The organism is Neolewinella aurantiaca (assembly GCF_008014675.1).
GTDB classification, from domain to species: Bacteria; Bacteroidota; Bacteroidia; order Chitinophagales; family Saprospiraceae; genus Neolewinella; species Neolewinella aurantiaca.
The window spans coordinates 1-57671 of sequence record NZ_VOXD01000004.1; the positions used below are offsets into that span (position 1 = coordinate 1).

A 57671-nucleotide genomic window follows, 5' to 3' on the forward strand; every position below is an offset into this window, starting at 1 on the left:
CCGTAGTAAGTCTTGCCATTCTTGACTATCTTACCACTTGTGCAGCTGGGGCAGATGAGCATGTTTTGAGAGTTTTGTCACTATCAAGATAGTGATTTTGCTCCACTGCATTTTTTAGGTTTATCCATCCTTACATTTGATACACCGCCCGATTTTGATTGTAGGTCACTGACCAAGCTTGAAGCTTAGCGTTCAATTCCACCGATCATGTCTACCTTACCTTCTCGTCAACCCCGAGCTTAAAGCCTCGTTAACCCACACGGCCCCAATGACCGCAATAATAATAGAAGACATGCCCCCCGCTCTCGCCGCCCTCAAGGCCGAGCTGGCGGATTTTTGCCCCAACGTAGAAGTGATCGGCACCGCCGGCTCCGTCGTGGAAGCAGCAAAGCTGCTCCGCACCACTAAGCCGGATTTGCTCTTCCTGGACATCATGTTGGGCGACGGGACGAGTTTCGATATCCTGGAGATTGTACCGGACATCACCTCGGAGCTGATCTTCACGACGGCATCGGATGAGTTCGCTGTGCGCGCCTTTCGTTTCGCTGCCGTAGACTACCTGCTCAAGCCGGTTGAGGGAGAAATGCTGAAGGCCGCCGTAGACCGGGCCATGCGCCGCATCACCTTCAAGAAAGGTGCACCGGATACCGCCAGCCTTGACTTGCTCAAAGAAACCATCCGGCAGCCGGAAACGCTGCCCGACCGCATCAGCCTCCACACTTCTGAGAACATCGTTGTGGCAAAGATCAAAGACATCATCCGCTGCGAAGCAGACAGTAACAATACACGCTTCGTTTTTGCGGGAGACCAGAAACCGGTCTTCGTTACCAAAACCCTGAAGCACTACGAGCGGATGCTGACCGGCCACGGCTTCGTGCGCGTACACCAGTCTCACCTCGTCAACTTTAACGAGGTGGTGGAATTCAAAAAGATCGACTCGGGGTACCTGCGCTTAAGCAACAACGATGAAGTTCCGGTCGCCAGCCGGAAGCGTGCGGAAGTGGTGGAGATGTTGCGTTGAGGATTGGTGCGTACTGGTAATGGTGCGCTACGATTTTAGGTAACTTTGGCTCCTTGATTACTGCATGCCTGCCGGCAGCTATTCTCCTCTGCGCAACAGTTTCAGCCTTGGTCCGGCCGCCTTCACCTCCGGTGAATAGCGGGGATGAGCGACCTCCGGTCGCGCAATTGGCATGTAGAGGTTCAATCGGAGTAAAACTCCTCCACCGACACTTTCGACTATTTTCATTGCGAAACGACTTCGGCCTTGGCTCCGGCCACTAATTCGGTTGCTGGTGGCCGTTGAAAAGAGCAAGCTGTATGAGCCAAAACGAAGCGGCTGCATTTCCGAAAGGCTATCATAACCCGACGGTTCCAAGACTTCGAAGGGCAAGTTTGATGGTGAGTTTTTGCTTTTTAGGCCAGCAGTGATCGAATTAGTGATCAGTCGGAGACATAGCCCGAGGGGTTTGCTTCTTTGCCCCGTTAAAGAAGGCCGCCGGCAGGCATGTAAGACGAGAAATGACGCTGTTGTCAGCCTGCAAGATTTGCTAATCACGGAAGTAAAGTCATCTCATTGGCTACAAACTTTAGCGGACCATTGTATTGGTACAAGGTGCTGAAACTGGCCGCATAACCTTTCCCCTGCACCTGCGTTCGCGCCTAAAAAATGGTTTTCGATAAAACCATCCCGGAGTTCTAAGCGTAAAGCTAAGTACCTTCGTCTTTCAAGTTTACTGATATGTACCCACTTCTCATCGTTTCCGTTCTTCTCCTCCTGGCCATCATGCTGTTCATGAAGATGTGGTCGGCTAACCGGATGCCCGGTAAAAAGAAGCGGGCGCAGGCCGTAGCCGAACTTAAAGCGGAGATGGATACCTGGAGCGCCGATCTCGTGCCGCTGAATAAGGAAGAACTCGATCTTTTCAGTGTCGCGCAGGACAAGCAGGTGATCAAAGGCGGAGCCGGTGCTACGGCGAAGGGAACCTTCACGACCATCTTTCACGAGCCGGTGGTGAGCTACTCTTACCGTCGTTACCTCGGCAAAAAAGAGAACGAACTGCTCTACGTCCGCACCGCTGAGCACGAATACGTTTACTGGACCGAAGAAGGAAAAACAAACCTGGAAATTGACGGCAACCCCGTTGGCCTGATGGAAGGCGGTGCCCTCTTTGGCAAAAAAACCGGCAAAGAACTGGCCCGCATCGCGGCCACTGCCCGCGAGAATTACCTGCCCGTCAGCGTAGGTAACCGCGAGGTGGGGTCGCTCCAACTCAAGCCCCTCGGCAAAGACGATCCGCTGAATCAGCGCGCCTTCCAGTTCATCCCCGAAGACCTCAACGATAAAGAAGAGCAATTGCTCATGAGCCTGGCCACGCGGGAGCTGGTGAAGCGAAGTATTCCTAAGTGAGTTGGTGAGTTGTAGGGTTGGTGAGTTGCTGCCGCTGTTGCCGTTTGCTCACCTTCGGCGAACGAGCGAAGCGAGAGCGGAGCTTGCGGCAGCAACTCATTGCCCCCCAACTCATTAGTCTAATTGAAAAGGGCCTCCACCAGTTGGTGAAAGCCCTTAAATTAACCGTAAACCAGCTCAGTTTATTCGGTTATTGAGTTGTGTAGTCCGAAGACTCGCTAACTTACTCTTACATGTGCTTGATCAGCTCGTCGCCGAACTCAGAACACTTGAGGAGAGTAGCACCGTCCATGAGGCGCTCGAAATCGTAGGTTACGCGCTTGGAGCCGATGGCACCGTTGAGGCCTTTGATGATGAGGTCGGCAGCTTCGGTCCAGCCCATGTAGCGGAACATCATCTCTCCGGAGAGGATGACGGAAGATGGGTTCACTTTGTCCTGGCCAGCGTACTTCGGAGCGGTACCGTGGGTAGCTTCGAAGATGGATACACCAGTGCTGTAGTTGATGTTGGCACCCGGAGCGATACCGATACCACCTACCTGTGCGGCGAGTGCGTCGGAGATGTAGTCGCCGTTGAGGTTAAGGGTAGCGATTACACCGTACTCTTTCGGGCGGAGGATGATCTGCTGAAGCATTGCGTCGGCGATGACATCCTTCACGATGATCTCGCGGCCTTCGTGCTTGATGACGTGCCACGGGCCGCCGTCGAGTTCTTCGCCACCGAAGTCCTGAGCAGCACATTCGTAACCCCAGTCGCGGAAAGCGCCTTCGGTGAACTTCATGATGTTACCCTTGTGGACGAGGGTCACGCTGTTTTTGTTGTTGTCGATCGCGTACTGGATGGCTGCCTTCACGAGGCGGTTGGTGCCTTCCTGAGAAACGGGCTTGATGCCGATACCTGCGGTGTCGGGGAAACGAACCTTCGCGTAACGCTCGGGGTAAGTTTCTTTAAGCCACTGCAGGAATGCAGCATTGTCTTCGGTGCCTTCAGCGAACTCGATGCCTGCGTAGATGTCTTCCGTGTTTTCGCGGAAGATGATCATGTCTACATCTTCGGGGTGCTTAACCGGGCTGGGAACGCCTTCGAAGTACTGGACCGGACGCACACAAGCGTAGAGGTCGAGTTTTTGGCGAAGCGCAACGTTGAGAGAGCGGATACCGCCACCTACTGGTGTCGTCAGGGGGCCTTTAATAGAAACGAGGTACTCATCGATTGCATCGAGGGTGGCTTGTGGAAGCCACTCACCTGTTTGGTCCATGGCTTTCTGGCCGGCGAGGACTTCTTTCCAGACAATTGATTTTTCGCCGTTGTAGGCTTTGTTTACGGCTGCTTCGAGTACGCGGCTGGCTGCTGCCCAGATGTCGGGGCCGATGCCGTCACCCTCGATAAAAGGGATAATAGGGTCGTTGGGTACGTTCAGTTTACCGTTGGAGAGGGTGATCTTGGTTCCGCTCATAGGAGGATTTCTTGATTTAGTTTAATAAGCCAGGGAGAGAAACCTCTCTCCGGGCGGGCAAAAATAAGAAAATTTAAGCACGCATTAGACTTAACTATCTCGGGAGAGTAGTAGTTTGCCGAGCAAATAGATTAGTATTGAAAAAGTATTGTTTTTTTCTGGCCATATCCTCCCTGTTTATCTTCGCCTGCGGAGGCCCCAAAGTCGTAGTTGCACCTTACGATCCGGGAGATCCAACGATCAGTAAACCAGACTCTGTACCCGCGCTCGCGCCAGAGGACAAACCTGTCTTTGATGAAGAAGATTTACACGGCCCCTTCCTCCCGCCCGAAATTCCTCCTACCGTTTACGAGCCATACGTGCGCCGGGCGGAAACTACCGCACCGCCGCTTCCCCCGGCCTCTAACAGCTGTCACCTGGCCGTAGAGGTCCGGAACTACGACGGCGTTGATGGCTGCGGTATTTTGCTGGAAACCGACGAAGGGAACCTCTTTTTGGTTGGGGTGCCGCCACGGGGAGAACCTCTGGAGACCGGAACCCGCATCAGCATCGGCTTCGAATATATGGAAAACTACGAAGGAGCTGACTGCGGCAACGCCGATGCCGTTATCCGGATCACCTGCAAACGATTATTGCGCGTGAGTTCCGGACTGCCCCGCCCAGTGATGTGCGAAGCCTACGATAAACCCGCCGAGTGGCTGCTGGGGCTGGCCCGCGATTACTCCGCAACCTACATCACCCGTTTCCCATGGAAGGAAGGCAGATACGTGTACCTGATGGAAAGCCCGTTCGGGCAGTACCTTTACGACTGCCGCGGCTACCTGATTTGTAAACCCCGTAAAAACTGTCTCGGATTTGTAGAGGATTTCTCGCAGGGCGTCATCATCTTCGAAGGGTAATACTGCGCACAAGTTTCGGTGAGCGAGTGTTCAGCAAAGCGAAACCTGTCTCCAAAAGGTACAGGGCGCAAACGCAGGTGCAAAGAAAGGATGAGGAACGCAATTCCCGACCTTCCGCAGCAGTTAAATGCGGGCAGGCTATAAACGATCGGCACTGCCTGACTTGTCCACCCTTCTATTTCTACAATGGCCATACAACGCGTAGCCGCCTGGCTCATCACGATTGCCCTGATACTTGTACTGATCGTAGTCGGTAAAGACTATCTGGTGCCTATTTTTATGGCGCTGGTGATTTGGTACCTGGTAAACGCCCTCGACCGGGAGTTCAACAAATTACCATGGATCGGGAAGCATTTGCCGGGAGCCGTTACCCTCGGGATGTCGCTCATCTTCATCGGGCTGACGATTTACATCGTCGGAGATACCATCGTGGAAACCATCCAGGGCTTTGTGGTGGACAGCAATAAGTACATCCCCAAAATCGACGCCCAGATTGCCCGGATGTACGAACAGATGGGAATCGATGATCCTCCCACCGTCGAAGGGCTGGAGCTTTCCACGCAACTATGGGCTTACTCTGCAGAGTTGCTGAATGGCTTTACCAACTTTGCCCGGGCATTGTTACTCGTGTTGCTGTACGTTCTGTTCTTCCTGATCGAACAAGGGGCCTTTGGCCGTAAAATGGCCGCGCTGGGCTTGCCCCTTCAGGAAACCAACCGCCTTTCGGTGGTGCTGAGCAAAGTAAACGACGCGATGCGGACTTACCTTGGCGTTAAAACCTTTACCAGCATGCTCACCGCTTTGTTGAGCTGGATTGTCTTTTACTTTGTTGGGGTTGATTACGCGTTGTTCTGGGCGTTTTTGGTGTTCCTGTTCAACTACGTTCCTACTATCGGATCCATTACGGCGACCTTGCTGCCCGGCTTTTTAGCCCTGGTTCAGTTCGATACCCTGTCGCCTTTTCTCGTTATCATCATTGGGGTGACGGCCATTCAGCTGCTGGTGGGCAACATCCTGGAGCCCCGCCTGATGGGTGATAACCTGAACATCAGTCCGCTGGTGGTTGTACTATCGCTTATCCTGTGGTCAATGCTTTGGGGAGTCATCGGGATGCTGCTCAGCGTTCCGATTACGGTTGCCATCATTATCGTTTGTTCTCAGTTTGAGACGACCCGCACAGTGGCGGTGTTGCTGTCTAAAGACGGGAAGGTGTAGAGTCGGGAGTTAGGAGTCGGGAGTCTGGAGTCGCTGCCGCGAGCACCGTTCGCAGCGCTTCGCTTGCTCACCACCGGCGAACAAGCGAAGCGAGGAGAGTGGCGCCTGCGGCAGCGACTCCCGACTCCTAACTCCCGACTCCCGACTCCGAACTCTTATCCTTCCGGTAACGCCCATCCGTAGCTCAGCCAGTCGGCCAGGTAGTCTACGTCGGAGAGCGGGGCGAGCTGTTTGACCGACTTGCCGGCCGCCGCAGCGCGGGCGAGGGTGGAGGTGAGTACCTCGGGAGTGCTCCAGGCGATGTTCTTAAAGAGCGAAGGTGTCAGGCTTTTCATACCAAGGAGGGTGTAGCCTCCGTCGAGTGCCGGGCCAACCACAACATCGTGGGTGCTGAGGGCCGCGAATGCTTCGTTGAGGTAGGCAGTGTCGATGCCGGGGCAATCGGAACCAATGATGATTACTTTGTCGTACCCTTCTTCAAAAGCGACGCGAAAGCCTTCGAGCATTCGCTCACCGAGATCGCCGGGGTGCTGAAGGCGTTTATGGAAGTCCTGTTCAGACCACGCGTCGCCAATGGTGACTTCGTTGGAGTAGTAGAGATAGCGGTCTGCATCGTCGAGGCCGAGCGCTTGTTCGCGCGTCCAGTCGGTAAGCTGATGGTACATCTTCAGGGCCATCTCGTTGCCCACGTCTCCGGCAAGGCGGGTTTTGGTTTTGCCGGGGATGGGATTCTTGATGAAAAGTAGCAGGGCGGATTTGCTCATGTCGGCTGGATCGTGGATTGGTTCTAAAGCAAGAACAACACGTCGGGAAGGGATTGGCTCACTGGCCGTATAACTTTCTTTGCACCCGCGTTATGCGCCCGGCCATAAATTTATGTTCATACAACTGTTAGGACTCACGCTGCGTTACCACACCGACCAAAGAACACCCCAATGATACAAGCCATCTGGAACGATAAAGTTATTGCCGAAAGCAAGGAAACTGTAATCGTTGAAGGCAACCACTACTTCCCCGCAGCTACCGTGAACAAGGATTATCTGACGCCAAGCGACACTACCAGCTTTTGTGGCTGGAAAGGCGATTGCAGCTATTATAATGTAGTCGTTGAAGGCAAAGAAAACCCGGACGCCGCATGGTATTACGCCGACCCGTACGAGCGCGCCGAAAAAATAAGAGGGCACATCGCCTTCTGGAAAGGGGTTGAGGTAAAAGAAACCAATAGCTGAAAACCAGACCACCTGCTACGATCATGATCTCCCACTTTACCCAAGTCCGTGCCCAATCCCTTGCCCTGTGCGAACCACTCAAGCCGGAAGATTACGTGGTGCAACCACACCCGGATGTGAGCCCGCCCAAGTGGCACCTCGGGCACGTGAGCTGGTTCTTCAAAAACTTCATCCTGGCAGAATACGTGGCGGGGTACGAGGCATTTGACGAACGCCTCAACTGGTTTTTCAACAGCTATTACGAGAGCCAGGGGCCACGCATCACCCGCTCCAGCCGGGGAAATATGACGCGTCCCGAATTGTCGGTGGTGCTGGCTTACCGCAAACACGTCGATACGGCAATCGTAGAATTGTTGGAAAGCAGCCACCCTGACCTGCAGGAGATCGAGCGTCTCGTCGAGCTTGGCTGTCACCACGAGCAACAACACCAGGAACTCCTGCTGACCGATATAAAATACATCCTCGGCACCAACCCTTATTACCCCGCCTACCTCACATCTGCGGGCGCGGACGCAGGTGCAAAGGGCGCTGTTAAGAAAGACGCTACCGGTTCTCTCAACAACAAATTTGAATCCGTAAAGGGCGGTCTTCATACCATCGGCTATCAGGGCAACGGCTTTTGCTGGGATAACGAACTGAGCGTTCACCAGGTATTTCTTGAGGATTTCAGCATCGGGCGTCATCTCGTTACCAACGGTGAGTACCTCGCCTTTATGAACGACGGCGGCTATGACCGCTTCGAGCTGTGGCAAATGGAAGGTATTGAGTGGGCCCGTAATCTGGAAGTCAAGGCACCCCTCTACTGGTTGCAAAACGAAACCGGAGAATGGATGCACTACCAACTCAACGGCGGCTTGCAGCCCGTAGACCCCGAACTGCCGGTGTGTCACGTAAGCTGGTACGAAGCCGATGCCTTCGCCCGCTGGGCGAACGCACGCTTACCAACCGAATTCGAGTGGGAAGTCGCCTGCCGTAAACTAGACCCGGAGGTGACCACGCGCCAAAACTGGTCCGACGCCCAAAAGTTTCAGGGCTACGCCCCCGCAGCCAACGAAACCCAAATGCTGGGCACCGCCTGGGAATGGACCAACTCGGCCTACCTTCCGTACCCCCGCTACCCGCGCCCTGAGGGCGCGCTCGGCGAATACAACGGTAAGTTCATGATCAACCAGATGGTCTTGCGTGGGGGAAGTTGTGCCACGCCACAGAGTCATATCCGACCTACTTACCGCAACTTCTTCCAGACGGACAAGCGCTGGCAGTTTACCGGCATTCGGCTGGCAAAGTAGCCCTGGCCCGATCACAAACAATTATCTCCCAACTCCCGACTATTTTTCTGTTTTTATTTCTCACTCCTGATTCATGCCTTCAAAAATCAATAACGTCTTTGCAGAAGAAGTCAAAGCCGGTCTTTCCGCCAGCCCCCGCCACCTGTCCAGCAAATGGTTCTACGATGCCACCGGAGACGAACTTTTTCAGGCGATCATGGCAATGCCGGAGTATTACCTGACGGACGCAGAACGGGAGGTCTACCAATACTGCGGGCCGGAATTACTGGAAAACATCGGCGACCGGCCTTTCGATCTCATCGAGCTCGGAGCGGGAGATGGTTCCAAGACTCGTTATCTGATCAATGATTTCATCGCGGCAGGAGCAAATTTCACTTACCGGCCTATTGATATCAGTGCCCATGCTGTGGAGGAACTGAGTCGGCGCGTTGCGGCCGAATGGCCGCAGCTCGATTACTCTCCGCTGATCGGCGATTACTTCGCCGCACTGAACAACCTGGGAGAGCCGGATGATGATGCGGTGAGGTTGGTTTTGTTTCCGGGAGCCAATATCGGAAATTTCAATCAGGCTGAAGCTTCGGGCTTCTTGCGGCACCTGCACCAGTTTCTGCGGCCGGGAGACCTGCTGCTCACCGGTTTCGACCTGCGGAAAGATCCGGCGGTTATCCTTGCAGCTTACAACGATCCGGCGGGGCACACCGCAGATTTTAACCTGAACCTGCTGCGACGGATCAACAACGAACTAAAGGCAGATTTCGACCTGCAACAATGGATGCACTGGGAAACATACGATCCGCTTAGCGGAGCAGCCCGGAGTTACCTTGTTGCGCGCGCTGACCAAACTGTCGCCATCGGTACGCTCGGCAAGACCTTCCATTTCGACGCATGGGAAGCAATAAGTGTGGAAGTGAGCCAGAAATACAGCCGCAGGGAAATCGAAGCGCTGGCGGAAAAATCGGGCTACACGCACGTTCAGCATTTTACCGATGATCGTGTTTTGTTTTCCGATAGTTTGTGGAAGGTGTAGCGCACCAGGATGCTCGGGCAGACGGTCAGTAGAGAGTCGCCCCGCAGCACCTTCTCCGGTAGCTGTTCACTCAGTTTTGCCCCACCAACGCAGTTTCAGCAGATCCAGCGCGTATAGGTTTGGCCGTTCCCTGGTAATCAGGTAATCCATCAACGTCCGCTCGGGAGCCATGCGGGCAATTGCCGGCAGGAAAGGGAGTTTGTCCGCAAGATCGATCAGGCGCGTACGCAGGTGCGGAGACTCGTTTTTTAAAAGGCGAAGGTTGAAAATTGCCTGCTCCTGCTTGCGCAGGAAGACATCGTTGGGCTCCAGGCCAAGATGAACAACGGGGTTGTCGTAGTGGCAAATGGTCACGTCTTCCGCTACAAATTGCTGCCCCCAAACGGTGTCTTCGTGTCCGTAGCCTTCAAAATTATCCGGGAAAGGGTGCCGCAGCAGAAGAGCTTTGCTGACCATGAAATTGTTGGACTGAAAACCCAGGGCCCCGTCGGCTTTACGCCGGGCCACGGTTTTGCTTTCCCGTTGGCTCCCGTACCACCAGTGGAGGTGGTAGCGGTGATCGGGGGGTGGGGTAGGGGCGTAGGTTCTCCCGCCCGTCACAATTAACGGCAGCTGCGGCTTGCGTTCAACTTCTTCGAAGTACCGGGAGACGAAATCAGGATTGGGCCAACCGTCCGCGTCCATCATCACAAGGTGGTCGTACTGGGCGTCACGGGCCATTTTATTGCGGATGGCGGCGCGGCCGAGATTGGTCTTCAGCTCAACGTACCGGATACCAGCCAACCGGCGCAGCTCGCTCCGCCCCCAGTCTTCGTCGTTGGGGCTGGCATCGTCGTAAACGAGTATTTCTACCGGGCCTTTTACGGCTGTCGCCTGCCGGAGCAGTTCGGTCGCCAGGGCTCGGACGTCGTAACGATAGGTAGGTATGCAGATGGAGAGCATGAACGTAAAGGTAGGCACGGCTTTAGCCATTGCCCCGTTTTATTGATGAAGTTGTACTTACGACTGGCCCGACCGAACCTCCTCCAGGTATTTGTAGTAATCGGGCAAGATCTCCGCCCCACGACCCTTTACCCACTGAGCTTCCCATCCATTAGCCAGCCGGAAAGCATCTTCGATGATGTCGGCCTGCTGTTCGTAGTTGAAGTCTTCGAGTTTGTCCTTCTTTCGTAGGGGCTCGAGCCCGCCGTAGTTGTATCCCATCTCCGTGGTTTGTGCGTGCAGTGCCCTCGGGATGTAGGCCGCCCCGCGGTGGGTGTACTGCCAAACGTGGACAACCTCGTGCACCAGTGTGGGCGCGCTCATCGGTCCCCAACTATTGATGGTATGGAAACTCACGTAGCAAAACCGGGACCACGACGGGCCAACGTACGCCCGCTCATCTATGCGGATTTGGTCGTAGGGGACCGCTTCGCCGAAAATGGGCCGGAGCATCGTGATCTCGGCAGCAGTAAGCGGGCGAATACCCGGGAAAATGGCGTTGGTGAAAGCTTCGTAAACATCGAAAAGCCCGATTAAGTCCAAAAAGGAGAAGAGGACATCCAGCAAGCCCCGCCCGGAAACAGGTTTGCGCAGCAAACCCAGCAGCCGTTTACGACGAAGCGGAGCATTACGGACCAAAAGGCCGAGGCGTTGGATGAAGTAGTTGGAGCGGGTCACTGATTGGTAGATACAAACAGGAGGCGGTGATGGTTGCTTTACGGTGCGCTCGTGCCGAGAGGGAAACAGCACCGGGACGAAAAATGAACCCGGACGATGACGATGTGTCCGCATCACTAACAAGCTACACTACTACGGCATTACCTTCGCTCTCGTGCCAAAAAAGATACCCAAACTACGAACCTGGTTAAGCCATCTCACCGAACAGGTGCTGGAAACCACTTCTTCAGAACACAACGAGTTCCTGCAGGTCAGCCTCGTGAGTGGCCGGTTGCAGCTTGTGGCCGAAGATGCCATCTATAGCTTTGGGGACTACTACCTCAATTTCCGTAAGCTCTTCGAGCGCTTCGACTTCGAAAAACTGCCGCTGCGGTCCAACGTGTTGATTCTGGGCCTGGGGCTGGGCAGCATCCCGGAATTGCTGGAAGATTACATCGGCGTAGAGTACGAGTACGTAGCCGTCGAGATTGATCCGGTGATTATTGATCTCGCTACCCGTTACAGCTTGCCGAGCCTTAAGTCTCCGTTGGAAGTGGTCCAGGCCGATGCTTACGCCTTTTTGCAGATAGACCGCAGGAAGTATGACTTCATCTGCGTCGATGTGTTTCAGGATGCAACCGTGCCGGAACACCTCAACGGAGATGACTTCCTTGAGTTACTCAAGGAAAGCCTCCTGCCCGGAGGAGCAATTGCTTACAATCGCCTGGCCGATACCACCGCTCACGCGAAAGAATCGTTGGAGTACTACGAAGGGCCTTTCAAAAAAGCATTCCCCAACGGAGAACTGGTGAATACGCGGGGCAACTACATGTTAGTCAACGATGCCCGGTTTTTACTGGACTGACCAAGGAGTGTAACTCTTTGCGAAAGGGGGGCGTTTACCCGGAAACTTTCCCTGCACCTGCGCCCGCGCCCGAATCCTGCGTCGGCAGAAGGTCGAGAACCGTAGGGTCGTAAACAAAGCTATTCTCGGGAACCAGCCCGATTGCACCATCGAAAAAGCGATAGATGTAGTCGAAATCAGCGCGAATATCACCGGTGATCGTATAGGGTTCCGAAAACTCGATGGTACCTTCTCCCCTCATGTCGAACTTGCACAAAACGAGCGGAACGCCGGCCTCTTTAGCGATGAAGTAAAAACCGGTTTTGAAGTGTGTTACTTTGGAGCGGGTGCCCTCAACGGCAATGCAAAGCTTGAAATCTTTCTTCGTCTTGAAAATATTGGCGACGGCCTGCACGAAATTGGTTCGCTTGGTCCGTACCACGGGTACGCCGCCCATCCAACTTAAAATCCAACCGAGCGGGCCTCTGAACAAGGTCGACTTTCCGACAAAATTGATGTACTGGCCAACGGCAGCACGAACATAAATGCCGTACGGGAAATCCCGGTTAGAGGTGTGGGTAACGGTGGGCAATACGTACTGCTCCGGCCATTTACCCTCGTTGGGGTTAACGACCCGAACACCATTGAGGCGAAGCATAAAGCGACCAAGCGCGGCGGGCATCATAACTAGTATTTTAAAAGTTCGATCACAAACGATCAGGCCGGCTCGAAGTATCCGGTGCTCCGGTTCTTCTTTACGCCATCCCAGCTGAAGTAGCGGCCGTTCATCGCAACGTAAACGCCCGGCGGCAAAGATTGGACGAAACCAAGCGCACTGCCCAGGTTAAAAAAACCATCGGAAGATGAACCAAAAGCGTACGGAATCATCGCTCCCGTGAGAACGATCGTTTTGCCTGTAATATCGGCTTTGGCCAGGTATTCGGCGGTTTGCACCATCGTGTCGGTACCGTGGGTAATCAGAATCTGATTGGTGTCGATGCCCCGGCAGTTGTTGACGATGTTTTCACGGTCGAGGTCGGTGATTTCCAGACTGTCTACCATCATGAGGGTACGGACGCTGACGTCAAGAGTGCAGCGCCCGCGCTCCAGCATTTCGGGAAGGTTGGAGTCCTGAAAGAAGAGCTTACCGGTGACGAAGTTGTACTCCTTATCGAAAGTGCCGCCGGTGACGAAGATTTGGATCATATGCAAAAGTAATGACTGAACAGCTGAATTGGTGGGTTCATCGCCGGCTATTCCTGATTCGCTGCGCTGGTCGGGAGCGATACGCGGGCCAGCCGCAGGCTGTTAAGGCGGGAGCGCAGGATGCAATGAACGCTTTCAAAACTGCGTTAGTCACTCGATCACTGTAACTATCCCCTCAAACCAATTCTGCTTTGCGTCAATTTTTGCCCTTAGGCCTGTTATTGTTGTTGTTGTTCATTTCCTGTTTTGGCTGTGAGTCCGACCTTACCACGGGTGAGGTAATATCCGCCGAAGAAAATGCACCAGATACGACTCCTGAAGACGAAGTTTCGGGCGGTATCACTCCCTTTGCCAACGCAGCGCTTACGTTGGTCAACAACGTTCGCAGTACAGGTTGTGACTGTGGTAACCAGCGGATGCCGCCCGTTGGGGCGCTGGCGCTTCATCCTCAGCTCACAGTAGCGGCACAAGCTCACTCCGAAGATCAGGCCCGGATGCAGCAAATGCAACACGCCGGCAGCGATGGCTCGTCGGTAGGGACCCGGGTAACCCGGGCCGGTTTTACCTGGCGTTCCGTTGGGGAGAATGTGGCCTGGAACTATCCTGACGTCGAGGCTGTCGTTGCGGCCTGGCTTTCCAGCCCCGGCCATTGTACCAACATAATGAACGCCAACTACCAGTACATGGGGATGGGCGAAGAAGACCTTTACTGGACACAGGTTTTTGCGCGGTAGCGTCTATCTTCGCGCCACATAAAAGAAAATACCCATGGGATTACTAGACGGAAAAATCGCCCTCATCACCGGAGGCTCACGTGGCATCGGTGCCGCCATTGTACGTAAGTTCGTTGCCGAAGGTGCAACGGTCGCGTTTACCTACGCACGCTCCGTCGGTCCGGCCGAGGCACTCGTTGAGGAACTCGGAGCCGACAAGGCCAAAGCCTACCAAAGCGATGCGGCCAGCTTCGACGCTGCCGCGCAACTGATCAAGGACGTAACGGCCGACTTCGGCAACATCAGCATCCTCGTCAACAATGCCGGAATCACCCGCGATACCCTCCTCATGCGCATGAGCGAAGACCAGTGGGACAGCGTGATGGACAACAACCTCAAGTCGATCTTCAACCTGACGAAGCATGCCCTGCGCCCGCTGATGAAGTCTGGTGCCGGCTCGGTCATCAATATGTCTAGCGTGGTGGGCGTTACCGGTCAGGCCGGTCAGGCAAACTACGCTGCCTCCAAGGCGGGAATCATCGGCTTCAGCAAGTCGCTGGCTAAAGAAATGGGCTCACGCAACCTGCGCTGCAACGTCATCACTCCCGGTTTCATCGAAACGGACATGACGGACGAACTGCCCGAAGCGCTCAAAGAATCTTACCTCGCTAATATTCCGCTGAAGCGCCTCGGTAACCCCGAAGAAATTGCCAAAGCCTGTGTTTTTCTGGGGTCTGACCTCAGCTCCTACGTAAACGGACAGGTCCTTGGCGTTGATGGTGGGTTGACGTAGAGAGTCACGTAAGTTCTTTCAATTTCCGGACGCTCGAAGAGTTGTTTCCACCCCGACTTCGTGAGGGGAGGAAACAACCGCTTCGAGCGTTCGGTTTTTGGTTGATAGATAAGCCGGAGTAAAACTTCTCTACCGTTGCTTTAGAGGGTTAAACCGTCCACTCTGCGCCGTCTTTACCGTCTTTGACGGTGATTCCGGCATCGTTGAGGGCGTCGCGGAGTTTGTCGGACATGGTCCAGTTCTTCTCGGCGCGGGCCTGAGCGCGCAGATCGAGCACGAGGTCCATCACCTTGCTCAGTGTATCTCCGCTGGCACCTGCGGCCTCGCCCTCGTCCATCAGTCCGAAAACGTCGAAAAGGAGGGTGCCGAGGCTGGTTTTGAATTTTTCCAAGGTTTCCTTGCTGACTTCCTTCAGGCTAAGCTGCCCGCCCTTGAGGGCGTTGATGCGGGAGACGAGTTCGAACACCTTGGCGAGCGCCTTTGGGGTGTTGAAGTCGTCGTCCATTTCGGCGTAAGCGGCGGCAAGGCCCGCTTCGAGTTCTTTGCCGACGGTACCATTTTGTGCACCGCCCTGTCCTTCCAGTTTTTGCAGATTCGCCCATGCTTCCATCAGGCGGGTGTAGCCTTTTTTACCTGCCTGCAGTGCCTCATCGGTGAGGTCCATCTGGCTGCGGTAGTGGGTTTGCAGCATGAAGAAGCGGAGGTTCATGGGGCTGAAGCTGTCCGTCACGTGGGGGCTGTCGCCGGTAAAGAGTTGCTGAGGGGTGATGGTGTTTCCGTCGGATTTAGACATCTTTCGGCCGTTCATCAACAGCATATTGGTGTGCATCCAGTAGCGCGCACCGCCGCAGCCGCAGGAGCCTGCGTTCTGAGCGATTTCGTTTTCGTGGTGGGGGAACTTGAGGTCGTTGCCACCGCCGTGGATGTCGAATTCTTCGCCGAGGTACTTCGTGCTCATCGCTGAACACTCGAGGTGCCAGCCGGGGAAGCCTTCGCCCCAGGGGCTGTTCCAGCGGAGGATGTGGTCTTCACCGGCCTTCATCCAGATGGCAAAATCCGAAGGGTTGCGTTTGTCGCTCTGGCTTTTCAGCTCCCGGCTTTCGGCGATCAGTTCGTCGATCTTCCGGCCGGAAAGCTCACCGTAGCGGCCGTCGTTCTTTTCGTTGAATGCCGCAACGTCGAAGTACACCGATCCGTTGGATTCGTAAGCGTAGCCGTTCTTCAGGATGTCCTGTACCATCTCGATCTGCTCGATGATATGGCCACTGGCACGCGGTTCGATGCTGGGGGGCTTATTGTTGAAACGGCGCATCATTTCGTGGAACCCGAAGGTGTACTTCTGAGCTACTTCCATGGGCTCGAGCTTAGCGACGCGGGCGCCTTTGCTCATCTTGTCTTCGCCCTCATCGGTCAGGTGGCCTACGTCGGTGATGTTACGGACGTAGCGGACCTTATAGCCCTTATGCAGCAGGTAACGATAGATGATGTCGAAGCTGGTAAACGTCCGCACGTTGCCCAAATGGACGTCGCTGTACACGGTCGGGCCACACACGTAAAGGCCGATGTGGCCTTCGGTGATGGGTTTGAAAACCTCTTTTTGACGAGAGAGACTGTTGTATAGCGTTAGGTCGTTGGACATTTTTGTCTTTTTAGGAGCGCGAATTTACGGTTTATTCACCCTTCGGGGCGAATCGCTTTGCTGACGGTCCGTTAACGCCTTTTGCGCGGAGCAAGTTGCGTTGGTTTCGCGGTGATTTTGCGGGCGCGGCCGCGGGTGCAAAGAAAGGTTTGAGGGGGCAATGGTAGAAGGCAAGCCCATTAGCTCCTACCATTCTTTGCATCTTGCGTTCGCGCGGCCTATCAAACTTTGGCTTGTTTGTGCCGAACGCGATACAATACCCCAAACTTCATCCTACATTTGTCAGCCCAAAACAACTACAAGTGCAAGGAAATAGCCTGACATCCTTACTAATAAGACATGTCTATATCGCCCTTCAGGAGGACTCCGAACTAAGTGGGAAAGACGTGGTAACTGCTTTTACTGCTTATCGAGACTACCTCAGGGTGAGTATAGCGAATAACGAACCAAGAGGCCAATACTTTAGTGCTCCGGTAGACCGGCTGCTCGATCGGTTGGAGCAAGCCTTCAATGACCGAGCAGAACTTGAGCTAGACGAAATGGTGCTCGGCGCCCAATTCCCCAGCCTCAACCACTTCTATCTTGCTGCCTTTGACGAGCTCTTGCAAGCCGCTGAAAAGTCTCTCGAGACCCCGGAAGACTTTTTTGTTGATCTTTCTGAAGCTATTGGCCCATTCATTGGGAGCTACGACCGCAAGTGGCTGAAGGAGGCCCACGAAATTCGCATTACCCCTAACTTTGTACGTGAAATCCCCCAGAGCTTACTCGAAATTAGAGATAACCCCGACGCAAGTGAAGAAGCCTACTCTCAGGCACTGTCAGATGCCGTAGAGGGCAATCCCGACGACCCCTTCATCGCCGCCCAAATGGTACTGAATGCCGAAGACCACGAAGTACTTATGCGCGCAGCAAAATACTTGCGCCCGATCAAGGGTTTCCCCGCAGGCAAGCTCGGTTTTTACCACGACGAAGAGTTGGTTGATAACTGGATAGCACACTGCCGTGTGCTCCTACACGAAGAAAGGGACACCGAGGCACTTCCTTTCGCCGAAAACCTACTGCGTCTCGGTTACGATGGGCCACAAATGAAAACGGTTTTGATTGCGCTCTCAACAAACCAAAATGGGTTGACTGCTGCGCAGCGTAAGAAATACCCTCTCCTAACGGAACAACTTAAGGAAGCAACCGCTTTCACCCAGTCATCATTGATGGCGACGATGATGGACGCAATTGATCAGGGAATGGGAGAGGAGGAAATGATGAGCATGCTAAGTCAGGCAATCATGGGAGAGGTGGCGGAGAAACCAAGTGCTAAAGTCCGGTCTTTGCCGAGCTCGCGCAAGAGCAATGCCGTGTACCGTATCAAAATTTCCTTGAAAGGCGCTAAACCACCCATCTGGCGGCGGATTGAGCTCAGTATAAATACACCGTTAGAAGAGCTTCACGCCATTATCCAAACCGTTTTTGAGTGGACCGATAGCCACCTGCACGCTTTCCAGAATAGCCGCCGCGACTCCTTCGTTAGCCCCCACGATCCGTACAGTCAGGAATGGTCGGAAAGCTATGAGGGCATGACCATCGAGGATATGTTCGCCGTCAGCGGCAAGAAGTTTACCTATCACTACGACTTTGGCGATAGTTGGTACCATGAAGTGATGCTGGAAAAAGAACTACCCGTAGACAAGAAAGTCAAGTACCCCCGTTGCACCGCTGGGCGGTGCGCCGCACCGCTCGACGACATGGGGGGGCTCTGGGGCTTCTACGACCTTGTTGAAGCCATCGAAGACCCCAAACACGAAATGTACGAAGATGCGGTAGCTTACCTCGGGAAAGGTTTTAACCTGAAGGCTTTTGATCGCGAAGCGATTGATAAGCGGTTGGCCGGGTTTAGGTAGTATATGTAGCTGCTGCTGTCACGTACCCCAAACCTTTACGATTTTGGTTTAGTAGTAGCTCTGCTTGGATTCGTCTAAAGCGTTCTCTTGCTAAGATGCAGGAGCATAATTTCAGTAAAAAAATACTCATGCACCTTTTACTGTTCTTCTCAGCGGTCTTGATGCTTCTAGATTGGGGCTACATGTTGTTGCGCCTTCGAAAGCATCGTCAGCTGCTTCCCGTAAACAAGGTTCTGATCTGGATACCGTTTTGCGCTAACCTATACCTCCGGTTCTACCTGAGTGTTGACCGGCCAACGCCGGGTACTGCCAGCCCCGAAACCAAAGCTATGCTGAAGAAGGACGCTGAATACGGTGGGGTAAGGGTGAATGTAGAAATGGCTTCGCACGTGAATTTCTAGCCTTGGCCGTTCGTAATATTCAATATGGTATCCATAAAGCCCGATGCTGGCCATGGGGTTGTCCAGGCTCAACGGCTGCTGATTGACCTATTGCCGGAGGGGCAAAACTTACAGTCTTTGCTCTTAACGGTCTTTGCATCCTGCGGCCGCGCCTCCCCTCCCCAAAGCATCAAGCCACCAACCGTTTGATGTCTTTGTTTTCCAAGCGTTTCACCTGCGTTGGTTGCTGCGCTACCAAAATCATGGCTTGCCCCAACTGGCTGCTGCTGACGACAGAAGAAAATCCTTTTAGCCAGCCATGCAATGGTTTAGTAATGGTGTAAACTGCATTTACCCACCCGGTGGATGATTTAACCCCTCTTTCTGGTATAACGGCTCCGATGCGGAAAGCATAAGCATCCCCGAAGCCTTTGTTGAGAACGTAGTTTTCGGTAGCGCCCTTTACCCGGGCCCACATGATATTTCCTTTTTCCGTTTCGTCGGTTCCCTCTCCGGAAACATAGGTGAAAACGGTCTGGGGCGCTATGGTGTAAACTACGTCTGCCAAACTCTTGGTTACCTGAAGGGTAAGCCGGGAATATGTTTCTTCGTTCATCCCAACAGAGCTTACACCCATGCAGTGGAAACAGGCCTGGGGAGAGAAGTCCCGAATTTGCTGCTGCAGCGGGGTGAAATCCGTAAAGTCCTGGTGGAGGACTTCGATCAGTTTCGGATGTTCTTTGCCCAGTGGGTTCCGGTTGATGAGCATAACCCGGTTTACAGCAGGGCTGTCCAGACATTCCAGAAGTACAGACTTGCCTACCATTCCCGTACTGCCGGTAAGGATGATGTTCATTTGGAGAGCATTTAGGAAAGACAAGATAGTCTTTTGATGATATTACTGTTTACGTTCCAACGTGATTTCTTCAATAGTTCCGGCCTTCCCGGCGGCACTGATGCCGTGTTTACGCAGGCTCTTAAGCAGCGCTTTAGTGGAGGAAACATCGAGGACGAAATTGTACTCCTTGTGGTGGTTGCCAGTGTAGCTCCAACGATCAGGGGAGTAACTGTTGAGTAGTTTGGCCAGATCGTTAAGGTCATATTTTCGTATTTCGAAGTTATGTAGGTCTCGGTCGCTGTAGTTGCCCAGATCTTTCATCTCCTCAGGAAGTCGGTTACGAAGAGATACTTTTCTAGGGGAGGCTAATTTCTCTCTATCGCTAATGGTAAGCTCGTAATAAGTAGCGGGAAGGGAAGAAACGGAAGCCGATAAACCAATTTCTCCAAGAATGTCAATCGCTAATTGATCCGCCGTTTTTCGATCAACGGATCTGTGAACGAACGCGACCCGGTATTCCTTCTCCATGAGGTCGCCGGGAATAATCAATCGCTTTCGAGGGAATAGATGGTGAAACAGGTCTTCGAGGGGCATTGGGCCAATAGCTCCCATATCGTGGGAGTACACAGAGAAAAACCTAGTATCTAAAAAATCATCCTTATCCCAAACCCGAACAAATGAATCTACGGAGTCTTGGTTGTAGAGCTGGTCAAGGTCTTTGAAGGTCATCGGCTCAAAAAGAAAACTCTCGGGGGCGAGTTGGACGTACTTGTCAGAGATGTCAATAATCGGGTGTTCTTTATTTACAAACCTTTCCAATGCTTCCGCAGTGAGGTCGTCACCGTTACCCTGCCAACGGACAGTGTTCTGATCGTCAATCAGAAGGGTCAGAGGCCAGCTGATTAATCCGGTTTCACCATCACCGTAGTGAATCTGGGTTTTTCCGTAGAGGTCCGTTGCCAGCTGAATACCTAAGTTCTTACCCTTGATGTCAGACAGAGCAAGTTCGGTACTGCCCCGAAATAAAGTAAGGAACTCCACCTTTTCGCTGGGGTAAGCAGCGCGCAGGGAGTCCTGAAAGACTATATCATTGAAGCAGGGCTGGTCCCAGGTTTTACAAAGAGTGAGGACGAGGAACTTGTCTTTGAGGTCGGACTTTTTCAACCTGTTCTCCAGGTATTCGGTTGGGGTGATGGGAGGAGCTTCGTCGCCTGTCATAGTGGTGAGTTGGGCGGAAAGGGGCGAACCAGAAAGCCAAAGGAATAGCAAAGGAATGAAACGATGCATAGGATAAAGAGGGTTGTAGTGGTTTTCGTTATAATGGATTTTGCTTAGGATTGGATTGATTATTGATAATCCTGCAGACTAGGTTGGCTCATATTTATGTTGCCATCCTTATCAGGTTTTTGTTGATTCCAAAAAGTTGTATAACTGTCGATTTGTTCCTGTAGGCGAATATCTTCTCCTTTTAACCTCCGTTGGTAACTGTCGAGAATCACCCCAGACATATCATCAGGATGATGCAAGCCCATTTTTCGGAATGATTGATGGAGCGGAGAACCAAGCCATAATCCCCAGTTATTGCGCAGATGCATACCAAGGCTTAAGTGAACCCTGGCGGAGAATGCCCCATCATCTATACATCTGATCCAGGATTTCAATGGATCGTTAATCATTTTATCGAGTTCTACAAAGCTCTCTTCCAGCGAAGTCGGTATATACCATGATTTGTCAAAATGATCCAGTTTGGATAAATATAAGAGGTGAAACATTTGATCACAGACTGAATCATTAGAGTAAGTCTCAGGCTCTTCAAAATTATCTTCAGGACGTTCATTATTTACACAAGAAAGATGAAGGATCAATAGGGATAGAAATAACTGTTTCATGGATATGAAAACGAAAAAGGTTTAGGTTCCGTATCCTACAGAACCGTATCCTTCAAAGCCCACATAAACCGGCTGGCATAACTCCGGTACGGCCGCCAGGGCTCCGTCACCCGGATGATTTCCGCGTTGAGTTTCTTGCCCTTCAGCTTCGTATCGTCGATGCCGAAGAGGGCGATGATGTTGCGTTTCACCACCAGGTCGTCCAACGGTAGCAGGTCGGGGCGTTTGAGGACGAACATGAGCACCATCTCCACTGTCCACTGGCCTACGCCCTTGATGGTGGTGAGCATATCGATAATCTCTTTATCGGTCCATTGTTCCCAATCGGCGTTGATGAGGCGATTGTCGAGCCAGTATTGGGCGACGTTTTTGATGTAGGCCGTTTTGCCCCGGCTCATTCCTGCGGCGCGGATGGCGTCGTCGTCCATTTCCAGCAATTGCTCCGGGTGAGGGTATTCATCGGGGAACAGCTGGAGGAAGCGGCCGAAGATGGTGCCCGCCGCCTTCCCGCTAAGTTGTTGGTAGGCGATGGAACGGAGCAGGCCGAAGTAGACATCGCCGCCGTGGTCTGGGCGGGGCGGGATGGTGTGCCCGGCTACTATGGGGGCGATGGTGGGTTCCTTACTGAGGTGAGCGCGGATGGCGGGATCGATCATAAACGCAAGTTAGTAATATGTGATTTCTCTCGCGTAAGGCATCAACTGTTTGCCATATTTACAGTGCCTTTTGCAGCTTTGTTTCCCGAAAACTTTCCTTGCCTGCATCACAGGTCCAACACACGAAGGTGGATGGCAAAGCCTCGAAAGGGGTTCCGGCCAGAACACCCTGGCTTTCGTCTCCGAGTTCAGGGTCGTAAACGCTCTGACAATCCGTGCATTGCCAGAAAACGCGCTCTTCTGGCTCGTTTCGTATCTGCGTTTTAGTGGTTATAACTTTGTGCTGTTCCTGATTGAGCTGCTCGAAATAGAGACGGCTCAACTCCATGAGTAGCGTGGTCAGCTCAGTACGGTCTACGTTCCGCGCGTATTCGATGTACTGGCGGTTGTTGGGGTCGAAGTTTCGTGCGTACCTGAGGTTAAAGGATGGCCTGATGGCGAAGCCATCGATCATCTCAGAAGTGCGGAGCCGTTCAATGATTATGCTGCAAAACGGACGTGCGTAGGATGAGCTGATTCCGATGGTGAGCCCGTAGGTAGAAATATCCCGCTGATCGAATTCGCGAACGAGGTAACGTTTCAGGGAAAGCGCATCGTCGTCGCCTACGGGCAGGTGCCAGTTGAGTTCGAGGCTGCTGTGGCGGGCGTTGATACCGAAGCGGCCCATCAGTTTTTCCCAGTCGAGGCGGAGTTGCTCGGGGATTCCGGTGATGATGATGGATTTCCACGGCGTGATGCAAAGCTTACCTATTCTGTGCTCGAGACAAAGTTGGCAGGCCGCTTCCAGGAAGTTCAGGTTGTACCAGTTGTTGCGCCAGTAAAGCCCCAGCCAGTAGTAGCTGTCGTCCAGGCGGTTCATCCCTTCGTAATAAGGGAACGGATAAAAGGGAACCTCGAGGTCTTCACGGGTATTCCGGAGGTCAAGTTGCTGGAGGTTGTTCACCTGCGCAACGACCGCGTTGATATCTTCGAGGCGGTCCGCCAGAGGGTCGATTGCGGTACAAACTTTTGCCAGGTCCCAGGTATGTACGAGCGCCGGGAAAGGAGACATTTCTTCCCAGCCGGGTAACTGGATATAGAGGTGCCAATAGTCTTCCTCCGTCGAAGCAATAAAGTTGAGATGCCCGGTAAACAAAGGAACGAGCCGTTGTTTCGGGTCCGTTATGTTTATTTCCAGCGAGGGGTCAAAGAAAAATTGTTCAAGAACGTAAAGGTAGGTTGCGCTGGTAAGCCAGGCTGTTTTTGGGAATATGTCGGTGGCAACATAACTGCACATTATGTTGGATCGCTTACTTTGCGGGATCTCTTCCATCTCAATGAGTGGATGCCGGGCGAGGATTTCCTGGGGGTCTTTGACGAGGGGGAATATGATGTCTTGTCGTGAGCCAAAGTGCAGCCCGTCGAGCCCAAGGTCACGGGCAAGATCAATGATTCGGAGCATTTCCCCGGGCGAGATGACGCCGCCGGCGGCAAGGATTCTGAATAGTTTCTTGTCAATCATTTCAGGCTTACGCTTTGGTCTTCTAGGATTTGCTGAATTTCAGGCTTGCAGCTGCCACAGCCAAGCCCGCCGCCGGTTGCTTTACACAATGCGGTAAGAGAGGTAGACCCTTCTCCGATGGCGGCCACGATGTTGCCTTCCCCAACGTTGTTGCAGCTGCAGACCAGCCGACCGACCAGCGGTTCTTTGGTACTCGCAGACCGTAGCAATTCCTGCCTTTTTTCTGAGAGTTCAATGCGCTCTTCGATCAATTCCCGGAATTCGGCAAATTCATTTTTATCGCCGAGCAGGATCGCGCCGATCAACCGGTCGTTGCGCACGATGCATTTTTTGTAGTAACCCTGGCTGGTATCCCGGAATACGATTTCTTCGTAGCTGGGGTCGTCCGGAGGGTAGTTGATTTCGCCGATGCTGCAGAGGTCGAAATTGTCAAATTTCAGGATGTTCATCAGGGTAGAGTCCTGATAGAATACACCGGGATCTCCGGCGATGTAGGCAGCCAGTACGTCGGCCTGTTGTTCGGCGGCGGCGGTGATGCCGAAGCGTTTACCCTTCCATTCTGCTACTTCCCCGATTGCATATATGGCGGGATCGCTGGTGCAAAGCCGGTCATTGACGGCAATGCCACGGCCGCAGTTCAGCCCCGCAGAGCGGCCCAGCTCAAGGTTCGGCCGGGTGCCGATTGCATAGACGATAGCGTCGCAGTCTGTTACTTTACCGCTTTTGAAGGTTACTCGCAGGCCTTTGCCGGTAGGACGTTCAAAAACCGTTTCTACTTCGTTCCGGAAGTAAACCTGAATACCCCGGGCGTTAACTTCCTGGGCCAGTAGGTGGCTGGACGTGGCGTCGAGTTGGCGTTCCATCAGACGATTGCTTCGCTGCACTATTGTAATACGGGCCTGAGCCATCTTCAGGGCTGCGGCAAGCTCCAGCCCAAGGAGGCCTCCTCCTACAATCAGTACGTGGGGGCGCCTTGATGCGGCTGGTTGCGATTGGCCAAGCCCAAGGTGAGTCTTAAGGGCATCGGCGTCTTCCCTGCGCCTCATTTTGAAGACCCCCGGGATGTCTTTCGGGACTTCGCGCGGAATGAACGGCCTGCTGCCTGTGGCAATTATCAGGCGGTCGTAAGAGTAAGTCTCTCCGTTAGTACCTACAATGCGTTTTTCCTTGCGATCAATGTGCTCGATCGGGCAATTTGTTTTTAGCTCGATGTTGAGAGATTGCCTTTTGCTGTCCGTCATTTTTTCGAGGTTCCCCCATTCCAGGTGGTCGCTGACGTATTCAGGTAGCAAAACCCGGTTGTAGAATGCGTTTGCCTCTTTGCTGTACACCGTAATATAATCGTATGGGTTGAGCTTGCGGTAGCTCGCAACAAAGCGGTAGGCAGCGGCTCCCGCTCCGATTACCGCAATGCGTTCGCGGGGTTTCCGGTACGGTCTGATGCTGACGTAGGTAAACTTGAAGTTTGGTTGTTTGCTGTACGGATCAATCTTATCGTCGGTAAGATTATTGACTCGGGTAAGCGGCGAATTCAACGTTTTGCCCCAATGCATAGGCAGGAAAACGACGCCTTTCCGGATGGCTTTGCTGTATTTGATACGGGCACGAACGACGCCGTACTCCGACGTTATTTCTGCCAGCTGATCGTCGGCCAACTCAAGCTCGAAGGCATCCACGGGGTGGATTTCGAGAAGGGGGCGGGATTGATGACGCAGAAGTCTGGATACTTTACCCGTTCTGGTCATGGTGTGCCACTGATCACGGAGCCTACCGGTAGTGAGGATGTAAGGTTTTCCTTCGGGGGGCGCGGGCAAGCCCTGCCGCTGAGAACTGGTAGAAAAGAATCTGGCCCTCCGGGTGTTGGTGTAAAACTGATGGTCTCCGAAAAGCCGGGGAGTCCCCGGGTGATCAGGGGTGGGTACCGGCCATTGGAAGCTGCCCTCTTTTTTCAGGCGTTGGTGGCTGAGGCCGGTTACATCGATATTTGTTCCGGCGGTCATGCGGACGTATTCATCGTATACCTCGCTAACGTTTTGGTAACTGAAACCGGTAAAGCCCATGTGGCGCGCGAAATCGCAGAGGATGTCGGCATCCGGCCGGGCTTCGCCCGGCGGGCTCGCCAATGGCTGTAAAAGAGAAACCCTTCGCTCAGCGTTGGTCATGGTTCCTGTTTTTTCGAGCCAGCCGGCGGCTGGCAGCACGAGGTCTGCGTATTCTACGGTCTCCGCCCGTGCGCTGATGTCCTGAACCACAACAAACTTTGCTTTCTTCAGAGCGCGTACCACCTGGTTTACGTTTGGCATACTTACCACGGGGTTGGTACAAATCACCCAGACCGCCTTGAGCTTTCCGGACTCGAGTGCGTCGAACATTTGAGTTGCCGTCAGGCCAGGGTGTTCCGGGAGGCTATCGACTCCCCAGAACCTGGCTATTTCATCCCTGTGGCTGGCGTTGGCCAGTACCCGGTGAGCTGCCAGCAGACTGGCCATACCTCCAACTTCTCTGCCGCCCATTGCATTTGGCTGCCCGGTAAGGCTAAACGGGCCGGCCCCGGGCCGGCCTATTTGCCCGGTAAGCAGGTGGAGGTTGATGAGCGCACCGTTTTTCTCGACGCCGACCTTACTCTGATTCAACCCCATTGCCCACATGGTCATGAAAGCTTTGGCGTTGCCGATATATTCGGCTGCAAGCTTGATGTCGTTTAGCGGAACACCACATTGCTTTGCCGCCTTACGCAGGTTGATGTCCTTAAGTATCCGGAAGTAGTTCTCTTCAGCTTCGGTGTGGTCTCTGATAAAACCTTTATCGATCCGGCCGGTATCGTAGAGCCTGCGCGCAATCGCATTATAAAGGATAACGTCGGTTCCCGGAATAAGCTGGAGGTGCAGATCTGCGATGGCGCAGGTGTCGGTCTTCCGTGGGTCTGCTACGATTATTTTTACCTGGGGGTTGGCTGTCTTGTGCGCCTCTACTCTCCGCCAGATGATGGGGTGGCACCAGGCGGGGTTGGCACCCGCCACGAACAAACAGTCGGTTTGTTCCAGGTCCTCGTAGCTGACGGGCACGGTGTCTTCACCCAGCATTTTGGCGTAAGCGATCACCGCCGAGGACATGCACAAACGCGAGTTGGTGTCGATGTTGTTGGTGCCGATAAAACCCTTTGCCAGCTTATTGACCAGATAATACTCTTCGGTAAGGCATTGGCCGGAGACATAGAACCCTACGCTGTCTGGTCCATGTTTGTCGATGATAGACCGAAACACAGCCGCGGCACGCAGCATCGCTTTTTCCCAGGTAACCCTTTGCAGAGGATGACTCCGGTGCAGGCGCATTTGTGGATAGAGAAGCCGGTCCGTTTGGTCCTGAACTACGTAGTTCAGGTTCCTGCCCTTTGAGCAAAGCATTCCTTTATTGACGGGGTGGTCCGGGTCGCCGGTTACAGAAAGTTGCCCGCGGTCGTTGCTGCTGGCAATTATGCCACAGCCTACACCACAGTAAGAACAGGTTGTTTTGACTTGGGTCGTACGCATTCTTGGATTAGTAATGATGGCAGGGCAAGCACCCCAGGGTGGAAAAGAACCAGAAATACGATACGTATTTATGGCTGATGCAAAGATAGTAAATAAGTATAAAGTGCCTAGTTGAGAATAAAAATACTTAATTTTACGTAGAAAAATACTTAGTTTTGATCTGAGTTACTTACTTTTGTAATGCGAGTTGCTTCTAACGGGGGCTTTGGGCTGATTTTAACCGATTCATTTAACCCAAAACATTCACTCACTTCAAACACGCATCGGTATGAAACGAATTTTTACCACTTATATCTTCACTCTGATAGTTGCCCTGATGGTGCCAGTCGCATTGTCTGCTCAATTCAGGTTGAGCGCAGAGGTCCGTCCGAGGACGGAGTTGCGTAACGGATTCAAAACCCCAACGAGCAGCGGTTTTGACCCAGCCTTTTTTACCGAGCAGCGTAGCCGGCTGAACGTTGACTTCAAAGACGAAAAGTATGCTCTCCGGTTTTCACTGCAGGATGTTCGAATCTGGGGAGAGGTGCCACAGATTTTCAAAGAAGACGCAGGGACTTCTTTCCTCAGCGAAGCATGGGGCCAATACTTTGTCAGTGAAACATTTTCCGTAAAAGCTGGCCGGCAGATCATCTCTTACGACAATCAGCGCTTCCTTGGCGGACTGGAGTGGGCGCAACAGGGGCGGCGGCACGATGCGCTCTTATTTATAAACGAAAACCCTAAGACCCGGACGAAACTCCACATAGGGTTGGCATTCAATGCCGATAAAGACAAACTGGAGCCCGCTTATCTGCAGGCGCCCGGTGCGAGTTTTTATTCCGTAGGCGGCAACTATAAGGCACTGCAGTACGCCTGGTACAATAAAACCTTTGCGGATAAAAAAGGCAGCCTTTCACTGCTGGCACTCAACGCCATGACCCAGAACCCCGACAGTACGGTTTCGAGCAAACAGACATTTGGGATCATTCCGCGGGTAAAGGCAGGAAAGATCATGCTTGCCGCTGATCTCTACTATCAGACAGGTAAGATCGGCGAACAGAATGTGAATGCATTTTTGGCGGGGGCCAATGCCACCTTCCAAACCAAGGCTACTCCCATCACTCTGGGTTTTGAGTACATCTCGGGTAAGGATGACGATGATACGAGTTCAGACATCACCAACTTCAGCCCGGACTACGGTACGAACCACGCCTTTAACGGCCTGATGGACTACTTCTTCGTTGGCCCTGCCAACGGCAACGTCGGTGTGATCGACCTCTACCTGAAGACCAAGTTTAAGGTTGGTAAAGGAGCTCTCCTGCTTCATGGTCATGAGTTCATGACGGGGTCCAAACAGTTGGACGGTGAAGGAAGCGAACTGGGCAAAGGAATGGGCTTCGAGCTCGATGCAGTTTACGTCCGTAAGCTTGCTCCTGCAGTAACGCTGCACGTAGGTGCATCGGCATTACTCGGTACCGAAACACTGACGACGATTCGCCCAGGCAATGAAAAATTCAACCAGTGGGCCTGGACGATGATCACCTTTAAGCCTACACTTTTCGATTCGAAAGAAGAGGAGAAAAAGAAGAAAAAGAAGAAAAAGAAATAGGCACTCCCAAATTGCATACAATACCCCACTGGTGGGGTGAAAAAATAAAAAAATGAGAACTCTTACTAGTCTTTTAATTTTAGCGGTGGTGGCACTATTCACTGCTTGCGGCGGAGATTCCGCTTCCACTGCTTCTTCAACCTCTGCTGCACCTGCGTCCGCGCCAAATGCGGCACTGATCGAGAAACCACAGCTTACTTTCGGCTTCATAAAACTGACGGATATGGCTCCGCTGGCCATCGCCAAGGAGTTGGGGTATTTCGAAGAAGAGGGGTTATACGTAAGCATTGAAGCTCAGTCTAACTGGAAGAATATTCTGGATCGCGTGATCGACGGTCAACTCGACGGAGCGCATATGTTGGCGGGGCAGCCAATTGCTGCCGGTGCTGGTTTTGGGCGTCAGGCTCAATTGATTACACCGTTCAGTATGGACCTGAACGGAAACGGGATTACTGTATCCAATGATGTATGGGACCAGATGAAGCCCAACGTTCCTAAGGGGCCGGACGGGAAACCGGTACACCCCATAAGCGCTGAAGCGCTGAAGCCCGTCATCGAGACGTACGCAGGAGAGGGCAAACCATTTAAAATGGGGATGGTCTTTCCGGTGTCTACCCACAATTACGAGTTGCGCTACTGGCTTGCGGCAGCAGATGTCCACCCGGGAATGTACACCGCTGACAACATTCAGGGGCAGGTAGATGCCGAGGTATTACTCTCGGTAACACCGCCGCCGCAAATGCCGGCCACTCTGGAAGCAGGTACGATCTACGGCTACTGTGTGGGTGAGCCATGGAACCAGCAGGCCGTCTTCAAAGGAATTGGTGTTCCGGTAACGACCAACTCTGATGTATGGAAGAATAACCCCGAGAAGGTTTTTGCGCTGCGCAAAGACTTCGCCGAGAAGTACCCCAATACGACTAAGGCAATCACGAAAGCCCTGATTCGGGCCGGGAAGTGGCTGGATGAGCCCGAAAACCGCCCTACTGCGGTTGGAATTTTGTCACGCTCCGAGTACGTAGGAGCAGACTCGATCGTACTGGCTAACTCAATGACTGGAACTTTTGAATTTGAGAAAGGAGACAAACGGGAGATGCCCGACTTCAATGTTTTCTACCGCTACAACGCTACGTATCCTTTCTACTCAGACGGTGTGTGGTTCCTGACGCAGATGCGCCGCTGGGGTCAGATTTCCGAGCCAAAATCTGCCGAGTGGTACGACACCAAAATCAGGGAGATTTACCGTCCCGATCTTTGGCAGGTTGCTGCAGAGGAACTGGTTGCCGAAGGCAAAATTGCCGCAGGAGACCTACCCGAAACAGACGGCTACAAGCCGGCTACGACTGACTTTATCGACGGAGTTTCCTACGACGGAAAAGATCCGATTGGTTACCTGAGCAGCTTCAAAATCGGCAATAAGGACGCTAAGTAACCTGGAGAAAGGTGTTGCCGGCGCTGCTGAACAAAAAGTGTTTGGGGTGCCGGCAGCATCAATTTCACGGCTTTCCTCCAATCCTCAATATTATCATAAAACAAGACCATGTCACAGACAACTACCATTCCGGCATCGGCTAAAACGGCCAGTATAAAGCGATTTTTGCCCTCTACGACCAACCTTGGAGCGAAGCTGCCAGGTATGGCTCGGTCGGCGGGGATTACCCTTGCATCGATGTTACTATTTCTGCTGATATGGCAACTATCATCGAGCTATCTGTACAGTGTTGAAGCAGAGAGCCGCATCGATCGGGTCCTGGCAGAACAAGGCCCCGAAGAAGCTGAAGCGATGCGGGCGTGTATTGCGTCGGGAGATATCAGCTGTAAGCCCAATACGCTTCCGTCTCCGGCTGAAGTAGTGAAAGCTTCGCAGCTCCTGCTGGCCGATCACCGCACGATCAGCGCCGATAAGGCGGAATTTAAAGCCAAAACGGCGGGGGTCAATGCCCAGCGGAAAGAACAGGGACTGGATCTTATTACTTACACCGGCCGGCCGAGCTTTGTCGATCAGATCTTCACCAGCCTTAAGACCGTTGCTGTCGGTTTCCTGATTGCACTTTTCATTGCCGTTCCGATTGGTGTGATCATCGGCTTGAATGAGAACCTCCGTACCGCCTTCAACTGGTTCATTCAGGTTTTCAAACCTGTGTCTCCGGTAGTATGGTTACTCTTGGTTTTCATGATTGTTAAAACGCTCACGCTGGGCTCTGATTCGGATACGTCCTTTCTTATTTCGGCCGTGAGTGTTGGGTTGTGTTCCATGTGGGCAACGCTCGTAAACACCAGCGTAGGCGTTTCTTCGGTAAATAAAGATTACATCAACGTAGCGAAGGTGCTCAAACTGGGGATCGGGAAAAAGATTTTCAAGGTGATCCTGCCGTCTGCCATCCCGTTGATATTTACGGGACTCCGCATCACAGTTTCTGTAGCCTGGATGGTCTTGATCGCGATCGAACTGCTGGCCCAGAGCCCGGGCCTGGGTTCTTTCGTATGGGAAGAATTCCAGAACGGAGCCAATGATTCCAACGCTAAGATCATCGTAGCGATGTTCGTTATCGGCTTTATCGGCTTTCTGCTGGACCGGGTGATGTACTACATTCAGCAGTCGGTGTCCTTTGAAAAGGCCCTCTCGTAATCCCTTTATCTTTTACTGATTCAATCGCTGCATATGTCTACGCCCATTATTGAATTCCGCAACGTATCGAAATGGTACGGCGAAGGGGAGAACCGCACGGAAGTGCTCTCCAACATCAACCTGAAAATAGAAGAGGGAGAATTTCTGGCCATCGTTGGGTTTACCGGTTCGGGGAAAACGACCTTGGTAAACCTCATGACCGGCTTACTGGAACCTTCCGAAGGGGAAGTTCTGTACCGGGGAGAGCGGATTACCGGCCCCGCGCCTGAGCGCGGGATCATCTTCCAGAATTACAGCCTGCTACCGTGGTTTACCGTTTACCAGAACGTCGCACTGGCGGTGGACCAGGTTTACCCCGATTGGCCGGCTGCCAAAAGGGAGGAGCATATTCGCAGGTTCATCGAGATGGTCAACCTCACTCCGGCAACGGAGAAGCGACCAAAGGAACTTTCAGGTGGAATGAAACAACGGACCAGCATTGCCCGGGTACTGGCTACTGATCCCGATTTGCTTCTGATGGATGAACCACTCGGAGCGCTGGACGCCCTTACCCGGGGTAATCTGCAGGAAGAAATTCTTAAAATCTGGAGCGCTAACCGGCGCACCGCCGTCTTGATCACCAACGATGTCGATGAGGGTATTTTCATGGCTGACCGCATCATTCCTCTGGAACCGGGGGAGCGTTCTGGCCTGGGGCCAGAATACCGGATCAACCTGGAACGCCCCAGAAATAAAAAGGCACTGAATACGGATCCGGACTTCAAGAAAGTACGGACTGAAATCCTGAATTATCTGGTCCAACTTGGCGAAGCAGCGAAGATGGAGCGCGACGAGAGTCTGGCACTGCCTGATCTGCAACCAATTCAGCCTGGTACCAGCAGCTTCGGCTGGCTCCGCAGGGCCTCTTAGTACTGGCCTGATCTGTTGTCTCTTCATCCACTTTATCGCCGCTGAAAACTTTAATCATGTCTAAGAATCCGTCAAAATCCCTCCGCAATGTGTCTCTCGACATGCGGGATCTAACCAAGACTTATCCTACCCCAAAAGGTGATTACGTTGTGTTGGAGAACCTCCAGCTACAAATAATGAAAGAGGAGTTTGTCTCTATCATTGGCCATTCGGGCTGCGGGAAAACAACCTTGCTGACGATGATTGCGGGGCTGAACGATATATCGGGGGGCGAAATATTGCTGAACGAGTTCCCCATCGCCGGGCCCGGCCCGGACCGGGGCGTTATCTTCCAGTCTCCGAGTCTGTTGCCTTGGATGACAGCTCTGGAAAACGTAATGCTCGGCGTTAAGCAGGTATTCCCTCAGGCTTCCAAAAAAGAGCTGAAGGAAATATGCGCTTACTACCTGGACAAAGTAGGTCTGGGCAACGCCATGAATAAGCGGGCGACGGAACTCTCTCAGGGGATGCAACAACGGGTGGGAATTGCGAGAGCCTTTGCCCTGCGGCCTAAAATCCTTCTGCTCGACGAACCCTTCGGTATGCTCGACTCTCTGACGAAAGCAGAGCTGCAGGACGTGTTGCTTGAAATCTGGGACAAGGAAAAAATAACAGCGATTCAGATTACCCACGATGTCGATGAAGCCATTTTTCTGGCTGATCGGGTAATAATGATGACCTCTGGCCCCAGGGCGCAGATCGGGGATATCCTCGAAATCGGGTTTGAGCGGCCACGAACCAGAAAGGAGATTTTAAATCATCCCGACTATTACGGGTACCGGAAACATTTGATTGATTTCCTGGAGCATTAAATACCGCCGGAGTTTTAGAGAAGCTCTAAAGCAACCCTAGTTCTCTTGCCTTACGGATGAGCTCCCCTTTATTGCTGACTCCAAGCGTTTCCATCATTTTATAACGGTGGGTCTCTACCGTCCTTCTGCTGAGGCCGAGTTGATCGGCAATCTCCTGATTAGTGAAACCTGAGGGAATCAGTTTGAGGATCTGTTTTTGCCGACGGGTAACATTGTCGGCTACGGAGAAATCGGTAGAGGGGGTTGGTGCGCTGCCACCAACGATCTGCTTTACCAGAATATGGGACAGGTCTCCACTAAAATAGCGTTCTCCGTTACTGATGTTGTGAATCGCTTTAAGGAATTCATCTCTGCTTGCGTCTTTGAGGAGATATCCATGGGCGCCAGCCTTAATGGATTGCAGAACGTACTCTTCACTATCGTGCATAGACAGCATGAGGCACGGCACCGAATTCCCTTTTTCTTTCAGTGCTTTCACCGTTCCGATCCCGTCGAGGCGGGGCATCCGGATATCGATGATTACCAAATCTGGTTTCAGGGTGTGGATTACTTCCAGGGCCTCAAGGCCATCGTTGGCTTCTCCAACTACGCTTAGGTCTTTTTCGCCCTCCAAAAGACTACGGATACCATCGCGGATAAGGGCGTGATCGTCGACAAGAACTATTTTTACGGGCATGATCGGTACGGGATTAATTCGGTTTAAGGTAAGGGATTGTCAGGATTCGGCTTCGGGATGTTCACCACAAGGCGGGTCCCTTCACCTTCTTCGCTACGCAAGAAGAGTCTTCCGTTGAGGTTGTGCACTCTTTCTTCCATAGAAGAAAGGCCCAGCCCCGACCCATCGGTACTGTGGCGAAGTTCTTCACGCTCGAAACCGACCCCATCGTCATCGATGGTTACACTGATCAGTTCCGGGCCGGAAGATAAGGTGACAAGTATATAGTTTGCGGAAGCGTGCTTGATGGCATTGTTTACCGCTTCCTGTACGATCCGGTAGAGGTTGATCTCCCAGGCAGGAGCCATTCTTTCGATCTCATTTTCTTTGCGGAACACTATTCGTTCACCCGTCAGGCGACTGAGTTCGCGGGCCATTTTTTCAAGGGCCGTAACGAGACCGTAGTCCAGCAATTCCGGAGGGGTGAGGTTGAAGGTTGCGAGGCGGATCCCCAGAATTATTTCCTTGCTGAGAGCCTTCAGTTCGTTAATTTTTTTCTTGGTCTTATCCACCTCCTCCGGCCTGATGCTTTCCAGGCTGAATTTCAGTGCTGTAAGCTTTTGCCCGATACCGTCGTGAAGGTCCCTGGCGACCCTGAGCCTTTCTTTTTCCTGGGCATCAGCAATTTGCCGGGTCCGCAGTTTACCTCTTTCTACTTCTTCGCGGAGGCGCTCCTCGTTGATTTCGTCGAGCGTGGCCAGGGCTTTTTTTCTTTCGCTTACATCGCTGGCCAACAGGAATATTTCCGTTTCGCCGGGTCCGTGATGAGCTGAAACCAAGGCGACCTCCAGCCAGTATTCCTGGCCTTCACGGCTCACGATATGCCACTCTCCGCCCCAGTCACGGGAGCGAATGCCGGTGATGCGTTGGGCAAAAGCGGCGCGTCGTCCTTCGTCGGGGTGCAGCAGGTCGGCGAGCATCAGGAAACCCTCTGGAATTTCTTTTACGCCGAGGAGCGTCGCAAGTTTCCGGCTCAGGCGTAGAATCGTTCCGTCTTCGCGCAGGGTGGCAAAGAGTGCCGTTTGGTCGATAGCTTTGTTGAGGGCGAAGAGCTCCCGGAGGCTGGCTTCTCTTTCCTGAAACGCCACCGTGGCCCGTTTCGTGGCGGCCTGGTGTTTGTCTTTTTCAATGCGGAGGCGTTCGAACTGTTGGCGGACGAAGCGACTGATCGGTTGAAAGATGAAGAAGAGTTCGAGCAGTAAAACACCAATGGTAGCCGCAGCGATCCACCGCTTGGTAAGGCGCAGGCGGTCTACCCGGGCGGTTGCTGCGAAAGCGAGCTGATCGACTACTTCGTCCATCTGGTTCAGGAAAAATTCGGCCTTGCTGTTGAGGGTGGCTGCCGCAGCATTTTGCCGCTCAACCCCTTCTGCACCCTGCGGCCGCGCCGTCTCCAATGCCAGTTTTGTGACCTCCTCTTTCAGTTGTCGTTGCAGGCTGTCTAGCCCCCGCAGGTCTTCGAACACAGGGTCTGTTTGCAGCGATTTCTTGAGCCAGTCGTGCTGATTCGACCATTCCTGCAGGTCTTGCTCCAGGGTATTGCTAAGGGGTAGCGTCGGTGGCAGCAGGCTCAGCTTCACGATGCGCTGGCTCAACATCCGTTGCCGGCCGGCAACGTTGATGATGCGGGCGTCTTTCGCCTGCTCGCCCAGAAAACTTTCCACTACGAAGTATTCGGTCATCACGGCGATGGCGATGACGCTCAGTGCCACGAGGTATGCGCGGCGAAGCCGGAAAAAGAGGCGGGAGTCAGTCGTTTCCTGGCTCGGTTCAGCCATCACTGAGTGCCTTTTGAACCAAAGAAAGTACGCCGGGAGCAAGCGGTAATTTCAACGCGGCCTGCTGACCGTCCGGAGACATTTTTGACCAGGTTTTCTGAAGAATGTCAATAACTTTTTCTTCGGGGTGCTGCGCCGCAAATCCGGCAGCGTAGTGCTCCAGAAAAACGAGACAGATCACATCTTCAAGTTGCTGGGTTTCGGGGTCCTGCTTCAGGCGTTTTTTCTGCAGCAGGAACTGAACCCTGGCAATCGTTTCTTCAGAAAACCCGAGCGGAGTCAGGATTTCGGCGGCGCGGCTGGCGTGACGTTTTTTCTGGTCGTTGCGCCAGGTGAGGTAGCCAATTCGGTCCATCGGGTAGTCTGAACGGGGTATAGCCCATCGCTCGAGGTGCTGGGCTCTGGCGGCCAATTGAAGTTCGGGCGAGGCCGCAGGTGCAAACGAGGTTAAGGTAGCCGACATGCGCTGCCCGTAAACGAGTTCATAGGGCTTCAGCACTCCGTCCACCTCCGTGGTGCGCGGATCGGCAGCATTGGCTTCGTCAATTGCGGCAAAAGCTTCTGATAATTTGCTAGGCTCCTTCATGCCGGTAAGGTAGGCCTAATCCGCAAAACCTACGTATACGTAGCCGTCTTTTACATCTACGGGGTATACGGCTACCGGGGGGCAGTCGCCGTTCAGGTTTTCTCCGGTGGTGAGGCTGAACGTCTTTTTGTGCAGCGGACAGGCTACTTTGGGGATTCCTTCTTGCTCCCCGATCAGCCCTCGCCCGAGGACGTTTTCCAGTTTGTGGGGGCAAAGGTTCTGGCAGGCGTACCATTTGTCCTGACGGGGAAAGTAGAATACCGCAATTTGCCGGTCTCCGTATTTTATGGTTGCTCCGGCGCCGACGGGGAACTGATCGGTGCGGCCGGCTTTGTACCAGTTCGTTACTGCTTCGGGTTGTACCGTCTGGTACTGTGGAGGAGAAGTGGTCATATTTCGTGGTTTTGAAGGGAGGACGGATAGGTGACGACTGGCTTACGCCCAGGCTTTTGGCATTTTCTGACCCCGTAGGTCGACGAACTCAAGCGTAGAGTCTTCTTCGTCGGTATTGATGAAGGTCTGGAAGCGGGAGCGCAGGTGCGGGGTTTCCACGGCCTCCTTCCATTCGCAGCGGTAGGCAGCCACCAGGCTGTTCATTTCAGCTTCGAACTCGGCGTTCAGCCCGAGGGCATCGTCGATGACAACGCTTTTAAGGTAATCGATTCCTCCTTCCATATTGTCGAGCCAGGCCGCAGTTCTGGTGAGCGGGGGTGCCGTCCGGAGGTAAAAAATGAGCATCCGGTCGAGGTAGAGGAAGGCTGTCTTACGGTCGATCGGGCCCGCCAGGAGTTCTGCGTGTTTCGGCCGGGCTCCTCCGTTGCCACATACGTAAAGGTTGTAGCCTCCTTCAACGGCAATCAGTCCGAAGTCTTTACCACGGGCCTCGGCGCATTCGCGGATGCAGCCGCTTACCCCACCTTTGAGCTTGTGCGGAGACCGCAGGCCTTTGTATCTGTTCTCGAGTTCTATTGCGAAGCTGACTGCTTCGTCCATCCCGTAGCGGCACCAGGTGCTTCCCACGCAGCTTTTTACGGTCCGGAGTGCTTTGCCGTAGGCGTGGCCACTCTCAAACCCGGCGGCGATCAGTTCCTCCCAGATGAGTGGCAGTTCTTCGAGGCGGGCTCCGAACATATCGATCCGCTGGCCGCCGGTTATTTTGGTGTAGAGGTCATACTTCTCGGCGATCCGGCCCATGTCAACCAGTTGTTTGGGACTGATCTCTCCTCCGGCTACGCGCGGAACCACGGAGTATGTCCCGTTACGCTGGATATTGGCCAGGAAACGGTCGTTCGTGTCCTGAATAACCGCCTGGGGGTTGGCGGTTTCCATGTAGGATGTCGCAAAAATACTGGCCAGTGCCGGCTTGCAGCTTTCACAGCCGTGGCCGGTACCTACTTCATCAAGGGCTTCATCGTAGGTCCTGATGTTTTTCATCACGATGAGGTCTCTTAGTTCCTGGCGGGTGTAGGGGAAGTGCTCGCAAATTACGTTGCGAACTACCTTGCCCTGGCTTTTCATATAAGCATCCACCAGATCGGTAAGCATCGGTTTGCACCCTCCGCATCCTGATCCTGCTTTGGTGCAACCGGCGAGGTCTTTTACCGACTGGGCCGAACCATCGTCGAGGTGGCCACATAAGGCCCCTTTGGTAACGTTCTCGCAGGAACAGATTACGGCCTCGTCAGGAAGATCCAAAACACTGGCACCAGAGCTTTCACCTCCACGGGCCCCCAGAATGAGGTCTTCCGGTTGGGGAGGTATACTCATTCCGTTGCGTTGAATCTGGTGGAGCATATTGTAATCGGCAGCGTCGCCCACCAGGATTCCCCCAAGCAGTCGTTTGCCGTCGAGGGAGATGTTGATTCTTTTATAAATACCAGCTACATCATCCTGGAAAACAATGCTTCTGGCTTCGTCTTCATTTGTGATTGCCTGCCCGAAACTGGCAACATCGGTACCGATGAGTTTTAGCTTGGTGGACATATCGATCACGTCTGGCATCGCCTGGGCCTCGTGATCGGCAAAGATGGCGCTCAGCGCCACCCTCGCCATTTCGTAGCCAGGCGCAACGAGACCGTAAATCATCGACTGGTATAGCGCAGCTTCGCCGATGGCGAAGACGTTCGGCGCGCTCGTCCGCAGGTATTCGTCGACGCAGATTCCACCCCGGTCGCCAACTTTTATGCCTGCGGCACGGGCGAGTTCGTCGCGCGGACGAATTCCCGCCGAAACGATGAGCATATCGGTCTCCAGTTGCTGACCATCGGAAAACTCGAGGTGCGTAATGGAGCCGTTGCCACCGATGTTAGCGGTGTTTTTGTTGGTGTGGATGTGGAGGCCGAGGCCTTCCACGGTGTCTTTGAGGACGGTGGCTCCACGGTCGTCGAGCTGGCGCGGCATGAGCCGCGCTGCAAATTCAACGACGTGGCTTTCGAGACCCATGTCCAGGGTAGCTTTTGCCGCTTCCAGGCCTAATAGCCCGCCACCCATAACGGTGGCTTTTCCGGATTTCGTTTTCTTGACCACTTCGGCGTAATCGAGGATGCCCTCGAGGTCTTCGATCGTCCGGTACACAAACACTCCTGCTTTTTCCCGACCGGGAATCGGTGGAACGAAAGGGGAGGAGCCAGTAGCAAAAACCAGGTAGTCGTACCCGATGGTTTCTCCGGAGGCAGTGACGACACGCTTGTTGTTCACATCAACGGATGTGATGGGGGTGCCACACTTTAAGTTTATTCCCTGCTCGTCGTACCAGCTTTGGGTGGCAAGGGAAAGACGCTCGGCATCGCGATCGGCAAAGAAAGCGCTGAGGTGAACCCGGTCGTAAGCCGGCCGGCATTCTTCACCAAAAACAACCAGTTCAAAAGCTGCCCGCTGTGGGTGCTTGCTGAATAGTTCGCAGAACTTGTGTCCTACCATGCCATTACCAACCAGTATTATCCTTTCCATAGTACGCATTTTTAAAAGGGGTAAAGATCCTTGTGTTGCAAAACTACGTATTTATTAAGTATATTTGCGTATAAATACGTAATTTTTATGGGTTTGTTTATTCCTCCTCTTCCCCGGATTACTCTTCTTGGCGCTGGCCCGGGTGATCCCGAATTGCTTACTATTAAGGGGATGAAGGCCCTTCAGTCGGCAGATGTCGTACTTTATGATGCATTGGTCAATCCTGAATTACTGAATCATGCGCCAGCAGGTGCGCGTCGTTTATACGTAGGAAAGCGTTGCTCTGCCCATTCCTTATCGCAACCGGAGATAAACGACTTGCTGGTGCAATCTGCTCTTGATTTTGGTCATGCTGTCCGCCTCAAAGGCGGAGATCCGTTCGTTTTTGGTCGGGGAGGGGAGGAAGTACTGGCCGCCCGCGAAGCGGGCATTGCGGTAAACGTGATTCCCGGAGTAAGCAGCGCACTGGCTGTTCCTGCGCTGGCGGGTGTTCCCCTTACGCACCGGGGCGTGAGCCGTAGCTTTTGGATAATGACCGGCACGAGCAAGGACCACAAAATCCCGGCGGAGATCGCCGAAGCTGCGGCAACCGCAGCCACCTGTGTAATACTGATGGGAACCAGAAAGATAAAAGAGATATGTGCTGTCTTTCTCCGGCACCGTGCGGGAGACACGCCCATCGCCCTCCTGCAAAACGGTTCCCTGCCGGAGAGTCGGGCCACCATCGGGAGCATCAGTGACCCGACTCCTCTGGAGCTGGCGGCTAAAGCTTCCGGACCGGGCATTCTGGTAATCGGGGAGGTGGTGAGGTTCAGGGAGGCCTTCCCGGCCTGGGCTGCTCTTTCGCAGCCAGGATAGTTGCCTTCTTAAGAGCTTTCCCTGCACCTGCGGTCGCGCCAGAGGTGTCGGTTTGGCGGAAAAACAAAAAAACGAATTCAGAAAACAGACCCTCACTTACCCCGCATAGGTTTACGAATTCTAATTGCCTGCCTACGTTCTCTTCAATCTCCCTACCTTCGCATCCGGGTAATAAAGCGCCCCAGTTTTCAGGTATAAACCAACGTATGCGCATTAAAGTAGGCATCTTCTTCGGCGGCCCGAGCCGCGAGCGCGAAATCTCTTTCGCCGGCGGCCGGACCGTTTACGACAATCTCGATAAGGAACTCTTCGAGCCCGTTCCCATTTTTGTGGACAGCTTCCGGAAATGGCACTTGCTCGATTGGCAATACCTCTACCGAGGTACTATCCGCGATTTCTTCCCGCCCATCGACCTGGCGCCGAAGTCCGAATTCGGCTTTCAGGTGTACCAGGAGAGCCTCGGTCCGCTCGACGAACTGAGCCTCGAGGCAATGGCCCGCAAAGTAGGTCGCCGCATCCGCCGCGATGAACTGCCCGAACTCATTCAGGTTGCGTTCCTGGCGCTCCACGGTGAGTACGGCGAAGACGGTCAGTTGCAGCGGGAACTCGAATACGCCGGTATTCCTTACACCGGTTCCGGTGTGCGGGCCAGCGAAATCGGAATGGACAAAGCCATTCAGAAAGAACTGATGCAGGCCAAAGGCTTTGCTTCTCCGGCCCTGCTCGTGATCGAGAAAGGAGACTTTGACGGAAAGCGGGTTGACGAGCACTTCGCGGCCTGCGAGCGGGAAATCGGATGGCCGATGGTAATCCGGCCTGCCCGTCAGGGAAGCTCTATCGGTGTCGCAATCATCGAAGAAACCGACGGCAGGGAGGCTTTCGAACGCGCCGTCAATGCCGCGTTCTTCCGCGAAGTTCTCCCTTTGAGCGAGTACGCCGCCCGCGATGCGTACGAACGCCTCGAGTACGTCCGCCAACTCTCCGACCTGCGCGACGGCATCGCCTTCCCTATGGACGCGCAAAACGGCGATCACCTCCTGACCATCTACACCCCCGACGACCTCCACGCCTATTTGGAGGCAGCGGTGAAGAGTCGGGACTCCAACCTCCCGACTCCCGACTCCCGACTCATCTTCACCGGCCACCAGACCGAACAGCGCGTGATCGTGGAAGCCTTCATTACGGGTAAGGAGTTTTCCACCATCGTCGTCAGAACCGACGAGGGCAAAGTAGTGGCGCTGCCACCCACGGAAATTGTAAAGCCGACCAGCGATTTGTTCGACTATCGCAGCAAGTACATGCCCGGCCGCAGCCGGAAAATTACGCCCATCGAATTGCCGACCGACAGAATACAGGCGATCCGTGCGGAGTGTGAGCGCCTGTACACCGAACTCGGTTTCAACGTGTACGCGCGCATCGATGGCTTTCATACCCCCGGTGGCGGTATCTACCTCAACGACCCGAATACGACCTCGGGGATGATGCCAAGCAGTTTCTTCTTCCATCAGGCGGCGGAAATAGGGCTCAACCCCAGTCAGTTCCTGACCTTCATTATTCGGCAGAGTTTGCGCGAACGCGGGATGCAAAGCGAAGGTGTTGAAGCAATGGAAGTCGCCAACGAAATCGGTGCCGCCCTCGACGAAGCTATAGACGCCAAGCGTGGATCGGCCGGTCAGAAAGAACGTATTGCCGTGCTGCTTGGCGGCACGAGCTTCGAGCGGCACATCTCCGTGGAGTCCGGTCGGAACGTTTATGAAAAGCTGAGTTCCAGTGAAAGCTACCGGCCTACGCCAGTGTTCCTTACGTCCGCCCTCTCTCGGGGAGGGGCACCGGGGGAGAGGGCCTTTTCCCTCTACCAACTCCCGGTAAACCTTCTTCTGAAGGACAACGCCGATGATATCCGCGATAAAGTCCTTAAGCCGGGAGAGCACGAAGTAATTACCGACATTCGTGAGGCTTGCTCCGGTATAACGAAGCGCTATGCCGACCCCGACGTGGTTTTCCAACCCCGCAAACTGAGCTGGGACGAACTGCCCGAAGTAGCCGATGGTGTTTTCATCGCGCTCCACGGTCGCCCGGGTGAGGACGGGCAGGTTCAGTCTTTCCTCGAAGCACGAAACCTTTATTACAACGGGTCGGGCATTGAGAGTAGCCGAATCACCATCGATAAGTTCAAGTCACTGCGGATGCTGCACGAGTCGGGGCAGCAGGTTACCGAGCAATGGCTTGCCACCGCCGATGAATTCATTGCCGATGAGTATGCTTTCTACGATAAGGTGGAGAACCTCTTTGGTTACCCGCTGATTGCTAAGCCGGTAGACGACGGATGCAGTTCCGCCGTAAAGTTGATCAAGCAGCGCGACGAGCTGCACGCCTATTGCCACCTCACCTTCCGGCCGAGTACGCTCGATGAGAAGCACTCCCGTCGTGAAATGAAACTTACCGCAAAAGACGAGTGGCCCGCTGGTAAACAAAACATCCTTTTTGAAGCGGCCATCTCGGCTAACGGCGCAGAGAAGTTTCTGGAGATCACCGGCGGTATGCTGACGCACTACGGCGTCGACGGCAAGATGCGCTACGAACAATTTGAGCCGAGTGAAACGCTGGCCGGGGGAGAAGTCCTCAGCCTTGAAGAAAAATTCCTTGCCGGCGAAGGGCAAAACCTTACCCCCGCCCGCCTGGGGACCGAGAGTTACAGCTACGACTACGTCGCCGGTCAGGTGAAAAACGATCTTGAGGCTACTGCCCGTGCGCTCGGCGTAGAGGGCTATTGCCGCATCGATGCCTTTGTCCGTGTCTTCTCTGACGGGAGGGTAGAGACCATCCCGATTGAGGTGAACAGCCTGCCGGGGATGACGCCGGCCACGGCCATCTTCCACCAGGCGGCCATTGCTGGTTACCAGCCTGCCGGTTTCATCGATCAGATTCTGAAGTACGGCAAAGCACGGCGTGACCGCGGCTATGCCGTCGGCCCGGATCCGCTACCTGTCACATCGCCACCTGAGGTGGCGGCTGTGACCACGGCTACCGAAGTAGTTACTCAACCAGTACACGAAGAAGTAAGCTTTGCTGACCCTGCTCCTTCAGAACCTTTCATTGCACCGGCGATCGCGCCCAAATCTTCCCCCGAATCTATGGAATATCACACGCCGGAAACGGAACAGACACCGCCTTCTTATAATGCAGCTACTGCAACTGAGCGGACCTTTAAAGACCGTGCCCTGGGCGCCCTGAAAAACTTCGGCAGTCTGCTGATTTCCGGATACTTCTGGAAAAACGCATTGGCAGCCCTTCTCTTTTTTGTAGTTTGTTTCTTCGTGCTCAAGATGGGGCTGGGCCTGTACACTTCGCACGGCCAAAACGTGGAGCTCCCCAATTTTGTGGACATGCCCCGCACTGAAGCAGAAGCCCTGGCTGATGATATGGGGCTGAGTATAAAATTTGAGAAAGGAGTTTTCGATCCCAACCGCCCGGCTGGTCTGGTGGTACTGCAGCACCCCAAAGCAGGGTCTGGCGTAAAGAAAAACCGTTCTGTCTACCTCACAGTCCTGAGCGACGAAGCGCCACTCATTCAGCTGCCTGGCCTCGTGGGCAATTACGATTACACGCAGTACACCAACCGTCTGGAGGATAATGCGGATATCCGTTCCAAAATCCGCGAGCAAGTCTACGATCCTAAGCAGGAAGAAAACACGATCCTCCACTTCTTCTACGGCGACCAGAAAATCACCGACGCCGACCTGAAGGCCGGGGTGAAGGTGCCCCAGGGAAGCGAACTCGAATTTGTAGTGACCATTCGTCAAACGGGAGAGGTGAAGGTGCCAGACATTAAATGTAAACGCTTTGGCGCAGCAGAATTCATCCTGGATGGTTCCAATCTCCTGATTGGCGAAGTCTACGGAGAGGTGAGCGACCGCAGGGAAGCGTTTGTTGTGCGTACCGAGCCTCCGGGAGGCAAGATGGTACCGGTAGGGTCTAAGTTCGACATCTACCTGGCGCAGCGCAGGCCGGATACCTGTGATTAACAGTAAGTTGGAGGGGCAATGAGTCTCTGGGTTGCTGCCGTTGTTTTCTGTTCGCGTCGCTTTGCTTACCCACTTTGGGTGAACGAATGCAGCGAAGCGAGGCCTGTCTGCAGCAGCAATTCATGAACTCATCAGCTCATTTTATCCGTGAATGGTGAATAAAGAATTGTGAACTCATAAACTACTTGCTTCCAGGCGCTAAATTCTGCTTTAACTCGTTCTCAAAGACCAAGTGATTACCATGAACGTAAGATTACCTTTACTCTCCCTATTTTTCTTGTTGGCATTTTTACCGGTTTCGGCTCAGACATTCCGCCCTTTGATGGGCTACGAGATGTTGGCGCCACAGCCCGACGATAAGGCCGCTCCGCAGTTTACCAAAGTAGACTGTGAGGAATTCGACCTCAGCGCCTTCGAGTTGGTTGCCGCGGGAGATACCCTGAGACTGGACGTCGGTCTTGACACGGCAGGCCTGGGCGGAGGTCCGTTCACTTACGTATGTGATGGCTGCGCCGTGGCCTCTTCGGGTAACGCTTCGGCAGACAACGATAGCCTTTTTTACGCCGCGGACGCAGGTGCAGAACTGGGTCTGGATACACTCCGTCTCTCCGTTTGTAACAGCGCGGGGATGTGCTCCACCGAAAAGACCTTCATCGTGCTCGTCCGGAGAGCAAACGAGGAAATATCCCTTGGTACTTTTACCGTCGCTCCGCGCGGTCAGATAGATATTCCATTCCCTGATGGCGACCTGCCCGGCGGTGCAACCTGCAGAACCCTGGAAGCATGTGCCACGGGATACGAAGGCCGGGGACAGGATTTCTACTTCCTGACCGGGCAGCACGACGGCAACGAAGTACGTTACCGCGCTGCGGGACTCGACGGCGTAGACCAGGTGTGCGTTACCCTGTGCAACAGTTTCGGAATCTGCGATACCTATACGGCTGGTTTGAGCATCAACGTTGCTCCGGTAGATTTACCTTTCTTCGACGACTTCGCCTACGAAGGCGTGCGGCCGAATCCTTTGCTCTGGCAGGACGATGACGTACTCATCAACCGCAACTTTGCTCAAGACCCTCCCTCCATCGGGGTGGCAACCTTTGATGGCATCGACGTAACGGGCCAGCCCTACGAGGGGGGCAGCGGCGGCTCCCGTACGGTGGTGCGGGATTACCTGACTTCCGCTCCGGTCAACGCTCAGGATGCCATTGGAACCACCCTCACTTTCTTCCTCCAGCCCCGTGGCTTCGGCAACCGCCCCGAAACGCAGGACAGCTTCCTCGTTGAATTCCTTGATGTAGACGGCAACTGGAATACCGTTTATCAGAAAGAGGGCACCCTCAACACCGTCCCCAATAACCAACCTTTACCCTTCGAACCGGTGCTGCTCGACGTACCGGACGAGTACCTCTACAACGGCTTTCAGTTTCGTTTCTCCAGCAAGAGCAGCGAGCAGGGCGCAGTGGATATGTGGCATCTGGATTATGTGAAGTTAGACACCCGCCCTACCAGACCTGTTGATCTTGCGCTGCGGGAGCTACCTCCGTTCATTCTCGAAAACTATACATCGATGCCTCTGCGCCATTTGCAGGCCGGCGGGGAAGACTTGCTTGAATCAACGCTTTCCATCTCTTTCCAGAACCTGGGGGAAGGAGAAAATGACGCTGTAACGGTAACCGGAGCAACCTCCCTGATTAGCATTGGAGGTTACGTACCCGGGAGCACTCCCTCCCCAAACACTGCTGCCATCTTATCGCCCGACGTGTTCGGTACGGGAGAAATAGATGAGAATGAGTTCGGACCAGGAGAGCAAACTGATCGTACAACTGACTTTGCAAGTATAGGTGGCCTTTATTCGCTGATGGTAAACAACCTGCTCAACCAGGCGGATCCGGCTTCGGCCTATAAAGTAGATATGTCCTACTTCTTCGACGTAGTCGGGGAAACAACGAACTACCTGCCGGAAATCGCTGAGAACAACTCCTTAGTGAGAACCACCTGCTTCGATAACTACATGGCCTACGACGACGGTACCGCCGAAGTGAGCATAGAGGGAGGCGAAGGCACAACCATCGTTCAGCAATACGAAGCTTTTGTGGCGGATGAGCTGCTGGGGGTTCAGATTCGTATTCCGCGGGTGCTGGGTTCGCTGGGCAGCCAGCAACTCAAGCTCGTGATCTATACCGGAGAGGGACAGCCCGATGAGTTGGTGGCAGAATACGACTTCGACATCCGCTACGCGGAGACCTACTTTCAGGACAGTCTGCAGGGCTACACGACTTATATCTTCCCGGATGTTGTGTCGCTGGATGCCGGAACTTTTTACGTAGGCTGGGAACAACAAAATGCAGATCGTTTCATCGGGGTAGGGTTCGATCGTAACAACTCCCCCGAAAACGTGCAGTGGTTCGACAGCGGTAACGGATTTATGCCGCTCAGCGGAACCACCACCGGAGCCATCATGATCCGGCCATTGCTCTCCGGCTTCGAAGGATTCCCGACCAGTGTAGCGGACCGTACCGACGCCGATGCTTTGGTCGACGTATTCCCGAACCCGACGAACGGAACCCTGCACCTGCGTGCGCGCCAGACGGTTTCCACAAGCCTCAGCTATCGTTTGTTCTCGCTGACGGGAGCTGTCGTCGGGGCCGGACAGGTCAACGAAACAATAGAGCTTGGCCACCTGCCCGCGGGAATCTACATGCTGGAAGTAACGGACGGAGCTGCTGCGAGCCGACATAAGATCGTCCGGCGTTAATCCATTTTATATCTGATGGTGTTTTTGTACCGCCGGTACCAGTTGGTGCACACGCTGGTCAACGCCAGTAATAACATTCATTCAACCAAAATATACGAAACAGATGGACGCAACGATCCAGGAAATAAAAGAACGCGAAGCTGAGGGCAAAAAAGACTACGTTTTGCTTGACGTACGTGAAGACTACGAACGCTCGGAGTTCAATATTGGTGGTATTCACGTTCCGCTGGGCGAACTGATGGGGGCTTTTGAAAAGCTAGCGCCGCACAAAGACGACGAACTGATCGTCTACTGCCGTAGTGGCAAACGCTCTGCGATGGCCGGCCAACTGCTGCGGCAGGCGGGTTTCAGCAATGTTCGTAACCTGGAGGGGGGAATGATTGCGTGGCAGGCGGGATAATTGCTGTCCGGTGGAGGAATTCTATCCCGATTTTTTAGTTGGTCGGGCTACAACTCCTCCACCGCAATTGCCGCTTATCTTCTTCTCATTACTCTGGCTTCGAAGCCAGCGCCCACAATTTGGGCGGCGAGGCGCTCAGCGGCAGAGAAACGATCGGTCTGCCCGGCAAGGGCGACGGCGTAGGTGCCGCGGTTAAATTTTTCGAGGCGGGTATCGTTAAAGCCGGCATTCCGCAGGTCTTTGACGCGCTGTTCGGCGTTCGCTTTCTGGCGGAAACTACCCGCAATTACCAGGTACCGGCCTCTGCTGCCCGAGGTAGAGTTGGCCTCGGCAGCCTTCCGTTCCCGTTCTAAGCGGGCAGCTTCGGCTGCTTCGGCATCGAGCTGGGCTTCGCGTTTGCGTGCTTCCTCGTTTGCAGCCGCTTCACGTTCTTCTTCTAATTCAGATTGCCGACGGGCCTCTTCTCGTTCGGCGGGGGTAAGCTCCCGAAAACCATCATCGTTGGCCGAAGCATCATATTCGGCAGATTTACCTATGTCATCGGGTATCTCCTCGTCGGTGTAATCAGACTGGTTAAGCACAATCGGACTCGACGTCCGGGGCTGGTCTGTTTCTACCGTCTGCATTGCTTTGTAGAATAAAAAACCCAGGGCTCCGAGGCAACCAATAAGGATGATAGGGATGAGAATAGATGTGTTTTTCATGTAAGTGATTTTGTTAAATCCCAAAAGAATAGTGGCATTTGGGCAATAGATTAGAGGAAAATTGCATTTTTGCCACTATCGGAGAACGCAAAAAAAGCGTTTAGGTGCATCTAAGGTACCTTCTTCCGTAAGAATTTGTTCAAGTGTTTGCTTTTTGGAAAGACCATTTTTGGAGGGCTCCCGGTTAGGGAGCCCTCGTTTTTTGTAGTGTATGCCAGAAAGTAGATACGTTGATCACCCGTTTTTGACAGGTAGTAAGACCGTCCTTTTTTGTGTTTTTTTGAGTTGTTGCGGGTGAATCGCTCCGGGAACCACCATGCGGACCCTTCAGAAAACAGGAGTATGAGTACTGCGGAGCATTGTCCTGTGATCGGGTAGTGCTGAGGATTGTCCGGTCGTCATGCCCCCGTTGCGCCGGTCGCATTAAAGGTGGATACTGCGTTAAACCATTACCTTGTGGCAACGTTCCGCAGTAATGCCAGAGATTTTCCCAAAACATATGACCGATAACCCACCAGAGGACCCAACGGCAGCAAGCCGCAAGGAAGACCACATCGAATTGGCTTTTCGTAGCCAGGTAGATTCATTGTCGCTTGATGAGCGTTTTTATTACGAGCCTTTACTGGCTGCGCATCCCTCGCCGGGGTCGTTGCCAAAGGTTGCTTTCGGCGACAAAGAAATGAAGGCCCCACTGTGGGTGAGCAGCATGACCGGAGGTACGGAAAAAGCGTATACCATAAACCAGAACCTGGCGCAGGCCTGCAACGAATTCGGATTAGGAATGGGTCTTGGCTCGTGCCGTCCTTTACTCTACGGAACTGAGCGCCTCAAAGATTTCGATATCCGGCAGCTGACGGGGGATGATGTTCCTTTGTTTGCAAACCTGGGCGTTGCCCAGATTCAGGAGCTCTTTGCTGCGGGGCGGGAACAGGAAATCCGCCAGATGTGTGATTTACTGCGGGTCGACGGGCTGATCATTCACGTTAACCCTTTTCAGGAGGCGATGCAGCCGGAGGGCGATATATTTACCGAAGCGCCACTCACGACGGTAAAGGCCACGCTTGAGGCACTGCCCGGCCTGCAGGTAATTGTGAAGGAAGTGGGGCAGGGGATGGGCCCGCAAAGCCTGAGCCGGTTATTGGAGTTACCTCTGCTTGCTGTAGATACGGCCGCCAACGGCGGTACGAACTTCAGTAAACTGGAATTGCTGCGTAGCGATGATGCCAGGCGGGAAGCCTTTGCGCCCATCGTTAAAGCCGGCCACAGTGCCAACGAAATGGTTGACTGGGTAAATGAAATATGCGCAAAAGATCAGCCTCAGACTACCGGAGAGCTCCGGCAAGGAGCCGGTTTGGCGCGCACGCAGGTGCAATGCAAGCATTTAATAATAAGCGGTGGGATAAGGACTTTCCTGGATGGCTACTACCTCACCGAAAAATCGGAGCTGCCAGCTGTCTACGGTCAGGCTTCAGCCTTTTTGAAGTATGCACGTGATGATTACGCCACCCTGCAAGCCTATGTAAACGCTCAGATCAGAGGGCTTGAACTGGCTAAAGCTTACCTTCGGCCCAAATTGTAGTCCGGTCATCCGGATGGTGAGCAGTTTTTTGCTGTAAACATCAGCAGTATTTGTTCAAGACGACTTGCTTACCAGCCATAGGAATACCAGACGATAAGACTACCAGACTACTCAGACTAAGTATGACTGACCCCAAGCAAATAAACGGCTTCAGCCGGTTTACCAAAGACCAGCAGCGCTGTTGGTTGACCGAGCACTTCCTCCGGCCGGACCAACTCTCAGAACTTTCCCGCTTCGACGCCGAAGACGGGAAGTTACAGGACGTGATCGATAACTTCAGTGAGAACACTGTAGCCAACTTCCCGATGCCGTTCGGCGTAGCGCCGAACTTTCTGGTCGACGGAAAAGTGTACGCCGTACCGATGGTGATCGAAGAGTCGAGCGTGGTAGCGGCCGCTTCGGCCGCCGCTAAATACTGGCAGTCGCGCGGTGGGTTCCGGACAGAAGTGATCGCTTCGGAAAAGTTGGGGCAACTGCACTTCCGCTGGAGCGGAAAGCCTGAACGGAGAGCGGCCCTTTTACCCGCCCTTTGCACCCGCGTCCGCGCCAGTACCAAAAGCCTCACGGAACGCATGGAAGCGAGAGGCGGCGGCGTACGGAACATTACCTGGAAGCACCTGCCTGAAGTGTCGGAAGACTGCTACCAGCTGTTGGTGAGTTTCGGTACCGCCGATAGTATGGGCGCCAACTTCATTAATACCGTACTGGAGGCTTACGGTCAGGAACTGCGCAGGTGGGCCGTCGATTGCCCGGAGCTGACCGCTGAAGAAAGAGACCTCGAAGTCATCATGGCTATCCTGAGCAACAATACCCCCAACTGCGTGGTGAAAGCCTGGGTGGAATGCCCGATTGAAAAAATGGCCATTCCCGTTGGTGGCGTGGATCCTTTCGACTTCGCCCGTCGCTTCAAGTACGCCGTAGACATTGCCCGCGAAGACCCTTACCGCGCCGTGACGCATAATAAAGGAATCATGAACGGCGTGGACGCCGTAGTGCTAGCCACCGGCAATGACTTCCGGGCCATAGAAGCAGCTACGCACGCCTTTGCTGCCCGTGATGGAAAATACCGCAGCCTCAGCCAATGCCGCATCGATAACGATGTTTTCAGGTTCGAACTCACGCTGCCACTGGCGTTGGGAACGGTAGGCGGTCTGACCAAACTGCATCCTCTGGCGAATGTCGCCCTCGATGTGCTTGGCCGGCCTGGTGCCCACGAACTCATGGGTGTAATGGCCGCCGCTGGCCTGGCCCAGAACTTTGCGGCCCTGCGGAGCCTGGTTACAACCGGCATCCAGAAAGGACACATGAAAATGCACCTGCAGAATATTCTCTCTTCGTTGGGCGCAACGGCAACGGAACGAACCCGAACAGCTGAAAAATTCAACGGCGAAACGGTCAGCCACCACGGCGTCCGGGAGTTTCTGGAAGAGCTGAGAAGAGAAGGGTAAAAGTTTGAAGATCAGGCTTTCGTCATTCCACGCAGAAGGAGCAAGTGTAAAGTTGTGGAAAGTCGCGTGGCGACAATTTTCAGCAGCCGACTGAAAAGACAGATTCTGTACCATAGTATACTGAACAATTGTCCCGTTGAAAACCTTAACGAGTTGGCACGTTCGCCACTAAACCAATACCCAAATCAATCATGCGTAAGCAATTTTTTACCTTCGCGATTGCCATCATGGCAATACTTTTCACTAACGGACTTTCCGCACAGCTCAGCACCCCATCTGCATCGCCTCTGGCGAAAGTGGAAACTGTGATCGGTATGACCGACTTCCACGCTACCTACAGCCGCCCCGGTAAGAAAGGTCGTGACCTTTTCTCTAAAGACGGACTGGTACCAACCGGCGAAATCTGGCGCACAGGTGCTAACCAGGCCACCAAACTGACCTTCGGCGGCGACGTAACCGTAGGCGGTAAGGAAGTAAAGGCTGGCGACTACGCCATCCTGACCAAGCCAATGGGCAGCACATGGGAAGTGATGATGTACCCATATGAAAGCGGTAGCTGGAACAGCTACGTTGAAAAAACACCTGCTGTAACCGTTTCTATCAAAGCTACTGAGTCTGCACTGTCGCTCGAAACGTTCACCATCACCACCATGAACCACACCATGGACGGAGCTGACGTAATTTTCGCGTGGGGTAACACTATGGCTGCCCTGCCCGTAAAAACCAGCGCCAAGAAAGACGTAATGGACCAGATCGAGCGCGTAATGGCTGGCCCGAGCATGAACGATTACTACCAGGCCGCTTCTTTCCTCGCTGACAACGGTGACAACAAGAAAGGTCTTGAGTACATCAAGAAAGCCAACGAAATGGCTGGTGACGATGCCCGCTTCTGGATGGTTCGCCGCCAGGGCCTCATCGAAGAATCTCTGGGAATGAAGAAAGAAGCTATGGCTTCTTTCAAGAAGTCTCTGGAGCTGGCTGAAAAAGCTGGTAACATGGATTACGTTCGTATGAACAAGAAATCACTCGGTATGTAATGCCGGTTTTTTCCGCAAAAGAGCGCCCCGCTTCGACATTGTCGAGGTGGGGCTTTCTGTTTTAGGAGAAAGCGGGGACAGAAAAAATTATCTTTCGGTGTAACCATTTCCGTAAAGCAAGGTAACCCTTAACGAACCCCATCAGAATGGACACTGACGAAGACATCATGGCGGCCGTCGTTAACGGTCAGTTGGAACGGCTCGCAGAGCTGTACCGGCGCTACCGCAGGCCGCTCTACGGTTTTCTGCTCAAACGGGTGAACGCACCCGCTGCGGCCGAAGACCTGCTGCAGACGACTTTCGAGCGGGTGATCAAGTACCGGGCCTCCTTCCGTGAAGGCTCCAGTTTTCGTAGCTGGGTGTTCACCATCGCCCGCAACGCGGTGCACGACAGCGTGAGGAAGGAGCAGAGGATGCCGGTGAAATCGGATGTCGACCTTGGCGTTTTGCCCATACTGACGCCTTCGGCTCACTGCGACTGGGAGAAACGGGAGACCCGCAGCCAGTCGGCAGCCGCACTGGCTGCCTTGCCTGAAAGCTACCGCGAGGTGGTCGATCTGGCCTGGAAGCGGGGACTGAAATACGCTGAAATCGCCGAAGTACTCGGCCTTTCGGAAGCCAACGTGAAGGTGCGGATTCACCGGGCGGTGAAGCAGCTACGCATCAATTACGCTAAAATCGAACAACAATGAATCCAATCACAGAAGCTACGCTTATCGATTACCTGGCGGGTGAACTCAGCGCTGGCCGCCGGGCCGAAGTTGACTCCGCCCTGGAGAAAGACGACGCTCTCCGCGCCGAACTGCGTGAGCTGGAAAGCCTGATGAACGAGATTGCCACGCAGCCGGAGGCTGAGCCCTCCGCTACGGCGGACGCCCGGTTTGCGGCCATGCTTGAAGGGGTTCGCCTGGATACGGTCACCGAAGCGGAGTTGGGTAACGAGAATGCTGCGCATTCTACGCCCGGCCCTGGCTACGACATTCGCCCTTCCAAGACTAGTGGCAAAGTTCGGTCGTTGGCCTGGAGAGTGGCTGGTATTGCTGCGGCGGTTGCTCTGGTTTTTACCGCGGGCCGCTTTTACCAGGAGGGAACAAGCAGAGAAACAGAACAGCAACTTGCCGCCCACCGTACCCTGGTGACGGAAATGCTGGAACTGATGAAGAGTGACCGTACGAGCAACCGGATAAAAGCAACAACCGTCACGTTCGATCTGCCGGAAACAGATTCGATCACTACCGGAAACCTGGGCTATCTGCTCCGTAACGATGAAAACGCCAACGTACGTCTTGCTGCGCTGGAGGCTCTTAGCCGTTTTCCCCACGATGCCGGAGTCAGGAACGAATTACTTGCCGCCATGAGAGAATCGCCTCCTCCCGTTGTACGCTTTGAACTTATCGAAGCACTGGTGAGAATGGACGAAAAGCGGGTGCTGCCTTACCTCGATGAGCTCATTGGCTCTGATTCGCTGCCCCAGCCCGTTCGGGATGCCGCACAAATGGCGAGTTTTAAATTAATCTAAGCTCGCCTCCGGCGAGCCCCAAATTACTAACACGATGAAATATTTATTCTTATTCCTCCTCTCGTTCTCTTCTTTCCTCCTCGGCGCTCAGCCAGAACACCGCGTGGCGGTTGGTAAAAAAACCATCGAGATCGAAGAAGTGGATAACCTGATGATTATCGGCCACGACGAGGACGACCTCAAAATCAGCCGCAAAGGCGGAAGCCGGGAAATGGATGAGAAAAACAAAGGCATGCGCAAAATAAGTGCCAACGGCAAGGTGGACAATACCGGCTTCGGTCTTTCTTCGCAGGGCTTCGACGACAAGGTGGTTATCAGTCAGGTAGGAAAGGGCAACGGCACCATCATACTTTACGTCCCTAATACAGCCGTCGTGAAGGTTACGCAGTCTACCCACCGTGGGGGAGACCTGGAGGTGGATAACTTCAGCGGAGAACTGGACGTGACGATGATGTACCACAAAGTGAACCTGTCTAATGTCTACGGGCCGGCAGCAGTCAATACGGTCTACGGCGGTATTGATGCGACTTACTCTTCCGGCCCTCCGGCCGAAGACCTTCACCTGCATTCCACCTACGGAGCCGTAGATATTACCCTGCCGAAAAACGTGAAAGCTGACCTTCGGTTAAGCACGAGCTACGGAGATATGTACACCGATTTTGATGTTGAGGTAGAAACAGAGCCCCTGAAAACTTCGACGGACAGCCTGGCGTATCACCACGAAGACCACCGAAGTAACAGTCGTGACGGCCTGACGGGAAGCCTGAACGGCGGCGGCACACTGATCTCCCTGAGGTCGACCTATCAGGATGTTTACCTGCGCAAACTAAAGTGACGCGTGCTTTGATTCCGGAGGGGAAAGAAAACCCTGAAAAAAATCAACTCTTGGCTGTAACATTGCGCCTTTGGCCAACGGCTCGTTGGTAAACGATCATTATGCCTGGCCTGGCCGGGCGCCCACACCCGCAAAACAATAATCATGAAACTCCTTTTTAGCCTCCTTTTGGTGGCGAGCCCGTTTTTTGTCTTTTCCCAGAATGACACGCAGCGGTCGATAGCGCTCGATGGGGCAAAAGCGGTGCACATCTATGCCGCCTTCAGCTCGGTTGCCATCACTACCGGAGGAACCGACGAGGTGAAAGTTGATCACACTCTGACCGTGAATGGCTCCGACCGGCCCGACCTTCGTCACCTCACGGTAGAAAGGGTTAATGATGTACTGCATTTGCGCGAGGTGAAACCAACGGCGGAATTGCTGGAAAAAGAAAATCCGCAACAAAACGGAGAACCGGGATTTGGAGGCAGTAAGGGAGGCGTCAATACTGTCACCGTTGACGCTGTGCTCAAAGTAGTCGTGCCCGCCGGGGTTCCGGTTACGGTAGAGACCAAATACGGGGGTATTGAGGCCACAAACGTTGGTGGTCTGCTTAGCGCCAAAGCCCGCTACGGCGAAGTCAAGGCTGTTTTCACTAACGTGCAGCCTGAAGAAGAGCTTGAGTTGTACAGCAACTACGGCGCGGTGGACGTAACAATCCCGGCAGGCTGGGGAGCCGACCTTGATTTTACCACCGAGTACGGCGAATTGTTTACCAACGTTTCGATCAACGTAGACGGAGAGATGAGCAGCGAAAAAGACTTCTATCACCGCTTAATCGGCACCGTTGGTGGCGGCGGCAGCACAATTAAGTGCACCGCACCCTACGGAGACGTTTACTTCAGGGAAGGATCCAAATAAGCAGCAACTTTGCTGTCGCTAACTTTGCTTTTCACCTGCGGCCCCGCCCGGGTAAACTGTGGCAAATATGCCGTGCGAAGCAAGCTTGTACCGGGAAGGCCAACAACTTAGTATTGTATTCGGGCGCAAACGCAGGTGCAGAGAAGGGATGGAGGAGTCCGGTTTACAGCTCAACTTTTCCGTTGAGCCACTGATCTTCGAAAACAGGGTCTTGCTTGCGGTAAAAACGCATGGCTCCTTCGTCTTCGGCTACCACCTGCCACTTCAGGATAGCGCAGTTGCGCTCCCGGCCACGCTCTTTCAGCACATCCCATAGTTGTTGCCCGATACCCTGGCGCCGGTGGCGCTTGCTGATGACGAAGTCCTCGAGGTAAATCATCCGTCCTTTCCAGGTGGAGTAAACAAAGCAGTACAGGGCCATGCCCGCCACTTCTCCTTCCCTCTCTGCCAGGATGGCCTGGAAAAAACCGTCTTTGAAATCCCGTTCCAGTTGCTCGATAGGGGAGGTGAAATGATCGGCCTCTCCGAGGTGAGAAGCCAGCTCTGCAACGAGGTTATGGATGGCGGGAATATCGGAAACGTTGGCCTGACGGATGGTGACGGACATAGAAGGATGGAGTTGGTTCAAATGGGGTCTAACAAGCAGGGACTACGTATAGTTGGCCCTTAACCTCTTTTATCGGGTCATTCCTGCAGTATAGTATCTTTCAGGACGTGGCCGTGTACATCGGTGGCGATACCAACGAGAACCTGTACCTCTGCCGGTAGGGCGCTAAAAGGGTTACGCCGATCAGGTTGGAGCGGGTCTAAAACTCCTCCACCCAAACCTCTCCCTCCCGGTTACCGATGCGGACTTCGTCCACCGATCCCATTCCCGTAAATTCATAGCGGATACCCACCATCTCGCGCGGGGTTTCTTTGCTTTCTAACTGCAAAACCTGCCTGCCGTTGATGCTGAAGGTAAGCAGTCCCTCTTTGCCCGTACAGGCAAGGTCGATCCAGGAGTCGCCGACAACGCCGAAGGCGGAAAGGTCAGTGTTGCGCCCTTCCAGACTCTGTCCGCCGGCGAACAGGGACAGATCGGCCACGCAGCCCGGAGCGCTGAGCGGGATGATGATGGCACTGTTTTTGAGCAACAGGATTACCCTGGCGTGCTGGCAGGCAGCAGCACCCTTGGCATAGTCGTGTCGCAAACGGGTCTGAAAGGTGAAATCGTTGGACCAAACCCCTTCCGTCTGGCCAACATTGGAGAGCACGGTGGTGGGGGGCTCGGGCTGCAAGTTCAGGCCCAGGCCGGTGAGCTGCGCTTCGGTGATGGCCAGTCGGCCATCGCGTTGCACTTCGTTCAGGGGAAGGTAAACAGGGACGGGGTCAACCTTAACCGCAGCGACCCAGCCATCGGACCGGAGATAGAGTTCGCGCTCTTTTACGACCTGATCGTTTACCACGAGTTTGGCGTTGAAGTAGCCGGGCAGATAGTAAATAGAGGTGTGCGTATTGGCGTTGCGATCTAGCTTTTCGCGGCGGCGGCGGTCCCAGCTTTGCTGTAGGAATACGCTGTCGGCCGGAGCCTTGTCCGCCGTGTAGTTGAAGATGACGGAGTTGGGGACGCCGCTGGTTACCGGACGGAAACTCAGGTGGTAGTCATCCGGGTTGATGGGGGAGGCAAGAGTTTTTGCGGGCGCGGGCGCCGGTGCAAAGAGTTGGTAAATGAGCAAAGCCAGCACGGCTAGCATCATCAGCCCTGCGGGCCAGCGGTAGCGCTTCCAACCGGTAGCTGGTCTGGCGTCCGGGATTTCTGCTTTGGCGGCGGCTTGGGGCGCCGCTGAAACGGGCGCTGCGGGAGCCGCCGCGCGGAAGGCCCGCCAGTGTTCAAAACCGGCAAAAGCTGCGAGTGCATCCAGGGTAGTGGTACTGGGCTGACTGGTGTAGGCAACCCTGCCCCAAACGCGCTTGAGGGTACTCGGACTAAGGGCGACGGAGGTCGCCTCGTTGATGCGGTCACTCAGTTCCTGGAAGTCGTTGTTCGTCCATTGTTTTCCGTGGCCCCAACCAAGTTGGGCCTCGATCTTTTCACGAAGGGTGGCTAAAAGGCGGTCTTCCGGGCTCATGGGGCTAAGGTACGGATAGCTTGTCGGCTGAGTCAGGACACTCGGGCGTGCACCGTTTTGCACAGCCTTGAACCCCGCATGAACACTGGCTACGGAGGCGGGGAGTCACTTTTGTAATCTAACCAAAACATCTACCGATGAAAACCGTACTTGCCCTCCTTGCTGTAATCCTTTCCCTTGCACCTGCGGCCGCGCAAAAAAAGATTCCTATGCAGGCTTCGGCCTGGGAACTGAATGGGAATGCAGCAGAATTTATCAGCCATCTTGGTACGCCTTCCTTGCTTCTCGACGAAGGTACGGCGGATGCTACCGGAGACAACATCGTTACGGTAAATGACCTTGTTTTTGCCAACGGAACCATTGAATACGATGTCGCGATGGCTGCCAATACCCGGTTCACGAGTATTCACTTTCGCCGCAAAGACGGGGCCAACTCTGAGCACTTCTA

General features: G+C 53.8%; 50 protein-coding genes (1 of these 50 running past the window's edge). 29 read left to right on the forward strand and 21 right to left on the reverse strand.

Translation table 11 applies throughout. The features are described 5' to 3' along the window. Nucleotides 1–268: 268 nt before the first annotated feature. Both FUA23_RS03455 and FUA23_RS03460 read left to right on the forward strand, forming a co-directional pair. Entirely contained in the window at nt 269–1021 is a 753-nt protein-coding gene (locus tag FUA23_RS03455) for a LytR/AlgR family response regulator transcription factor (protein ID WP_147929325.1), read from the forward strand. A 720-nt stretch (nt 1022–1741) separates the two neighbouring features. Next, nucleotides 1742–2410, forward strand: a complete 669-nt coding sequence (locus FUA23_RS03460; RefSeq protein WP_147929326.1) for a hypothetical protein — start codon at nt 1742–1744, stop codon at nt 2408–2410. A 229-nt stretch (nt 2411–2639) separates the two neighbouring features. On the opposite strand, the gene icd is transcribed toward FUA23_RS03460, so the two are convergent. Continuing rightward, on the reverse strand, nt 2640–3866 hold the full coding sequence (gene icd, locus FUA23_RS03465; protein WP_147929327.1) for an NADP-dependent isocitrate dehydrogenase: 1227 nt from the start codon (nt 3864–3866) through the stop codon (nt 2640–2642). A 137-nt stretch (nt 3867–4003) separates the two neighbouring features. Between icd and FUA23_RS03470 the strand changes: the two genes are divergently transcribed. Together FUA23_RS03470 and FUA23_RS03475 are read left to right on the forward strand one after the other, a co-directional pair. Beyond that, on the forward strand, nt 4004–4765 hold the full coding sequence (locus tag FUA23_RS03470) for a hypothetical protein (protein ID WP_147929328.1): 762 nt from the start codon (nt 4004–4006) through the stop codon (nt 4763–4765). A 186-nt stretch (nt 4766–4951) separates the two neighbouring features. Then, nucleotides 4952–5980, forward strand: coding sequence for an AI-2E family transporter (locus FUA23_RS03475; protein WP_147929329.1), 1029 nt, complete (start codon nt 4952–4954; stop codon nt 5978–5980). Between the two features lie 155 nt (nt 5981–6135). Here the strand turns inward: FUA23_RS03475 and FUA23_RS03480 are convergent, their stop codons facing one another. Further along, on the reverse strand, nt 6136–6744 hold the full coding sequence (locus FUA23_RS03480; protein ID WP_147929330.1) for a TIGR04282 family arsenosugar biosynthesis glycosyltransferase: 609 nt from the start codon (nt 6742–6744) through the stop codon (nt 6136–6138). Nucleotides 6745–6915: 171 nt separating this feature from the next. On the opposite strand from FUA23_RS03480, the gene FUA23_RS03485 reads away from it, so the two are divergent. The 3 genes from FUA23_RS03485 (at nt 6916) to FUA23_RS03495 (ending at nt 9525) form a co-directional block, all read left to right on the forward strand. After that, nucleotides 6916–7209: a DUF427 domain-containing protein gene (locus tag FUA23_RS03485; protein ID WP_187270872.1), complete on the forward strand. Its 294-nt coding sequence runs from the start codon at nt 6916–6918 to the stop codon at nt 7207–7209. A 23-nt stretch (nt 7210–7232) separates the two neighbouring features. Beyond that, complete coding sequence (gene egtB / locus FUA23_RS03490; protein ID WP_147929331.1) at nt 7233–8498, forward strand: ergothioneine biosynthesis protein EgtB; 1266 nt, start codon at nt 7233–7235, stop codon at nt 8496–8498. A gap of 73 nt (nt 8499–8571) precedes the next feature. Beyond that, nucleotides 8572–9525 (forward strand): L-histidine N(alpha)-methyltransferase, encoded by a 954-nt coding sequence (locus FUA23_RS03495; RefSeq protein WP_147929332.1) that lies wholly within the window; start codon nt 8572–8574, stop codon nt 9523–9525. Between the two features lie 66 nt (nt 9526–9591). Here FUA23_RS03495 and FUA23_RS03500 read toward each other — a convergent pair whose 3' ends face one another. Next, nucleotides 9592–10497: a glycosyltransferase family 2 protein gene (locus FUA23_RS03500; protein ID WP_147929333.1), complete on the reverse strand. Its 906-nt coding sequence runs from the start codon at nt 10495–10497 to the stop codon at nt 9592–9594. A gap of 27 nt (nt 10498–10524) precedes the next feature. Beyond that, nucleotides 10525–11184, reverse strand: coding sequence for a hypothetical protein (locus tag FUA23_RS03505; RefSeq protein ID WP_147929334.1), 660 nt, complete (start codon nt 11182–11184; stop codon nt 10525–10527). A 154-nt stretch (nt 11185–11338) separates the two neighbouring features. Between FUA23_RS03505 and FUA23_RS03510 the strand changes: the two genes are divergently transcribed. Beyond that, nucleotides 11339–12028, forward strand: a complete 690-nt coding sequence (locus FUA23_RS03510; RefSeq protein WP_187270873.1) for a spermidine synthase — start codon at nt 11339–11341, stop codon at nt 12026–12028. A gap of 34 nt (nt 12029–12062) precedes the next feature. Here the strand turns inward: FUA23_RS03510 and FUA23_RS03515 are convergent, their stop codons facing one another. Both FUA23_RS03515 and FUA23_RS03520 read right to left on the reverse strand, forming a co-directional pair. Then, entirely contained in the window at nt 12063–12692 is a 630-nt protein-coding gene (locus FUA23_RS03515; RefSeq protein ID WP_246144016.1) for a 1-acyl-sn-glycerol-3-phosphate acyltransferase, read from the reverse strand. 32 nt (nt 12693–12724) lie between these two features. Beyond that, nucleotides 12725–13213: an asparaginase domain-containing protein gene (locus FUA23_RS03520; RefSeq protein WP_147929336.1), complete on the reverse strand. Its 489-nt coding sequence runs from the start codon at nt 13211–13213 to the stop codon at nt 12725–12727. 191 nt (nt 13214–13404) lie between these two features. Between FUA23_RS03520 and FUA23_RS03525 the strand changes: the two genes are divergently transcribed. Together FUA23_RS03525 and fabG are read left to right on the forward strand one after the other, a co-directional pair. After that, nucleotides 13405–13947, forward strand: coding sequence for a CAP domain-containing protein (locus FUA23_RS03525; RefSeq protein WP_147929337.1), 543 nt, complete (start codon nt 13405–13407; stop codon nt 13945–13947). A gap of 34 nt (nt 13948–13981) precedes the next feature. After that, nucleotides 13982–14719 (forward strand): 3-oxoacyl-[acyl-carrier-protein] reductase, encoded by a 738-nt coding sequence (gene fabG / locus FUA23_RS03530; protein ID WP_147929338.1) that lies wholly within the window; start codon nt 13982–13984, stop codon nt 14717–14719. Between the two features lie 148 nt (nt 14720–14867). On the opposite strand, the gene cysS is transcribed toward fabG, so the two are convergent. Continuing rightward, nucleotides 14868–16358 carry a cysteine--tRNA ligase gene (cysS, locus tag FUA23_RS03535; RefSeq protein WP_147929339.1) on the reverse strand — a complete coding sequence of 497 codons (1491 nt, stop codon included), beginning with the start codon at nt 16356–16358 and terminating at the stop codon, nt 14868–14870. Between the two features lie 302 nt (nt 16359–16660). Here cysS and FUA23_RS03540 point away from each other — a divergent pair, with 302 nt between their 5' ends. Together FUA23_RS03540 and FUA23_RS03545 are read left to right on the forward strand one after the other, a co-directional pair. Further along, entirely contained in the window at nt 16661–18253 is a 1593-nt protein-coding gene (locus FUA23_RS03540; protein ID WP_147929340.1) for a plasmid pRiA4b ORF-3 family protein, read from the forward strand. 128 nt (nt 18254–18381) lie between these two features. Further along, the gene (locus FUA23_RS03545) at nt 18382–18654 is read left to right on the forward strand and encodes a hypothetical protein (protein WP_147929341.1); all 273 of its coding nucleotides are present in this window, start codon (nt 18382–18384) and stop codon (nt 18652–18654) included. Nucleotides 18655–18823: 169 nt separating this feature from the next. Here the strand turns inward: FUA23_RS03545 and FUA23_RS03550 are convergent, their stop codons facing one another. The 6 genes from FUA23_RS03550 to FUA23_RS03575 are packed head-to-tail and all read right to left on the reverse strand — an operon-like array spanning nt 18824 to nt 27047. Next, nucleotides 18824–19489: an NAD-dependent epimerase/dehydratase family protein gene (locus tag FUA23_RS03550; RefSeq protein ID WP_147929342.1), complete on the reverse strand. Its 666-nt coding sequence runs from the start codon at nt 19487–19489 to the stop codon at nt 18824–18826. A gap of 42 nt (nt 19490–19531) precedes the next feature. Beyond that, nucleotides 19532–20758: a TlpA family protein disulfide reductase gene (locus FUA23_RS03555; protein ID WP_147929343.1), complete on the reverse strand. Its 1227-nt coding sequence runs from the start codon at nt 20756–20758 to the stop codon at nt 19532–19534. Between the two features lie 59 nt (nt 20759–20817). Then, nucleotides 20818–21360, reverse strand: coding sequence for a DUF6794 domain-containing protein (locus FUA23_RS03560; RefSeq protein ID WP_147929344.1), 543 nt, complete (start codon nt 21358–21360; stop codon nt 20818–20820). A 35-nt stretch (nt 21361–21395) separates the two neighbouring features. Next, complete coding sequence (locus tag FUA23_RS03565; protein ID WP_147929345.1) at nt 21396–22016, reverse strand: DNA-3-methyladenine glycosylase family protein; 621 nt, start codon at nt 22014–22016, stop codon at nt 21396–21398. A gap of 58 nt (nt 22017–22074) precedes the next feature. Next, nucleotides 22075–23517 (reverse strand): rubredoxin, encoded by a 1443-nt coding sequence (locus tag FUA23_RS03570; RefSeq protein ID WP_147929346.1) that lies wholly within the window; start codon nt 23515–23517, stop codon nt 22075–22077. Then, a complete protein-coding gene (locus FUA23_RS03575; protein WP_147929347.1) occupies nt 23514–27047 on the reverse strand; it encodes a nitrate reductase in 3534 nt (1177 codons plus the stop codon). Before FUA23_RS03575 ends, FUA23_RS03570 begins: the two co-directional genes overlap by 4 nt. A gap of 268 nt (nt 27048–27315) precedes the next feature. On the opposite strand from FUA23_RS03575, the gene FUA23_RS03580 reads away from it, so the two are divergent. From FUA23_RS03580 to FUA23_RS03600, 5 genes are all read left to right on the forward strand, one after another. Continuing rightward, on the forward strand, nt 27316–28635 hold the full coding sequence (locus FUA23_RS03580; protein ID WP_147929348.1) for an alginate export family protein: 1320 nt from the start codon (nt 27316–27318) through the stop codon (nt 28633–28635). Between the two features lie 52 nt (nt 28636–28687). Beyond that, nucleotides 28688–30067, forward strand: coding sequence for a CmpA/NrtA family ABC transporter substrate-binding protein (locus FUA23_RS03585; RefSeq protein ID WP_147929349.1), 1380 nt, complete (start codon nt 28688–28690; stop codon nt 30065–30067). A 108-nt stretch (nt 30068–30175) separates the two neighbouring features. Beyond that, nucleotides 30176–31264, forward strand: coding sequence for an ABC transporter permease (locus FUA23_RS03590; protein WP_147929350.1), 1089 nt, complete (start codon nt 30176–30178; stop codon nt 31262–31264). A gap of 33 nt (nt 31265–31297) precedes the next feature. Continuing rightward, nucleotides 31298–32173, forward strand: coding sequence for an ABC transporter ATP-binding protein (locus tag FUA23_RS03595; protein ID WP_147929351.1), 876 nt, complete (start codon nt 31298–31300; stop codon nt 32171–32173). A 56-nt stretch (nt 32174–32229) separates the two neighbouring features. Next, nucleotides 32230–33024, forward strand: a complete 795-nt coding sequence (locus FUA23_RS03600) for an ABC transporter ATP-binding protein (RefSeq protein WP_147929352.1) — start codon at nt 32230–32232, stop codon at nt 33022–33024. A 25-nt stretch (nt 33025–33049) separates the two neighbouring features. On the opposite strand, the gene FUA23_RS03605 is transcribed toward FUA23_RS03600, so the two are convergent. From FUA23_RS03605 to nirB, 5 genes are read right to left on the reverse strand one after another with little or no spacing between them, the layout of a single operon-like run. Next, nucleotides 33050–33700, reverse strand: coding sequence for a response regulator (locus tag FUA23_RS03605; protein WP_147929353.1), 651 nt, complete (start codon nt 33698–33700; stop codon nt 33050–33052). A 23-nt stretch (nt 33701–33723) separates the two neighbouring features. Continuing rightward, nucleotides 33724–35517 (reverse strand): PAS domain-containing sensor histidine kinase, encoded by a 1794-nt coding sequence (locus FUA23_RS03610; RefSeq protein WP_147929354.1) that lies wholly within the window; start codon nt 35515–35517, stop codon nt 33724–33726. Further along, nucleotides 35510–36103, reverse strand: coding sequence for a DUF4202 domain-containing protein (locus tag FUA23_RS03615; protein ID WP_147929355.1), 594 nt, complete (start codon nt 36101–36103; stop codon nt 35510–35512). Before FUA23_RS03615 ends, FUA23_RS03610 begins: the two co-directional genes overlap by 8 nt. A 15-nt stretch (nt 36104–36118) precedes the next feature. Then, complete coding sequence (gene nirD, locus FUA23_RS03620) at nt 36119–36496, reverse strand: nitrite reductase small subunit NirD (protein WP_147929356.1); 378 nt, start codon at nt 36494–36496, stop codon at nt 36119–36121. 42 nt (nt 36497–36538) lie between these two features. Further along, entirely contained in the window at nt 36539–39052 is a 2514-nt protein-coding gene (gene nirB, locus FUA23_RS03625) for a nitrite reductase large subunit NirB (RefSeq protein WP_147929357.1), read from the reverse strand. 87 nt (nt 39053–39139) lie between these two features. Here nirB and cobA point away from each other — a divergent pair, with 87 nt between their 5' ends. From cobA to FUA23_RS03645, 4 genes are all read left to right on the forward strand, one after another. After that, on the forward strand, nt 39140–39910 hold the full coding sequence (gene cobA / locus FUA23_RS03630; RefSeq protein WP_147929358.1) for a uroporphyrinogen-III C-methyltransferase: 771 nt from the start codon (nt 39140–39142) through the stop codon (nt 39908–39910). A gap of 206 nt (nt 39911–40116) precedes the next feature. Next, nucleotides 40117–43935, forward strand: a complete 3819-nt coding sequence (locus FUA23_RS03635) for a PASTA domain-containing protein (RefSeq protein ID WP_147929359.1) — start codon at nt 40117–40119, stop codon at nt 43933–43935. A 241-nt stretch (nt 43936–44176) separates the two neighbouring features. Beyond that, entirely contained in the window at nt 44177–46690 is a 2514-nt protein-coding gene (locus FUA23_RS03640) for a T9SS type A sorting domain-containing protein (RefSeq protein WP_147929360.1), read from the forward strand. 103 nt (nt 46691–46793) lie between these two features. Beyond that, entirely contained in the window at nt 46794–47090 is a 297-nt protein-coding gene (locus FUA23_RS03645) for a rhodanese-like domain-containing protein (protein WP_147929361.1), read from the forward strand. 74 nt (nt 47091–47164) lie between these two features. On the opposite strand, the gene FUA23_RS03650 is transcribed toward FUA23_RS03645, so the two are convergent. Then, on the reverse strand, nt 47165–47794 hold the full coding sequence (locus FUA23_RS03650; protein WP_147929362.1) for an SPOR domain-containing protein: 630 nt from the start codon (nt 47792–47794) through the stop codon (nt 47165–47167). A gap of 499 nt (nt 47795–48293) precedes the next feature. Here FUA23_RS03650 and FUA23_RS03655 point away from each other — a divergent pair, with 499 nt between their 5' ends. From FUA23_RS03655 to FUA23_RS03685, 7 genes are all read left to right on the forward strand, one after another. Further along, a complete protein-coding gene (locus tag FUA23_RS03655; RefSeq protein ID WP_147929363.1) occupies nt 48294–49373 on the forward strand; it encodes a beta/alpha barrel domain-containing protein in 1080 nt (359 codons plus the stop codon). A 122-nt stretch (nt 49374–49495) separates the two neighbouring features. Then, entirely contained in the window at nt 49496–50821 is a 1326-nt protein-coding gene (locus FUA23_RS03660; protein ID WP_147929364.1) for a hydroxymethylglutaryl-CoA reductase, read from the forward strand. Between the two features lie 191 nt (nt 50822–51012). After that, the gene (locus FUA23_RS03665) at nt 51013–51858 is read left to right on the forward strand and encodes a DUF2911 domain-containing protein (RefSeq protein WP_147929365.1); all 846 of its coding nucleotides are present in this window, start codon (nt 51013–51015) and stop codon (nt 51856–51858) included. 146 nt (nt 51859–52004) lie between these two features. Continuing rightward, nucleotides 52005–52550 carry an RNA polymerase sigma factor gene (locus FUA23_RS03670; RefSeq protein ID WP_147929366.1) on the forward strand — a complete coding sequence of 182 codons (546 nt, stop codon included), beginning with the start codon at nt 52005–52007 and terminating at the stop codon, nt 52548–52550. Then, nucleotides 52547–53377: a HEAT repeat domain-containing protein gene (locus FUA23_RS03675; protein ID WP_147929367.1), complete on the forward strand. Its 831-nt coding sequence runs from the start codon at nt 52547–52549 to the stop codon at nt 53375–53377. The genes FUA23_RS03670 and FUA23_RS03675 overlap by 4 nt, the downstream gene beginning before the upstream one ends. Before the next feature lie 34 nt (nt 53378–53411). Then, the gene (locus FUA23_RS03680) at nt 53412–54212 is read left to right on the forward strand and encodes a DUF4097 family beta strand repeat-containing protein (RefSeq protein ID WP_147929368.1); all 801 of its coding nucleotides are present in this window, start codon (nt 53412–53414) and stop codon (nt 54210–54212) included. Between the two features lie 144 nt (nt 54213–54356). Continuing rightward, nucleotides 54357–55112, forward strand: a complete 756-nt coding sequence (locus FUA23_RS03685; protein WP_147929369.1) for a DUF4097 family beta strand repeat-containing protein — start codon at nt 54357–54359, stop codon at nt 55110–55112. Between the two features lie 163 nt (nt 55113–55275). Here the strand turns inward: FUA23_RS03685 and FUA23_RS03690 are convergent, their stop codons facing one another. Continuing rightward, on the reverse strand, nt 55276–55719 hold the full coding sequence (locus tag FUA23_RS03690) for a GNAT family N-acetyltransferase (protein ID WP_147929370.1): 444 nt from the start codon (nt 55717–55719) through the stop codon (nt 55276–55278). A gap of 199 nt (nt 55720–55918) precedes the next feature. Then, nucleotides 55919–57223, reverse strand: a complete 1305-nt coding sequence (locus FUA23_RS03695) for a hypothetical protein (protein WP_147929371.1) — start codon at nt 57221–57223, stop codon at nt 55919–55921. A 137-nt stretch (nt 57224–57360) separates the two neighbouring features. On the opposite strand from FUA23_RS03695, the gene FUA23_RS03700 reads away from it, so the two are divergent. Next, on the forward strand, nt 57361–57671 hold the beginning of the coding sequence (locus FUA23_RS03700; RefSeq protein ID WP_147929372.1) for a hypothetical protein. It continues 811 nt past the right edge of the window; the window shows 311 of its 1122 coding nt (coding positions 1–311); its start codon is at nt 57361–57363; the stop codon falls past the right edge of the window.

Coding starts and splice junctions, on each gene's coding strand:
- FUA23_RS03515 (WP_246144016.1), bottom strand. CDS start 12,692: ATGATGCCCGCCGCGCTTGGTCGCTTTATGCTTCGCCTCAATGGTGTT.
- FUA23_RS03575 (WP_147929347.1), bottom strand. CDS start 27,047: ATGCGTACGACCCAAGTCAAAACAACCTGTTCTTACTGTGGTGTAGGC.
- FUA23_RS03655 (WP_147929363.1), top strand. CDS start 48,294: ATGACCGATAACCCACCAGAGGACCCAACGGCAGCAAGCCGCAAGGAA.
- FUA23_RS03650 (WP_147929362.1), bottom strand. CDS start 47,794: ATGAAAAACACATCTATTCTCATCCCTATCATCCTTATTGGTTGCCTC.
- FUA23_RS03565 (WP_147929345.1), bottom strand. CDS start 22,016: ATGATCGATCCCGCCATCCGCGCTCACCTCAGTAAGGAACCCACCATC.
- FUA23_RS03580 (WP_147929348.1), top strand. CDS start 27,316: ATGAAACGAATTTTTACCACTTATATCTTCACTCTGATAGTTGCCCTG.
- FUA23_RS03635 (WP_147929359.1), top strand. CDS start 40,117: ATGCGCATTAAAGTAGGCATCTTCTTCGGCGGCCCGAGCCGCGAGCGC.
- FUA23_RS03590 (WP_147929350.1), top strand. CDS start 30,176: ATGTCACAGACAACTACCATTCCGGCATCGGCTAAAACGGCCAGTATA.
- FUA23_RS03475 (WP_147929329.1), top strand. CDS start 4,952: ATGGCCATACAACGCGTAGCCGCCTGGCTCATCACGATTGCCCTGATA.
- FUA23_RS03545 (WP_147929341.1), top strand. CDS start 18,382: ATGCACCTTTTACTGTTCTTCTCAGCGGTCTTGATGCTTCTAGATTGG.
- FUA23_RS03560 (WP_147929344.1), bottom strand. CDS start 21,360: ATGAAACAGTTATTTCTATCCCTATTGATCCTTCATCTTTCTTGTGTA.
- FUA23_RS03555 (WP_147929343.1), bottom strand. CDS start 20,758: ATGCATCGTTTCATTCCTTTGCTATTCCTTTGGCTTTCTGGTTCGCCC.
- FUA23_RS03480 (WP_147929330.1), bottom strand. CDS start 6,744: ATGAGCAAATCCGCCCTGCTACTTTTCATCAAGAATCCCATCCCCGGC.
- FUA23_RS03600 (WP_147929352.1), top strand. CDS start 32,230: ATGTCTAAGAATCCGTCAAAATCCCTCCGCAATGTGTCTCTCGACATG.
- FUA23_RS03460 (WP_147929326.1), top strand. CDS start 1,742: ATGTACCCACTTCTCATCGTTTCCGTTCTTCTCCTCCTGGCCATCATG.
- icd (WP_147929327.1), bottom strand. CDS start 3,866: ATGAGCGGAACCAAGATCACCCTCTCCAACGGTAAACTGAACGTACCC.
- FUA23_RS03615 (WP_147929355.1), bottom strand. CDS start 36,103: ATGAAGGAGCCTAGCAAATTATCAGAAGCTTTTGCCGCAATTGACGAA.
- FUA23_RS03610 (WP_147929354.1), bottom strand. CDS start 35,517: ATGGCTGAACCGAGCCAGGAAACGACTGACTCCCGCCTCTTTTTCCGG.
- FUA23_RS03660 (WP_147929364.1), top strand. CDS start 49,496: ATGACTGACCCCAAGCAAATAAACGGCTTCAGCCGGTTTACCAAAGAC.
- FUA23_RS03685 (WP_147929369.1), top strand. CDS start 54,357: ATGAAACTCCTTTTTAGCCTCCTTTTGGTGGCGAGCCCGTTTTTTGTC.
- FUA23_RS03605 (WP_147929353.1), bottom strand. CDS start 33,700: ATGCCCGTAAAAATAGTTCTTGTCGACGATCACGCCCTTATCCGCGAT.
- FUA23_RS03675 (WP_147929367.1), top strand. CDS start 52,547: ATGAATCCAATCACAGAAGCTACGCTTATCGATTACCTGGCGGGTGAA.
- nirB (WP_147929357.1), bottom strand. CDS start 39,052: ATGGAAAGGATAATACTGGTTGGTAATGGCATGGTAGGACACAAGTTC.
- FUA23_RS03550 (WP_147929342.1), bottom strand. CDS start 19,489: ATGAACATCATCCTTACCGGCAGTACGGGAATGGTAGGCAAGTCTGTA.
- FUA23_RS03570 (WP_147929346.1), bottom strand. CDS start 23,517: ATGATTGACAAGAAACTATTCAGAATCCTTGCCGCCGGCGGCGTCATC.
- FUA23_RS03455 (WP_147929325.1), top strand. CDS start 269: ATGACCGCAATAATAATAGAAGACATGCCCCCCGCTCTCGCCGCCCTC.
- nirD (WP_147929356.1), bottom strand. CDS start 36,496: ATGACCACTTCTCCTCCACAGTACCAGACGGTACAACCCGAAGCAGTA.
- FUA23_RS03645 (WP_147929361.1), top strand. CDS start 46,794: ATGGACGCAACGATCCAGGAAATAAAAGAACGCGAAGCTGAGGGCAAA.
- FUA23_RS03500 (WP_147929333.1), bottom strand. CDS start 10,497: ATGGCTAAAGCCGTGCCTACCTTTACGTTCATGCTCTCCATCTGCATA.
- fabG (WP_147929338.1), top strand. CDS start 13,982: ATGGGATTACTAGACGGAAAAATCGCCCTCATCACCGGAGGCTCACGT.
- cysS (WP_147929339.1), bottom strand. CDS start 16,358: ATGTCCAACGACCTAACGCTATACAACAGTCTCTCTCGTCAAAAAGAG.
- egtB (WP_147929331.1), top strand. CDS start 7,233: ATGATCTCCCACTTTACCCAAGTCCGTGCCCAATCCCTTGCCCTGTGC.
- FUA23_RS03640 (WP_147929360.1), top strand. CDS start 44,177: ATGAACGTAAGATTACCTTTACTCTCCCTATTTTTCTTGTTGGCATTT.
- FUA23_RS03680 (WP_147929368.1), top strand. CDS start 53,412: ATGAAATATTTATTCTTATTCCTCCTCTCGTTCTCTTCTTTCCTCCTC.
- FUA23_RS03695 (WP_147929371.1), bottom strand. CDS start 57,223: ATGAGCCCGGAAGACCGCCTTTTAGCCACCCTTCGTGAAAAGATCGAG.
- FUA23_RS03595 (WP_147929351.1), top strand. CDS start 31,298: ATGTCTACGCCCATTATTGAATTCCGCAACGTATCGAAATGGTACGGC.
- FUA23_RS03485 (WP_187270872.1), top strand. CDS start 6,916: ATGATACAAGCCATCTGGAACGATAAAGTTATTGCCGAAAGCAAGGAA.
- FUA23_RS03665 (WP_147929365.1), top strand. CDS start 51,013: ATGCGTAAGCAATTTTTTACCTTCGCGATTGCCATCATGGCAATACTT.
- FUA23_RS03670 (WP_147929366.1), top strand. CDS start 52,005: ATGGACACTGACGAAGACATCATGGCGGCCGTCGTTAACGGTCAGTTG.
- FUA23_RS03495 (WP_147929332.1), top strand. CDS start 8,572: ATGCCTTCAAAAATCAATAACGTCTTTGCAGAAGAAGTCAAAGCCGGT.
- FUA23_RS03585 (WP_147929349.1), top strand. CDS start 28,688: ATGAGAACTCTTACTAGTCTTTTAATTTTAGCGGTGGTGGCACTATTC.
- FUA23_RS03690 (WP_147929370.1), bottom strand. CDS start 55,719: ATGTCCGTCACCATCCGTCAGGCCAACGTTTCCGATATTCCCGCCATC.
- FUA23_RS03520 (WP_147929336.1), bottom strand. CDS start 13,213: ATGATCCAAATCTTCGTCACCGGCGGCACTTTCGATAAGGAGTACAAC.
- cobA (WP_147929358.1), top strand. CDS start 39,140: ATGGGTTTGTTTATTCCTCCTCTTCCCCGGATTACTCTTCTTGGCGCT.